The organism is Pseudomonas reinekei, from assembly GCF_001945365.1.
Taxonomy (GTDB): domain Bacteria; phylum Pseudomonadota; class Gammaproteobacteria; order Pseudomonadales; family Pseudomonadaceae; genus Aquipseudomonas; species Aquipseudomonas reinekei.
In genome coordinates, this window is the sequence record NZ_MSTQ01000016.1 from 1 (window position 1) to 56011 (window position 56011).

Genomic DNA, 56011 nt, shown 5'->3' on the forward strand with positions numbered 1-56011 from the left:
ATGGCAGCACACCATCCAGAAAACCATCGGTCAGGGTCAGCAGTTCTTCGCCGGTGACCAGCGACACCGGGCAGCCGTGGGTGGCAGTGCGCTCGGCGGAATCGGCGCTGTCGCCGTTGGGGTTTTTCGCTTGGGCCGGGGCATCGTCGAAGGGCTCGTCCTTTTTCAACGAAGTGTTATTGCGGCCCTTCCAGCGCAACTCCATCCGGCCTTTTTTCAGGCCCGCCGCGACACCCCGTGCGGCCACTTTTTTGTAGCGATCGACATGCCCCATGAAGGGATTGATGATCGCGACCATCGCCTTCACAAAGCCCATGACGGCCTGACACAGCTGCGCGCCGTACTTCATCAGGCGCACACTCAGCCATGCGATACCGACACCCACCATGCTCAGCACGATGCCGATCAGCAGGTCGATGACCACGCCGACCACAACCCTGGAAATGGCCTCCGCCGAGGAGCCTGCGATGTAGGTCGGCGGCAACGCCTCGAGCCACAACGTCGCGGTACGCAACAACAGGCACAACGCCGCTTCATCGCTGGCCAGCAACATGGCCTTTTCGATCAGGTCGGGCGCACTGTCGGCCAGTGCGGCCAACTCGCCTGCGCTGGCGCCGAGTTTGTCGGCGTAAGCCCGGGGATCTTTCAGAATGTCGCTCAGCTCGCCGAGGCCATCCCAGACAGCCTCGATCGCCGCCCAGCTCCCGGCCAACATCCCGTTGCCCACAGCCGCCAATGACGCCGAGGCCGACTGTTGCGACCACTGCGGCTTGAACCTTTGCCACTCGCTGCGCAGCCACTGCTCCAGCGTCTGCGTCAGCCCGTCGTAGGATTGGAACAGCTCATCAACCTGCTGCGGCGTGACCTCGCTCTGCACTCGCACGCGGTAGAACTTGCCGGCCTCGCCCTTGAACTGGCCTCGGCCGTTTTCATCCAGCGTGAGCGTCTTCGTTTCACCGCCATCAACGGCGATCACATCGACCTGAATGTTCCCCAGCGGAATGTCATGGACCGACTCGAATTTGCTCTCGATGTGCAGAATCCCGCCCTGCGGACACTGCGCAACCGACGAAAAAAAGTCGTCATCAGCGCTGCTGACTACGGTGCTGGTGTTACCCAGTTTGATCACCCGCTCCATGCCCATCAGCGAAGGCATGTCCGTGGCATGGCTGACCTTGTCGGCGGTCTGGCTGAACCAGCGTTCGAGCTGTTGGCGGTAAAGCGTCAGGGTGTCCGGGAAGCTGTCGAGCTCGAGCTCAATGCGGGCGATGTGATCCATCAGCCCACCGAAACATCAGGAACCACATAAAAAACCGGGTCGAACATAAGCAATCCTTCGCGCAGGAAATTGGGCGCGATGGACTTTGCGTGGGTTAAGCGGGGAAAGAAGTCAGGGAAGGATGAGGTTGATGTAGGGCGATTCGCTAAAACGAAAACGCGGCGTAGGGATCAGTCCCTACGCCACGTTTTTTTGCCAGATAAGACGCCGTCACTTCAGAGAATCGCGGGAGGCCAGTTCCTTCAACTTGATCTCTGCCAGTGGATGTCCGGCCTTCGCGGCAATGCCCCAGAACCGCGCGGCTTCAGCCGGATCCGGTGCCTTGCTCGGTGTCCCGGCGAGACTGATCATACCCACTTGATAGGCCGCCTTGCCGTCCCCGGCCAATGCCGCCAGACGCAGCAGACGCACGCCTTCCTCGCGAGCCCCCAGACCGACGCCGCGGAAGGTCAGGATGTGGCCATAGAAGCTCTGGGCGCCGACATCGCCCAGGTTCGCCATGCGGGCGAACTGGCCTTCAAGCCACTTCCAGCCACGCGGTTGACGCACGAACCATGACCAGTGAAACAGCCTGCGCGCCAGCCAGTAGCCGGCCCGCGCCTTGAGTCGAAAAAACATTCAGGCTTCCGCCGATTCCGGGTATTCGTATTCGAAAACACGCACCACTTCCGAGGCGTGCCACGATGCTGCAGCGACACCATCGGATGGCCCGGAGAAACGCCCCAGTCGCTCGACACATTCAAAGAAACCGGTGCGCGGCAGGCGGCTGGCGCCCTGGCTGATCACCAGCGAACTGCGCAGCGGCTGCTCGGCCTTGGCGTCCAGCGCGGCCAGGTGTTCAAGCGCTGCGGTCAGGGTTTGCATGGCAGGCGTCGGCAACTGCAAACGCTCCAGCAATGCCCGATAAGTCAGAAGATGGCGCTGTCGGCGCGCCTGATCCAGTTCGCCCAACAATCCGTCCCAGTGTTGACGACTGATGCGTACGCTCACGATTCATCCCTCCATCCGGGCACCGTCAACTCCCAGGCCAGGCTGCGACGAATCGCGGCGTCGGGCAGTCGCTCGCCACTTTCGATCATGGCTAGATAAGACGGGCTGATACCTACCGTGCGGGCCAACGCCTCAATGGCGATGCCCTTCCCTTCGCGCAAACTGCGTAGTTGATCAAGACCTGGAAGGATCGGGTCCTGGGTCGTCGCCAATGGCGCTGGGGCCGGACGCGACGGTGTTTCGTTGAGGCCTGCTGCTTTCAGTAGAGCCTGATACTGAGCCCATGGCAGAACCGCATATTCGGGCTCGCCTTCGCGTGTAATTATCTGAATATCCATGACTACCCCGTAGGACAACAACACTTAGCGAGTCGGCACTTTTCCCTAGAAGTGTAATCCTAACAGCGGCTAAGGTCGCGGGGGGTATCTATCTGAGGATCAGACGGGTTCGGCTCATCTTTTTTTCGGTCCCTGAAGTTGAAGTTGCTCCGGGGTATCCGGCAAGCGCTCGACCACAGCAAGTTTCTCCGGCACCTGACGTTTACGCCAGGCACGGAACGCGTTGAGCTCATCGTCGAGGACTTTCATCAACCAGGCGAGTACGGCGATGTCATCGATCATGCCGAACAACGGCAGGAAATCCGGGATCGCGTCCACCGGACTAAGAAAATACATCAAGCCCGCCACCACGGATACCAACGCTTTAGGGCTGATGGCACGGTACTCGCCGCGCCAATACGCCAGGCAAAGCGCCTGCAACAGGCGCAGATCGTCTTTGAGTTTGCCCAACCGGTTGCCCTGGCTGGCACCTTTGCTGGCCACTGCGAACAACAAGGTCGGCAAACGCCCACGTGCAATCAGGCGTCCGGCCAGTGGCAAGAATCGAGCGAAATTCCAGGGTGCTTTCATCATTCCTCCCACGCAAATGTTATCCACACAAATTGTGGATAACCTTGTGAACAGACCTGCTTTTCACGGCTGAAAGCCCCGTAACACAAGGGCTGCGCTTAGATCGGGCGTTTTTTACTCATCAAAAAAACCCAATATTTCATTGACTTGAAGGTTCGGCACGGTTAGCGCCGGTCCTACATTGCCTATGACTCCAGCCTACAGCATCTGTTCGTTTGTTTACCCACGCCAGATGCCAGATGCAACAACGCCCCGCATGAGCGAGGCGTTGCTTTTGCTAGAGGCGCCGAATTACTTGGCTGCGTCTTCTTTTGCCGGATCCTTGATGCCCAGCAGTTCCAGGTCAAACACCAGCACCGAATTGGCCGGGATGGCTGGACTTGGGCTCTGAGCGCCGTAAGCCAGTTCGCTAGGAATGTACAACTTGTACTTCTCGCCAACGTGCATCAGTTGCAGGCCTTCGACCCAACCCGGGATCACACCGCTGACCGGCAGATCAATCGGGCTGCCGCGCTCGACGGAGCTGTCGAATACGGTGCCGTTGGTCAGCTTCCCGGTGTAGTGAACGGTCACTACGTCAGTCGGCTTGGGCTGAGCGCCGTCAGCTTTCTTTTCCACTTCATACTGCAAGCCTGAAGCGGTGGTCACTACGCCAGCTTTCTTGGCGTTTTCTTCGAGGAATTTCTTGCCGGCAGCTGCCGACTCTTCGCTCATTTTGGCCATACGTTCTTCGGCGCGCTTTTGCAGTGCGGCGAACGCTTCCACCAATTCTTCGTCTTTGAGCTTCTGTTCTTTCTTGCCGACGGCATCTTCGATGCCTTGGGCTACGGCTTTGGAGTCCAGGTCATCCATGCCTTCCTGAGCCAGGCTCTTGCCCATGTTCAGGCCAATGCCGTAGGAAGCTTTTTGCGCCGGGGTTTTCAGCTCTACGCTGGTCTGCGAGTCGCAACCCGCAAGTACCAGGCTAACCAGGGCAACCGCCGCCGCCAACCGATGCTGTTTCATGCTATTTCCTTGTTCATGCGCCGAAAGGGCAATCGAGTAAAGCCGCGAGCTTATCAGGCCGCCACGACCAATGGCTACCGGCATGAGAGCCAGAGATTTGCGATAAGTTCAGGTGTTTAAACGCTTTTGCAAATGGGGATGATGAAACTTCTGTCAGATTGATCTCGCGGAGGCAGTTTTACCCTCACAACATCTGGCGTAATGGCCTCTTGCCGCTAATTGGCCACTCAGGCATAACGGAAGAAAAATCGACAAGGATGTTCATCTTGCGCCTCTTCTTCCGCTTGCTGGTTGTGGTCCTTCTTCTATTGGCTGCTGGCCTGACCGTGGTCCTGTACTACGTCGCCAACCCGGAACTGCCCTTCTATACGCCGCCGCAGCAGGTGCATTACCTGAACCAATGGACTGAAGAAGAGCGACAAACCTATTACTTCACCCCCCAAGGCACGCAAGTCAAAGGCCTGCGCTACGCGTGGTTTGAGTCCCTCGAACTGCCGTTCTCGCAACAGCGCTTCGCCTCCCCCGAGTATCTGGCTCGCTTTGGTTTCCTGGTGGATCCTGGGCAAAAATCCACGCCAAACAATCCCGGCAACTTGCCCGTTGGCTTCGCCCGGCACCGAAATCCCGGAAGTCCGGAGCAATATCTGGACATAACTTGCGCCGCTTGCCACACCGGAGAATTGCGGTTCAACGGCCAGTCGGTGCGTATCGATGGCGGCTCAGCGCAACATGTATTGCCCTCCAGCGTTCCCACATTGCGCGGCGGCAGTTTCGGACAGGCATTGGTCGCCAGCCTGACGTCCACTTACTACAACCCGTGGAAGTTCGAGCGGTTTGCCCGCCGGGTGCTGGGGGAAAATTACGACGCGGGTCATGAACAACTGCGCAAAGACTTCAAAGATTCGCTGAACACGTTCCTCAAAGTCGCCTGGAATGACACCCATCGCGGCCTTTACCCCACCGAGGAAGGACCTGGCCGCACCGATGCGTTTGGCCGAATTGCCAATGCGACCTTCGGCGACGCCATTTCCCCCGCCAACTATCGTGTCGCCAACGCTCCCGTGGATTATCCACAGCTGTGGGACATGTGGACGTTCGACTGGGTCCAATGGAACGGCTCGGCGCAACAGCCCATGGCGCGCAACATCGGCGAAGCGCTGGGCGTCGGCGCGACGTTGAATTTTTTCGACGTCGACGGCCAGCCCCTGCAAGGCGATGAGCGCTACGCCTCCAGTGTCCGCGTGCGCGATCTGCATGCGATCGAAGAAACCCTGCAACGCCTGAAACCACCCGCCTGGCCAGAAGCGCTGCTTGGCGTTGTCGACAAACCGTTGGCAGCCAAGGGCCGCGCACTGTTTGCCGAAAACTGCGCCGGCTGCCACGTCCCGCGCAAGATTCAGGAAGGTGAGCGCTGGGTGCAACACCTGCCCATGCTGCCCGTGGACGTCATCGGCACGGATCCGGGCGCGGCCAACAACATCGCCAACCACCGATTCGACGTGACCGCCCTGCAATGGAATCTCGCAGAACTCGAGCAGATGGACGTTAAGTTGCACCCCACTCCCAAGGAACCGCTGGACCTGAGTCAGCTTTCGGTGGCCAAGGGCCTTGCCTACATCACCGCGTTCGTCGAGAGGCGCGCGTACCGCGAAGCTGGTGTGACGCCACAGGAGAAGCCTCGGCTCGATGGCTTCGGCCTGCCCATTGGTGTTCGCGAAAAAGTCGCCTACAAGGCTCGTCCACTGGAAGGGGTGTGGGCGACGGCACCGTTTCTGCATAACGGCTCGGTGCCCAGCCTTTATCAGTTGCTGTCGCCTCAGGATGAACGCGCGACAACCTTCTATAAAGGCACCCCCGAATACGACCCCCGGCATTTGGGCTATCGCACCGAAGCCTTCACCAATGGGTTCCTGTTCGATACGCGCATCACCGGCAACCACAACAGCGGCCATGAATTCCGCGCAGGTGAGCGCGGCCGAGGTGTCATCGGCCGGCTTTTGCTGCCCGAAGAACGCTGGGCACTGCTGGAGTACTTGAAAGTATTGGGCGGCCCGCTGGAGGCACAACTGCCATGATCATGACCACCTTCAAAAAGGAACTGCCCTTGCTTGCCCGTCTGTGGTTGCGGCTGGGCCGTCTGCTCGGCAAAACCGTGCTCATTGTGCTGGGTGCCGGCCTGCTTGTCTGGGCCCTGGCTGTTGCATGGTTCGCCTGGCAGCACCGTGGCCCCGTCTCCGCACAGGAGCAAATTCCGGACGGCGAAGCGGCGATGACCCAGGACGTGATCCAGACCGCGGTGCGCATTGTCGATCAACACCGTGAAAGCACCCGATATCTGCGTGACGCCCACGCCAAGGCCCATGGCTGTGTCAAGGCCCAGGTGCAGGTATTGCCGCAACTGGCGCAAGATCTGCGTCAGGGCGTGTTCAGTGAACCGGGCAAGGTCTGGCAGGCCACCATGCGACTGTCCAACGGCAATGCCTATCCTCAGTTCGACAGCATTCGCGACGCCCGAGGCATGGCGATCAAACTGCTTGAGGTTCCGGGTGCGCAGCTGCTCGCTGATCGCCAGGGCCAGCATGAACAGGACTTTGTGATGTTCAGCCACCCAAACTTCTTTGTCAGCGATGTCGCCGAGTATCGCCAGAACGTAGCGGCGCAAGCCGATGGGCAAAAAATCAGGGCATTTTTTCCGGGCTGGGATCCGCGAACCTGGCAGGTTCGCCATCTATTTATTGCGCTGGCAACGTTATCGCCGCCGCCGGAGAGCCCGACGCAAACCACCTATTTCTCTGTATCGCCATACAAATTCGGTGAGGCCAATGCGAAGTTTCGGGTGATGCCGGATCCGGATAATTGCCCGGCCTACGCCTTGCCCAGGCAGAATCAGGATCTGCCGAACTTCCTGCGCAGCGCGTTGAACCAGCAATTGTCCACGGACCGGGTGCCGGCGTGCTTTGTTCTGCAGGTCCAGCGCCAGGATGCGAACAAATACATGCCGATTGAGGACACCAGTATCGAATGGCGCGAGCAGGACTCCCCCTTCGAGACAGTGGCGAGGATCACTTTGCCGCCGCAGGATTTCGATACGCCGGCGCTGAATCTGCAATGCGACAACCTGTCGTTCAATCCGTGGTTCGGTTTGGAGGCGCATCGCCCGATTGGCGGCATCAATCGCCTGCGCAAAGCGGTTTACGAGGCGATCAGCGATTACCGCCACGCCCGCAACACCGGGACGTAGCAGGCCTGGGCAAAGGCTCAAACGCCCGCCCGGACGGCCAGTTTGCTAAACGCCAGACAGCAAAAAGCCCGCATAAAGCGGGCTTTCTGTGTGGTGACCTGGCGTTCAGTATTCCAGGTTACCGAATATGGCGCAGCGGACGGGACTCGAACCCGCGACCCCCGGCGTGACAGGCCGGTATTCTAACCGACTGAACTACCGCTGCGCGAAACGCTTGAAACGAATGGTGGGTGATGACGGGATCGAACCGCCGACATTCTGCTTGTAAGGCAGACGCTCTCCCAGCTGAGCTAATCACCCTTCGCTTCGTTACGGGGCGCATTATGCCACAAGTTTTCATAAAGTGTTGATTTAATTGAATTTTTTTCAAATAAATCCGAAAACCGGTGAAACGACACATCCCGCGGGTAAAACCGTACAAACTCGAGACAGAAAAAAACCCGCTTTAGCGGGTTTTTCCGTGGTGACCTGGCGTTCAGTGTTCCAGGTTACCGAATATGGCGCAGCGGACGGGACTCGAACCCGCGACCCCCGGCGTGACAGGCCGGTATTCTAACCGACTGAACTACCGCTGCGCGTAACACTTGAAACGAATGGTGGGTGATGACGGGATCGAACCGCCGACATTCTGCTTGTAAGGCAGACGCTCTCCCAGCTGAGCTAATCACCCTTCGCTTCGGTGTGGCGCGCATTCTACGGAGCGACCCTACCTCTGGCAAGCACTTTTTTAATTAATTTTCTGATGCCTTCCAAAGGCTTAGAGAAGGGTTGGCCTATGGCACACGGAGGACAATAATGCCCGCCTTTGTATAAAGGAGAGACTCACCCCATGTGGTTCAAAAACCTGCTTATCTATCGCCTGACCCAAGATCTGCCTGTTGATGCCGAGGCGTTGGAAACTGCACTGGCCACCAAACTGGCGCGCCCATGTGCAAGCCAGGAGTTGACCACCTACGGTTTCGTCGCACCGTTCGGCAAGGGCGAAGATGCGCCGCTGGTACACGTCAGCGGCGATTTCCTGCTGATCAGCGCGCGCAAGGAAGAACGTATCCTGCCAGGCAGCGTCGTGCGTGACGCGGTGAAGGAAAAGGTCGAAGAGATCGAAGCCGAGCAAATGCGCAAGGTCTATAAGAAGGAACGCGACCAGATCAAGGATGAAATCATCCAGGCCTTCCTGCCTCGCGCCTTTATTCGCCGCTCGTCGACCTTCGCCGCCATCGCGCCGAAACAGGGCTTGATCCTCGTCAACTCGGCCAGCCCGAAACGTGCCGAAGACCTGCTGTCCACCCTGCGTGAAGTGATCGGCACCCTGCCGGTGCGTCCGCTGACGGTGAAGATGTCGCCGACCGCCACCATGACCGAATGGGTTACCACCCAGAAAGCTGCAGACGACTTCTTTGTGCTGGACGAGTGCGAACTGCGCGACACCCACGAAGACGGCGGCATTGTGCGTTGCAAGCGCCAGGACCTGACCAGCGAAGAAATCCAGCTGCACCTGAGCACCGGCAAAGTGGTGACCCAACTGTCGCTGGCCTGGCAGGACAAGTTGTCCTTCGTGCTCGACGACAAGATGGTGGTCAAGCGCCTGAAGTTTGAAGACCTGCTGCAAGACCAGGCAGAACAGGACGGCGGCGACGAAGCACTTGGCCAACTGGATGCCAGCTTTACCCTGATGATGCTGACGTTCGGCGACTTCCTGCCGGCGCTGGTTGAAGCACTGGGTGGCGAAGAGACTCCGCAGGGGATCTAAACCCAATCTGTTCAAACTGACGGAACAGGGTCAACTGTGGGAGCTGGCTTGCCAGCGATAGCGGTGTTACAGAGGGCTCAAATGGAGTCTGACACATCAATATTGCTGGCAAGCCAGCTCCCACAATGTTTTGTGGTGTAACTAAAAACAAGGATCAGGCCATGCGCGCACTGGCTGCACTGAGTCGTTTTGTCGGCAACACCTTCGCTTACTGGGTATTGATTTTCGCTGTCGTGGCGTTCCTGCAACCGGCATGGTTCATCGGCCTTAAAGGTGCCATCGTGCCCTTACTGGGGCTGGTGATGTTCGGCATGGGCCTGACCCTCAAACTTGAAGACTTCGCTGAAGTCGCACGCCATCCATGGCGTGTGGCCCTCGGGGTGGTGGCGCATTTCGTGATCATGCCCGGCGTGGCGTGGTTGCTCTGCCAGGCGTTTCATTTGCCGCCGGAAATCGCCGTTGGCGTGATTCTGGTCGGCTGCTGCCCAAGCGGCACTTCGTCGAACGTGATGACTTGGCTGGCACGCGGCGATCTAGCGTTGTCGGTGGCCATCGCGGCCGTCACCACCCTCCTCGCCCCGCTGTTGACCCCGGCGCTGATCTGGTTGCTCGCATCGGCCTGGCTGCCGGTCTCGTTCATGGAGTTGTTCTGGTCGATCCTGCAAGTCGTGCTGCTGCCGATCGTGTTGGGCGTAGTTGCCCAGCGCCTGCTCGGCGACAAGGTCCGACACGCGGTGGAGGTGTTGCCGCTGGTTTCGGTGGTGAGCATCGTGATTATCGTCACGGCCGTCGTCGCCGCCAGCCAGGCAAAAATCGCCGAATCGGGCTTACTGATCATGGCGGTGGTCATGTTGCACAACAGCTTCGGTTACCTGCTGGGCTACTTCACCGGCCGCGTGTTCAAGTTGCCATTGGCCCAGCGCAAGTCGCTGGCCCTGGAAGTCGGCATGCAGAACTCCGGGTTGGGCGCCGCACTGGCCAGTGCGCATTTCTCGCCGCTGGCGGCAGTGCCGAGTGCATTGTTCAGCGTCTGGCACAATATTTCCGGGGCACTGCTCTCGACGTATTTCCGCCGAATGAGCGAGAAAGAAGACCGGAAGATCGCAGGTCAGCAAGCCACCGAATGATCCGCAAACTTGATCCCCGGATTAATGCTGGGCACTATATTGCGCAACGCGAGGACGACCTTGCGACTCGATCGAGTCATTAATCTGGGGACGACCCCGTCAATCGATGAGGGTCTTTCATGTCCTGGATCATTCTGTTTTTCGCCGGCCTGTTCGAAGTCGGTTGGGCCGTCGGCCTGAAGTACACGGACGGTTTCAGCCGTCCGATCCCCACGGCACTCACCGTTGCGGCCATGGCGATCAGCCTGGGTTTGCTGGGCCTTGCCATGAAGGAATTGCCGCTGGGCACGGCCTATGCGATCTGGACAGGTGTTGGCGCTGTAGGCACGGTGATTGCCGGGATCATTTTGTTTGGTGAGTCGATGGCGCTCTTTCGGCTGGCCAGTGTGGCGTTGATTATTGCCGGACTGGTTGGGCTTAAGGTCAGCGCTTAAGCGGCTGACCCAATCGCGGGCAAGCCCGCGATTGGGTCGGCACAGACACCCACTACCTGACGGCGCCCCGCAATTCTCCCACCACCCGCTGTAACTCTGCTGGCTCAGCCGCTTCAACAGCCGGCCCCGCCACCAACGTCACCCGCGACCACAATCGGCGAAACAATCCCTTGCCCGGATCACGGCTGAAGAAACTCCCCCACAGCCCCTGCAAGGCCAGCGGAATCACCGGTACGGGCGTCTCTTCGAGAATCCGCGTCAGCCCACCCTTGAACTCGTTGATCTCGCCATCCTCCGTCAGTTTACCCTCGGGGAAAATGCACACCAACTCGCCCTCCTTCAGATACCGGGCGATGCGCGTGAAGGCCTGTTCGTAGATCTGGATATCTTCCTGCCGCCCCGCAATCGGAATCGTCCCCGCCGTGCGGAAGATGAAGTTCAATACCGGCAGGTTGTAGATTTTGTAGTACATGACAAAGCGAATCGGCCGACGCACCGCACCGCCAATCAGCAGGGCATCGACGAAGGAGACGTGGTTGCACACCAGCAACGCGGCGCCTTCATCGGGAATCAGATGCAGGTTGCGATGCTCCACGCGGTACATGGAATGGCTGAGCAGCCAGATCATGAAACGCATGGTGAACTCGGGAACAATCTTGAAGATGTAGGCGTTGACGCCGATGTTGAGCAGCGACACTACGAGGAACAATTGCGGAATCGACAGATCGGCCAGGCTCAGCAGGATGATCGAGACGATCGCCGACACCACCATGAACAACGCGTTGAGAATGTTGTTGGCGGCAATCACTCGCGCCCGCTCGTTCTCGGCGGTGCGTGACTGGATCAGCGCATACAGCGGCACAATATAGAAACCACCGAAGACACCGAGGCCGAGGATGTCGAGCAGCACCAGCCAGGTGTGACCAAAGCCGAGAATCTCGATCCAGCCATGGCCCGCAGCGCTTTCCGGAATTCCGCCGGAATGCCACCACAGCAGCAAGCCAAACACGGTCAGGCCGAACGAACCGAACGGCACCAGGCCAATTTCGACTTTGCGCCCGGAGAGCCTTTCGCAAAGCATCGAACCGACGGCGATGCCGACCGAAAACACCGTCAGAATCAGCGTTACAACGGTCTCGTCACCGTGCATCCACTCCTTGGCATAGGCAGGGATTTGCGTCAGGTAAATTGCCCCGACAAACCAGAACCACGAATTGCCGACAATTGACCGCGACACCGCCGGGGTTTGCCCCAGGCCCAATTTCAACGTAGCCCAGGACTGGCTGAAGATGTTCCAGTTCAGACGCATTTCCGGGGCGGACGCGGCGGCCCGTGGGATGCTGCGACTGGCCAGGTAACCGAGCACGGCAATGCCGATGATCGCCGTGGACACGACCGGAGCGTAATGAGTGGACGACATCATGATCCCGGCGCCGATGGTCCCGGCGAGGATCGCCAGGAACGTGCCCATTTCCACCAGACCGTTGCCACCGACCAGTTCATCTTCTTGCAGGGCTTGCGGCAGGATCGAATATTTCACCGGACCGAACAGCGCCGAGTGCGTGCCCATGGCGAACAGCGCCACCAGCATCAGCGACAGGTGATCGAACATGAAGCCGACCGCGCCGACCGCCATGATGACTATTTCGCCGAGCTTGATCAGACGGATCAGCGCGTCCTTGGCGAACTTTTCGCCGAACTGCCCGGCCAGCGCCGAGAACAGGAAAAACGGCAGGATGAATAACAACGCACACAGGTTGACCCAGATCGAGCGGTCACCGTCGATGGTGAGTTTGTACAAGATGGCGAGGATCAACGACTGCTTGAAGACGTTGTCGTTGAACGCCCCGAGGGACTGGGTGATGAAGAACGGCAGGAAACGCCGGGTGCGTAGCAAGGTGAACTGTGAGGGGTGACTCATCTTCCATGTTTCCCTGATGTTGGGTAAAAGTGGCCGGGTTCTCTGATTGGAATGTCGAACGTCGATCCAGGCCACACATTACCTAAACTTTGCCGGTTATTTCTTTAATCCTGCAATACAGGGTGAGACAAACAACTCCCCTCTCCAGGCGCCCTGGACAGTGCGTTTGCCTACGATCAGCCACATCACCGCCAACAGCGCCACCAGTGCACAACCGACCACACTGAAAAATGTCAGGTGCAGGGTGCTGGCCAGTTTCAACGTTGCCAGAGAATAGACACCCAACGGAAAGGTAAAGCCCCACCAGCCAAGATTGAAAGGAATGCCAGCGCGCAGATAACGCAGCGTGATCAGGACCGCCGTCAACATCCACCACAAGCCAAAGCCCCACAAGGTGATGCCTGCGACCAGACCGAGCCCGGCGGCAATCTCGCCGATCCCCGCCATACCGTTGGCAGCAAAGATCGCAGGAGCATCCGCCCCCAACAGCAACATCCCCAACGCGCCGGTGCCGATCGGCCCCAATGCCAGCCAGCTGGAAGCGGCCATGTTCTCGTGGGGCAATTTGTGCAGGGCCATGCGCAACAGCAGAATCGTCAGAAGGCTGAACGCCACCGGCAGGGAAAATGCCCAAAGGACGTAGCTGGTCACCAGAACCACCAGTTGCGAATGGGCATCCGCCAGATGCGGCGCCAGCAAGCCACCACTGGCAGCGGCTACTTCCGCCGCCACGACTGGCAGCAACCAGACGGCGGTCATTTGGTCGATGCTGTGTTCCTGGCGGGTGAACATCATGTAGGGAATCAGCACCCCGCACGCCAGCGACATCGCCACATCCAGCCACCACAGCACTTCGGCCAGCGCGATCACGCCGTCCCCCCAACGCGGCAGACCAAACAGCAGGAAGCCGTTGATGATGGTCGCCAGCCCCATGGGAATCGTGCCGAAGAACATCGAAACAGTGGAGTGAGCAAAAATTCGTCGCGCCTCGTCGTAGAACAAGGTCCAGCGCGCGGCGTACAGGGTCGTGAACAACAGAAACAGCGCAATATTGAACAGCCAAAGGCCTTCGGCGACGGTGTGCAGAACCGGATAGTCGCCGGGCAACTGTGCCAATGCCAAAGCCAATACGCCGGTGCCCATGGTGGCGGAAAACCAGTTGGGGGTGAACTGGCGAATGACTTCCATGGGGTGCTGCAAGTGACGAAACGGCTTGATACCGGGTTTGGCAATGTGGGTGCAGGTCATGATGAACTCCAGTCCTCTGGTGAGGTGGAGCTCATCATAGAGCCAAATCGAATATCTATATAACGGGTAATATCTCTAACCATTATCTATTTTACTGATCAAATCGCGAACGCTTTTCAGGGGCAACTGGCGGCGATGCACACTTTGGGACGCTGACAGCCCTCAACCCTGCGACACCCCGCCACGCCACGACCTTGGTCGACACTGACGAACCCCTGCCATCGTGCGAGACTGTCCGTCCGGGCGGGAGGCCCGGGTGTCTTTGGTTGCCTGGAGTTCCCATGTCGCTGTCCAGCGGGCTGATTGCCGCCGTCGCCCTGGCCTATATGGCCATCATGTTCGCCATCGCCTTTTACGGTGACCGTCGCAGCGCGCCATTGCCGCCGCGGGTGCGTGCCTGGGTGTATAGCCTGTCGCTGGCGGTCTACTGCACCAGCTGGACGTTCTTCGGTGCCGTGGGCCAGGCGGCCGAACAGCTGTGGTCATTCCTGCCGATCTACCTTGGGCCGATCCTGCTGCTGATCGGGGCGCCGTGGGTCCTGCAGAAAATGGTGATGATCAGCAAGCAGGAGAACATCACTTCAATTGCCGACTTCATCGCCGCTCGCTACGGCAAATCGCAGTCGCTGGCAGTGGTGGTGGCGCTGATTTGCCTGGTCGGTGTGCTGCCCTACATCGCCTTGCAACTGAAAGGCATCGTGCTTGGCGTAAATCTGTTGATCGGTGCCGGCGCCGATACCATGGGTGTTAGCGCGCAGGACACGGCGCTGATCGTGTCGCTGGTATTGGCGTTGTTCACCATTGTCTTTGGTACGCGCAACCTCGATGCCACGGAACACCACCGTGGCATGGTGCTGGCGATTGCCTTTGAATCGCTGGTGAAGCTATTTGCCTTTCTGGCGGTCGGCGCGTTCGTGACCTTCGGTTTGTACGACGGTTTCGATGACCTGTTCAATCAGGCCATGCTCGCCCCGCGCCTTGAGCAATACTGGAAAGAAACCATCAACTGGCCGTCGATGGTGGTGCAGACCGGCGTGGCGATGATGGCGATTATCTGCCTGCCGCGACAATTCCATGTGACCGTGGTCGAGAACATCGACCCGCAGGATCTGCGCCTGGCCAAGTGGGTGTTTCCGGCCTATCTCGCTTTGGCCGCATTGTTTGTCGTACCGATCGCCCTGGCAGGTCAGATGCTGCTGCCAAGCTCGGTACTGCCTGACTCCTTCGTCATCAGCCTGCCACTGGCCCAGGCTCACCCTGCCCTCGCCTTGCTGGCTTTCATCGGCGGTGCGTCGGCGGCCACCGGCATGGTGATCGTGGCCAGCGTCGCGCTGTCGACCATGGTCTCCAACGACATGCTGTTGCCGTGGTTGCTGCGGCGCAACAACGCCGAGCGTCCGTTCGAAGTGTTCCGCCAGTGGATGCTTTCGGTGCGCCGCGTGAGCATTGTGGTCATACTGCTGCTGGCTTATGTCAGCTATCGCCTGCTGGGCTCGACCGCCAGCCTGGCAACCATTGGCCAGATCGCGTTCGCTGCCGTCACGCAATTGGCACCGGCGATGCTCGGCGCGTTGTACTGGAAACAAGCCAACCGCCGTGGCGTCTTCGCCGGCCTCGCCGCTGGCACATTCCTGTGGTTTTACACACTGATTCTGCCGATCGCCGCCCACAGCCTCGGCATGTCCCTGAACAGTTTCCCAGGCCTGGCCTGGCTGCACGGCAATCCGCTGAACCTGCCGATCACTCCGCTGACCCAAGGCGTGGTGCTGTCATTGGCGGGCAACTTCACCCTGTTTGCCTGGGTCTCGGTGCTGTCGCGCACCCGGGTTTCGGAGCACTGGCAGGCTGGCCGCTTCATCGGCCAGGAAATCAGCGCCCGCCCGAGCGCGCGCTCGATGCTCGCGGTGCAGATCGACGACTTGCTGCAATTGGCCGCTCGCTTCGTCGGTGAGGAACGCGCCCGCCAGAGCTTCATCCGCTTTGCCTATCGTCAGGGCAAAGGCTTCAACCCGAACCAGAATGCCGACGGTGAATGGATCGCCCACACCGAACGCTTGCTCGCCGGCGTGCTGGGCGCCTCGTCGACACGGGCAGTGGTCAAAGCGGCCATTGAAGGTCGGGAGATGCAACTGGAGGACGTCGTGCGAATCGCCGACGAAGCGTCGGAAGTCCTGCAATTCAACCGCGCACTGCTGCAAGGGGCGATCGAGAACATTTCCCAAGGTATCAGCGTGGTTGACCAGTCACTGAAACTGGTGGCCTGGAACCGGCGCTATCTGGAGCTGTTCAACTATCCCGACGGCTTGATCAGCGTTGGCAGACCGATCGCCGATATCATCCGCTACAACGCCGAGCGTGGGTTGTGCGGCCCCGGCGAAGCCGAAGTGCACGTCGCCCGGCGCCTGCACTGGATGCGTCAGGGCCGGGCGCATACGTCGGAGCGGCTGTTCCCTAACGGGCGGGTGATCGAACTGATCGGCAACCCGATGCCCGGCGGCGGTTTTGTCATGAGCTTCACCGACATTACCCCCTTCCGCGAGGCCGAGCAGGCATTGACCGAAGCCAACGAGAGCCTCGAACAGCGCGTGACGGAGCGCACCCATGAACTGTCGCAACTCAACGTCGCCCTGACCGAAGCCAAGGGCACCGCCGAGGCGGCCAACCAGTCGAAAACCAGATTCCTCGCAGCGGTCAGCCATGACCTGATGCAACCGCTGAACGCTGCGCGACTGTTCTCCGCAGCCCTGACTCATCAGGAAGACGGCTTGTCCGGCGAAGCGCAAAAACTGATCCAGCACCTTGATAGCTCGTTGCGTTCTGCCGAAGACCTGATCAGTGATCTGCTGGACATTTCCCGCCTGGAAAACGGCAAGATCAATCCCGATCCCAAGCCATTTGCCCTCAGTGAGTTGTTCGACACCCTCGGCGCCGAATTCAAGGCACTGGCCCGCGAGCAAGGGCTGCAATTCCGTGTCCGGGGCAGCAAGCTGCGCATCGACAGTGACATCAAACTGCTGCGCCGCATCCTGCAGAACTTCCTCACCAACGCCTTCCGCTATGCCAAAGGACCAGTGTTACTCGGCGTTCGTCGACGTAAAGGCGAGCTGTGCCTGGAAGTCTGGGACCGCGGACCGGGGATTCCGGCAGACAAGCAGCAGGTAATTTTCGAAGAATTCAAACGCCTCGACAGCCATCAGACCCGTGCGGAAAAAGGCCTTGGTTTGGGACTGGCGATAGCCGATGGTCTATGCCGGGTGTTGGGGCATACCTTGATGGTCCGTTCGTGGCCCGGACGCGGCAGCGTGTTCAGCGTCAGAGTACCGCTGGCCCGGGCGCAAACGGCGCTGCCTGCCAAGGTTGCCGAACACAATGGCAAGTTGCTCAGCGGCGCCCAGGTGCTGTGCATCGACAACGAAGACAGCATTCTCATCGGCATGAACAGTTTGCTGACGCGCTGGGGCTGCCAGGTGTGGACCGCACGCAATCGCGAAGAGTGCATGACCCTGCTCAGCGAGGGGGTGCGACCACAATTGGCGTTGGTGGACTACCACCTGGACGACGGCGAAACCGGAACCGAATTGATGGCCTGGTTGCGCACTCGCCTGGGTGAGCCTGTGCCGGGCGTGGTAATCAGTGCCGATGGGCGACCAGAGACGGTGGCTCAAGTGCATGCGGCGGGCTTGGACTACCTGGCCAAACCGGTCAAGCCGGCGGCGTTGCGGGCGTTGTTGAGTCGGCATTTGCCGTTGTAGTCATTCACTCAAGATAGGAATGTTTTTGTGGCGAGGGAGCTTGCTCCCTCGCCACAAAAGCCAGGAGCATTAGAAGACTATTCCGGCAACTCGACCAAGCCATCGACATCTGTCATCGCTCGCTCAAGCAAATCCGCCGGCAGACTCTTGCTCGCCCGTGCGCCCAGCAGCTTCAACTGCTCACTACGGCTGACCAGGTTACCGCGCCCCTCGGTCAGCTTGTTCCGCGCCGAGCTGTAGGCTTTATCCAGTTGCTGCAATCGATTGCCGACCTCGTCCAGATCCTGGATAAACAATACAAACTTGTCGTACAGCCACCCTGCCCGCTCGGCGATTTCCCGGGCGTTCTGGCTTTGTCGTTCCTGCTTCCACAGGCTGTCGATGACCCGCAGCGTCGCAAGCAACGTGGTCGGGCTGACGATCACGATGTTGCGATCGAACGCCTCTTGAAACAGCGTCGGCTCAGCCTGCAACGCGGCGGAAAATGCCGCTTCGATCGGGACGAACAGCAACACGAAATCCAGGCTGTGCAAACCGTCGAGCCGCTTGTAGTCCTTGCCGGACAGGCCTTTGACGTGATTACGCAGCGACAGCACATGTTGCTTGATGGCGATCTGGCGGATGCCTTCGTCTTCGGCCGCCACGTATTGCTGGTAAGCCGTGAGACTGACTTTGGAGTCGACCACCACCTGCTTGTCGCCGGGTAAATAAATGATCACGTCAGGCTGGAAGCGCTCACCGTCCGGCCCCTTGAGATTGACCTGGGTCTGATACTCGCGCCCCTTCTCCAGCCCGGCATGCTCAAGCACCCGCTCCAGAATCAACTCACCCCAGTTGCCTTGGGTTTTCTGCCCTTTCAAGGCACGGGTCAGGTTGGTGGCTTCGTCGCTCAGGCGCAGATTCAGCTGTTGCAGGCGCTCCAGTTCCTTGGCCAGGGAGAAACGCTCACGGGCTTCGGCCTGATAACTTTCCTCGACGCGCTTTTCGAACGATTGAATGCGTTCCTTCAGCGGATCAAGCAACTGCCCCAGACGCTGCTGGCTGGTCTCGGCAAAACGCTGCTCACGCTCGTCGAAGATTTTCCCCGCCAGCTCGGCGAACTGTGCACGCAGCTCGTCTCGCGAGCCTTGCAGGTCGTTGAGGCGTTGCTGATGGCTATCCTGTTGTTCACGCAGTTCAGCCTTGAGCGCGGCCGTCTGGGCGTCCAGGCGCCGCAACTCGGCTTCTTTGCCAGCGCGCTCGATGTTCCAGGCATGGGACGCATCCCGGGCGTCGTCGCGTTCGATCTGCAACAACTCGACTTCACGGCGCACAGCGGCCAGTTCTGCCTGCTTGGCGGCGTTGGCCTGTCCCAGATCAGCCACTTCATCGCGGCAGGTTTCAAGCTGGGCGTTCAAGCCGTCCTGCGCCAGTTGGGCCATGGCCAGGCGCTCTTCCAGTAACGCGACGTCGGCCTGCGAGTGACTGGCCCGGCGCTGGAGTTGCCAGGCCAATACCAGCAGCGGCAATGCCGCGCCTGCCAGACCGAGCAACGCGCTGGTCAAGTCCATAGCCATAGCCATTCCTGCCTTCGAATTAAAGTTTGAAGGTTAACCAAGGCGTCAGGTCTTGGACAGCTCAGTCTTCGATCCGGCCCAGTTCCTGTTGCGCGCGCACATCACCTGCCCGTGCGGCCTGACGCAACAAATCATGGCCGATCCGGCGATCGCGCGCATTCCCGCATTCACGGCACATCAACTGGCCCAGGCGACTTTGCGCAGCCACGATGCCTTCACGGGCCGGTTGCTTGAGCAAACGTCCGGCGATGTGTTTCACGTTCGGGTTTTCACCCAGTCGCGGGCTGTCCAGCAACCACTCTGCCACCCGCATCGAAAAACGCTTTGGCGGTGCAGCAGGGGATGTTTTGGAGGAAGAGGAATCGGATGGTGTACGAAACTTCATAAAGCACTGTGGGCAGATCGCAAGGCGCGCCACTCTACTCTTTTTTTCTTACAGGTAAAGCCGAAAAAATCCCGGCACGCCCGTCCTAGAGCAAGCGCTCGGGACAATCCACAGAAGCTGTGGATAACTCAGTGGACAACCGCCCCTGAAGCGCCGCAAAGCCCTGTGGAATGGGGCCTGCAGTCAAACTGACGATTTTTTCACCAGTAAAAAAAAGCGATGTTTTTCATTGACTTAAATTTTGGTTACAGGCAGCCACTGCGCTTTAAGGCAACATGACAGCGGCATGACAGCCTGCGTAACTGATGTGCACAAGTGGCTCATGGATGGTTATATCGATGCGCTTTTTCGGCGCATTTTGTCATCCGATCTGGGGATAAACCGTGCCAAAGCCGCCATCCAGGCCTCTTGCTACCCGCTGGATGGTCATGACCACCGGTCGGAATACAGAGCGTTTGAGTGGCTTTTTCGTGGCGCTCAACCCGCTGAGAATGACCTTTTGCAGGTGCACAAGCAGCCTTTGATCATTCTTTTTCGCTAGCACACTTCCTTTTGCCAATTCAATCCGTTAGTATCCGCGGCGTTAGTACCAAGCTGAAAGTCAATTCTGGTCGAACAAATCCCCCCGGATAGCCTTCCCAACGGAAGCCTCTGCCGATAAAAGCGGGATCGACCACCTCGATGGTTTCCAGGTAAATCTTGCGTCAACACAGCCTTTGAATCGAAAACAAAGGGTGTTGCCAGGCTCACTTACTCTGACCGAACCAGCCTGCAAATTGATCAGGATCTTCACCCCGGGCCCAGAACCTTTGCCCTTGATGTGCTGCCTGCCCTCCTAAGTACCTACCTGCCAGCCCAAGCGCGCCAATTTATCAGCGCTTCAAACTGGCTGCTTTGTTCCAGTCAGGTTCTTCGCTCGACCAACGGTGGTCGTCGTCGCTGGAACGTTTTAATTTTGCACGGCTCTTATCCGTGTCGCTTGTAGGAACACCATGACTATGTCTACTCAAATCCATGCACAGGATGCCATCCGCACCCTAACCAACGCTTTTGCACCAATGAACTGCCTGATCATGGCTGCTCGCAAAGGCTGCTTCAGCTTCACTCTGGTCAACGAACACGGCATCGCCCGACACAGCGAACGCCTGTACCCCGATCAGTACTCCAGCGCGGAACCGCTGCAGGCCGTGATCGAGCGTACCCGTCAGGCACTGGTTGCCTGAGACGCCAGAAAGGCTGAAATACCAAAAGCCCTGCTCAAAAAGCGGGGCTTTTTGTTGCCCGAGATTTCAAATTACCGACACACCGGTTAAGCACCAACCGATATAACGGTTATAACAGGAAGCCGAAAATATTTTAAAAACAGACCTTTACGTAGTGAATATGACACTACACTTCAACTCAAGCGGCTTGATCCGCTTCCGGCGAGCCTGAGTCGATCCACCGCTGCCAAGGCCCCCATCAGGCATCGCCGCCCATTTCATGGATTCGAGGGTTTTATGGGTATCGCTGCCAGCGAACTGTGCCGTTATGTGATCCGTCCGACGTTGATCTACCTTGGACGTCATAGCGCAACAGCCGAAGCCCTGCTGCTGGGCATTGCCGCCAGCCAGTCAGCCCTGGGTTCCGCCCTGCACGACCGCCGTGGCCATGGCCTCTACCGTATCGCCGAACCCCGCCACCAGGCACTCTGGGACCACTACCTGGCGCTCGATCCCGAACGCGCAAGCCTGGTCCGCGGCCTTGCCAGCCAACACGCTTTTCTCAGTGGCCCGCACGTCGAATTGACCGTCAATCTGCGTTACGCCACAGCCATCGCCTGGCTGCTGGTCGAAGAACAGAATACCCCGCTCCCCGAAGCAGACGACCTGCTGGGCATGGCCAGAATCTGGCGCCAGACCTTCCAGCCCCAAGGCCGCCTGAGAGACTTCACCTTCGCCTGGCAAACCTGTGTATCACCGCTGAATCAGGTCGCCTGCTGATCAAACCTGGATCCAAAAATCGCACAACACGCCGCGAATCTGGTCGGATTGTCCTACAAAACCGCTCTAAATCAAGCCATACAGCCTATAGCGCCGGGACGAAAATGTTGGTAATTTTCGCCCCGGTGATCACCAGGAGTTCTAATAATGAAAAAAGTAATGCTCAAAACCACCATTAGCCTCGCCGTCGCCATGGCATCCACCCAGATTTTCGCGAGTGGCTTTGCCCTGAACGAACAAAGCATCAGCGGGATGGGTACTGGTTTTGCCGGGCGATCTTCCTCTGCCGACGACGCATCCACAGTTGTAGGCAACCCTGCCGGCATGTCTCGCATTAAACGCGAGCAAGTCACCGGCGGTGTTGCATTCATCGACGCACACACCGACATCAGCGATGCCAGCTCCCGCCCGAACGGCGGCACCAACAAAGGTGACATGGTCCCTTTCATGGGCGTGCCGATGGGCTACTACGTCAAGCCTATCGATGACCAGTGGGCAGTCGGTTTCGGTGTCTACGCACCGTTCGGTCTGGTAACCGATTATGAAAACGGTTTTGCCGGCCGTTACTTCGGCAGCAAGAGCGAAGTACAAATCATCACCCTGCAGCCAACCGTCAGCTATGCCTTCAACGACAAGGTGTCGATCGGTTTCGGTCCGACCATCAACCGTATCGACGGCAAGCTGGAATCGAATCTGTCGCTGAACCCGCTCGGTCCGGACGGCGAAGTCAAGATCAAAGGTGACGACACTGCGCTGGGTTACAACATCGGTATCCTGGTGCAAGCCACCGACAGCACTCGCGTTGGCCTGACCTACCACTCGAAAGTGAAGTACAAGCTCGACGGTGACACCAAGGTCAACTACGCCGGCCTCGCTGCCCTGCGTCAGCCAACAAGCCAGAAGTACGATGCTTCGCTGGATATCACCACGCCTGAGTCGGTCGACTTCTCGGTTACCCATCAGCTGGACGACCAGTGGACTCTTTATGCAGGCAGCACCTGGACTCGCTGGAGCCGCCTGAAAGAAATCAGCGTCGAGAACAGCGGCGTTCCCGCACTTCTGAACGCTCAATTCGGTACCATCACCGAAGAGCAGAACTGGCACGACACCTGGGCGCACGCCATCGGCGCTTCGTATCAGCTGAACAAGCAGTGGGTTCTGCGCACCGGTTTCTCGGTGGACCAGGCACCTACCAACAACGAAAACCGCTCCCCACGCATCCCGACTGGCGATCGCAAGATTTTCAGCCTGGGCGCCGGCTGGAGCCCGACCGACGACCTGACCATCGACGTGGCGTACTCGTACCTGCGTGAAGAGTCGGTCAAGGTCAACAACAGCAACGGTATTCCTCGCAACCAGAACTACAGCGCCAAGTATGAAAACTGGGCGAACGGTTTCGGTATCGGTGCGACCTACCGCTTCTGATGATTCACGGCGAGCCTGAACCACTCGCCCCCTGAATCAAAAAAGCCCCGCGCTCTTGTACAGAGGCGGGGCTTTTTAGTGGGCGACAATCAGGGTGCGGAGGCCAATGGTGGGGAAGCCAGGGCTTTTTCCACAGCCGTGATGAAGTCCGGATCATCAGGCTTGGTCAGGCTGGAGAAGCTGGCGATCACCTTGCCCTGTCGATCGACCACGTATTTGTAGAAATTCCACTTGGGCGCACTGGACTGCTTGGCGAGCACCTTGAACAGGTTCGTTGCATCGTCGCCGCGCACTTTCTGTGGCTCCGTCATGGTGAAGGTCACGCCGTAGTTGACGTAGCAGACCTTGGCGGTTTCGGCACCGTCCTTGGACTCCTGCTTGAAGTCATTGGACGGCACGCCGATCACCTCCAGCCCTTGACCCTTGTACCGCTGATTGAGCGCCTCAAGGCCTTTGAACTGAGGTGCGAAGCCACAGAAACTCGCGGTATTGACCACCACCAGCGGTTTGCCGGCGAAGCGCTGGCACAGATCAATGGATTCATTGGCACGTAGCTTGGGCAAGGAGCCCTGCAGCAGCGCCGGGCACTCTGCCGCTTGTGCCAATCCGGTGAACGCTAACAGTAACGCAGGAACTGCAAGCCAGCGCATCAGCATATCGGTGCTTCCTTGAGTGATCGTGTGAGAACGAAGTTACTCGCCCTCCCACCCGGCAGCAAGCGTCCTAACAAGCGCCCATGCCCAACTGCATCAACGCCAGGCCGCCCTGATGCCAACCCCACCAGGCCACTGCGAGCAACACAGCGCAGACGGCAAAAATAACGACACGCGGCCAGAGACTGCTCATGTTGCGCTCATTTGCGTTTGCAGTCGCGCAACCGGCCGTTCACGCACAGGCCAGTTCAGAGCAGCAGCGAACAGACTCAAAAGAATTGCTACCTGCCAAATCAAGTCATAGCTCCCGGTCCGGTCGTAAACCACCCCGCCCAACCAGCCACCGAGGAACGAACCCAGCTGGTGAAACAGGAAAACAATCCCACCGAGCATGGACAAGTTTCGTACGCCGAACAAGGTCGCGACCGTGCCGTTGGTCAATGGCACCGTCGACAACCATAGAAAGCCCATCGCCATGCCGAACAGGTACGCCGTCGTCGTCGTCACCGGTGCCCACAGGAACAGCGCGATCACCACCGCCCGCAACAAATATAACCCGGTGAGCAACCGCGGCTTGGACATGCGCCCGCCCAGCCAGCCGGCTGTGTAGGTGCCGAAGATGTTGAACAAGCCGATCAGCGCCAGGACCGTTGTGCCGACGGTGGCCGGCAGATGCTGATCGACCAGATACGCCGGCAAATGCACGCCGATGAACACCACTTGAAAACCGCAGACAAAGAAACCGAACGCCAGCAGCCAGAATCCCGAATGAGAGCAGGCCTCGCGCAGTGCCTCCGAGAGGGTTTGATCATGACCGAGCACCGGTAATGGCTTGTCCTTGAGCATGCTCACCAGCGGTACGATCAGCGCCACCAACAGGCCCAAGGCGAGCAGTGCCGCCGACCAGCCGAGCCAGCCAATCAAGCCGAGCGTGCCGGGCAACATGGCGAACTGGCCGAACGAACCCGCGGCACTGGCGATACCCATGCCCATGCTGCGTTTCTCCGGCGGTACGGCCCGCCCGACCACGCCGAGGATCACCGAAAACGACGTGCCCGACAGGCCGATTCCGATCAACAGGCCCGCGCTCAACGACAACGTCACCGCCGAATCGGACAACCCCATGAACACCAGGCCCACGGCATACAGGACGCCCCCAATCAGCACCACTTTCGCTGCGCCAAAGCGGTCGGCCAAGGCGCCGGTGAACGGCTGCGCCAGCCCCCAGATCAGGTTCTGCAGGGCGATGGCAAAGGCAAACACTTCACGCCCCCAGCCAAATTCGGCGCTCATCGGCGCCAGGAACAGCCCGAAACCATGTCGCACGCCCAGAGACAACGCAAGGATCAGCGCACTCCCCACCAAAACCCAACCGCATGTACGCCACATCGATGTCATTCTTGTTCTCCGGTCGCGGGTATATACCCGCTTAAGATCGAACGAACCGGCATCAAGCCAGTTCGTCCAGCAACTTCAATAACGTTTCGCGCTTTTCGGCGCCCAGGCGATCGATCAATCGCTGCTGGGCTGCTTCCCACGCTGGCAAGGCCGCTTTCAGACGCTCGCCGCCGGCCTCGGTCAGCCTGACGATGCGATTGCGCATGTCCTCGCCCTCGACCAGCATCACCAACCCTTCGCCTTCCAGCACCCGCAGATTGCGTCCCAGGGTGCTGCGATCCAGCCCCATCGCTTCAGCGAGGGTAGAGATGCTCGGTTGATCCAACCGTTGCAGATTGCACAGCAAAGAATACTGCGCAACGTTGATCCCGAAGCCATCGAGAGCGCCGTCATAATGCCTGCTGACGCCACGGGCGGCGCGACGCAGGTTGATACATAAACATTGGGAATCAAGCATGATGCGTGTATATACCCGCGAGTGTGTTAAATCAAGTTTCCTGAGCTTCGGAGGCTGATAGATTGCCATCGCGAGCCTGCTCGCGATGAGGGCGAAACCGCCAGCGCAGAACAATCAGACCAGTGCCAAGCCCACAAGCATCGCAACTTCCAGCAATTCCAGCAACGCCCCCGCCGTGTCGCCGGTCGTCCCGCCAAGACGTCGCAGCATTAGCTGCCGCAGCCAGACAAACGCGGCAACCGCCACTACCAGCGCCATAACACCACCGACACCGGCGATCAACACACACGCCAGGGCGCTGACCGCCAGCACTTGCTTGCCCGCCGATCGCGGCAAATGATCAGCCAGCGCCTGCCCCAAACCACCGGCGCGCACATAGGGCGTGGTCAGGAATAACCCCAGCAACGCCCCCCGCCCAATCAACGGCACGATGATCAACGCGACTGCGTACTCTTGCTCGATCAACGCCAGCAATGCAGTGAACTTGAGCAACAGCACCAGTACCAGCGCAACGACCGCAATCGGCCCGCTGCGCGGATCTTTCATGATCGTCAGCGTGCGCTCGCGATCACCAAAGCCTCCGAGCCAGGCATCGGCACTGTCGGCCAAACCGTCAAGATGCAGCGCACCACTGAGCAACACCCAGACCGCCAGCAACAGCGCGGCATGCAGTAGCAAAGGCGCGCCGAGCAACAGCCAGTTCAACGCCCACAGAATGACGCCGAACAACAATCCCACCAACGGATAGAACAGCAGCGAACGCCCAAGCTCCCGGGGCGCCGGCATGCCCGGCAGACGAATCGGCAGGCTGCTCAGGAATTGCAGGGCGATCCAGAACGGCAGCATGCTCAGATCACTTCCCTTAACCCACCGTCGGCGTCAACCGACAGCGAGAACAGCGCACCATGGCCGACTTCGACGTTTAACAATTGCTCGCGGGGCATCCCCCGCGCCTGCGCCAGCAACAAACGCATGACACCGCCGTGGCTGATCAGCAGCACGCGTTCACCGACGTACGTCGACTGCAAACGCGCCACGGCCGTCCGTACCCGCAGCGAAAAATCCGCAACCGGCTCGCCTTGTGGCGGGGTAAACGAATACGGATCAGCCCAAAACAAACCCAGGGCTTCGGCGTCGGTTTTCATCAACGCGGCAGCGCTCTGCCCTTCCCAGGCGCCGAAATGCAGTTCCTGCAGATCTTTTTCCAGGGCGACCGGAACGCCCAATTGCCCACCGAGTTCTTGCGCAAACCGCGCACATCGCTGCAACGGCGAACTCACCAACCGATCCCAAGGCCCCTGCGCGAGCACCGCCTCGCGCATCTGCTGCCATCCTTTTTCAGTCAGCGCGTCGTCGAGGCTGCCACGCAAACCGCCACCGAGTTCGGTTTCGCCATGGCGCAACAGGTCCAGGTGCAAGGTCATGCCGGGCGATCCGCCACTGCGGCCTCGGCGAAGGTCGCCATTTGCCCATGGAGATCACAAGCCAGTCGCAGCAACGGCACCGCCAACGCGGCACCGCTGCCCTCGCCCAGACGCAGCCCGAGGTCGAGCAGCGGTTCGGCGCCCAGGGTTTCGAGCACATGCCGATGACCCGGCTCGGCACCGCGATGCCCAAACACCAGCCACTGACGGCAATCGGGATTCAAACGCACCGCGACCAATGCCGCGACACTGCAAATGAACCCGTCCACCAGCACCGCGACACCTTCCTGCGCACAGGCCAGATAAGCACCGACCAACGCCGCCATTTCAAAACCGCCAAGGTTGAACAGGGTCTGCAAGGCATCGCCACGCTGAGCCGTATGCATCGCCAACGCCCGCTCGATCACCTGCGCCTTATGGCTGACGCCCGCTGCATTCAAACCGGTGCCCGGCCCGGTCAGGTGCATGACCGGGCAATCGAGCAAGGCACAGGCCAAAGCGCTGGCAGCGGTGGTGTTGCCGATGCCCATCTCACCCCCGATAAACAATTGCACGCCCGTTGCGACAGCTCGCAACACGCTGTCGCGACCGGCCTGCATAGCGAGTTCACCCTGGACCTGAGTCATCGCCGGGCCCAGGACGAAATTCGCCGTGCCCGGGCCGATGTTCAAATGACGCACGCCCGGCAGGTCCAACGAAGGCGTTACCGTGCCGAGATCGACCACTTCCAGCGAAGCGCCCAACTGCCGCGCCAACACGCTGATCGCCGCTCCACCATTGACGAAGTTATGCAACATTTGCCCGGTGACTTCCTGGGGGAACGCCGACACCCCTTCGGCCACCACGCCATGGTCCCCGGCAAAAATCGCGATCCAGACCCGATCCAGGTTTGGCTTGACCTGCCCTTGCAGGCCGGCCAGTTGCACCGCTACCGACTCGAGTTGACCGAGGGAACCGGCCGGTTTGGTCAACTGCTGCTGCCGGGCATGCGCCTGTTCGAGCACTTGAGTGTCGATCGGTTTGCACGGGGCCAGCCACCAGGATGGGGTCATAACGCAGTTCCTTTCAGAGTCAGGGGCAGGCCGGCAACGGTCAGGACGACGCGCTGACACCGTTCGGCCAGAGCTTGATGCAGCCAACCGGCTTCATCGACATAACGGCGAGTCAATTCGCCCAGCGGCACGACACCCATTCCGGTCTCGTTGCTGACAAAAATGATTTCACCCGGCAGCGATGCCAGGCAATCGAGCAAGGCATCCCGTTCGGCGCCCAGGCGCTCGACGTCGTCGAGCATCAACAAGTTGGTCAGCCACAGCGTCAGGCAATCCACCAGCAGGCAATGATCGACGCGGGCGTGTTGACGCAGGACGCGGGCGAGTTCGAGCGGTTCTTCGATCAGCGCCCATTCGGCTGGGCGACGGGCGCGGTGATGGGCGACCCGCTCGTTCATTTCGCCGTCCAGGGGTTGGCTGGTGGCGATGTACGTCACCGACAATTGGCTGTCAGTCGCCAGTTTTTCGGCCAGACGACTTTTGCCGGAGCGGGCGCCGCCGAGGATCAGTTGCAGCATGGTTTATTCCTTAACATCTTCGGTGAAGCACCTGGGCTCCCACAGTGATCTGGATTGACATGAACCCTGTGGGAGCGAGCTTGCTCGCGATAGGGCCGGCAAGGCCAGCCTAAATCCCGCAGAGCTCACGCAGCAACGAGGTGTCCAAATGCTTCTCCACCAAATCCGCCAACCGCTCGATATCGCGCTCGCGCAACCCGTGGTAATCCACCTCCTGCACCGCCTGCAAACCCGCCCAACGCAACAGCGCACTGCAGGCCGCCGGTGACTCGAACAGGCCATGCAGATACGTGCCGAAAATCTGCCCGTCGTCGCTCTGGGCACCGTCGCACCGACCATCATCGAGCTGCACCGCGGCATTTTCCAGCGCCGGCCCGGTGGTCACCCCAGCGTGAATTTCATAGCCGACGACTTCAGCATTCTCCAGCGCCAGGCGCCCGCGCACATTGCGCAGTTGCTTGTCCTGTTCCAGCTGCGTTTCAAATGCCAGCAAGCCCAGTCCGGCGCTGGAGCCCGGTGCACCTTCCAGGCCCAACGGGTCGTGCACCTGCTCGCCGAGCATTTGCAAGCCGCCGCAGATACCCAACACTTTTCCGCCATAGCGCAAATGTCGGGCTATTGCTGTTTCCCAGCCGTTGGTGCGCAGATACGCGAGATCACTGCGCACACTTTTCGAGCCGGGCAAGATCATCAGGTCGGCGGGAGGAATGGCCTGGCCGGGGCCGATGAATTGCAGATCGACTTGCGGGTGCAGGCGCAGCGGATCGAAGTCGGTGTGGTTGCTGATGCGCGGCAGCACTGGCACCACCACTTTCAGGACCTGCTCGGCCTTGTCGGTCTGGCGCTGATCGATGCCATCTTCGGCCTCCAGATGCAGGTCCATCACATAAGGCAGGACACCGATCACCGGTTTGCCGGTGCGCGCTTCAAGCCAGTCGAGACCGGGTTGCAACAGGGCAATGTCGCCACGAAAACGATTGATGATGAAGCCTTTGACCCGTGCCTGCTCGCTCGGTGACAGCAGCTCCAGCGTACCCACCAGATGCGCGAAGACCCCGCCACGGTTGATGTCGGCGATCAGCAGCACCGGGCAGTCCACCGCTTCGGCGAAGCCCATGTTGGCGATGTCGCCAGCACGCAGATTGATTTCAGCCGGCGAGCCCGCGCCTTCCACCATCACCACCGGATACGCCGCGCTCAACCGTTGGTGCGAGGCCAGCACCGCTTGCATCGCGATGGCTTTGTAGTCGTGATAGGCCACGGCATTCATCGTCGTGACCGCCCGGCCATGGATGATCACCTGAGCGCCCGTGTCGCTGTTGGGCTTGAGCAGTACCGGGTTCATGTCGGTGTGAGGTTCGAGAAACGCCGCCTGAGCCTGCACCGCTTGCGCGCGACCGATTTCGCCACCGTCGGCAGTCACCGCACTGTTGAGCGCCATGTTCTGCGGCTTGAACGGCACCACGCTCACCCCCTGACGCGTGACCCAACGGCACAGCGCCGTCACCAGGGTACTTTTACCGGCATCGGAGGTGGTGCCCTGCACCATCAACGTGGTCATGGATGTTCCTTGGTAAAGGCACTGAATGCGGCGTCGAGACGCGCCCAATCGGCTTCATCGCCCGGCAAGCCGAAACGCAGGCTGCTGTTATGTATGAACAGGCGCAGCAGAATGCCGCGCCGGGCCATGAACTCGTGGAGTTCCTCGGCGCGATCCGTGATCAGCCACTGAAACAGCGCACAACCGCCCTGCGGCTTGAAGCCGTGGTGTTCGAGCAGCGCCGCCAACCGCTCACTGGCCTCTTCGGCGCGTATGCGTTGTTGCGTTTGGCCTTCGGTGTCGCGCAGGCACGTTTGGCCCAACACCCGGGTCGGGCCACTCACGGCCCACGGCCCCACTTGCTCGGCGAGCAATTTGAGCAACTTGCGCTCGGCCAGCACAAACCCCAGACGCACACCGGCCAAGCCAAAAAATTTGCCGAACGAACGCAGCACGATCAAACCGACTTGGTGAGCAAATGGCGCAAGGCTCAAGTGCGGCGTGGTGTCCATGAATGCTTCGTCCACTACCAACCAGCCACCGCGCTGCGCCAGACGCGCGTGCCAGTCCAGCAATCGGCCGGGCGTCAGGTTCAGGCCCGTGGGATTGTTCGGGTTGACCACCACCAGTATGTCGAGGCTGTCGACAAAGAAATCGACTTCCTGCTCCAGCACTTCACGCACGATGTAACCATTGCGCCGCCAGGCTTCGGCATGTTCGGCGTAACACGGCGACAACACGCCGACCTTGCCGGCCCGACGCAAACGCGGCAGCAACTGGATGGCCATTTGCGAACCGGCCACCGGCAATGCCTGCAAAGTGCCGTAATAATCGCAAGCGGCCTGCTCCAGGCCGTCATCGGTTTCCGGCAACCGCGCCCACGCCCGCAACGGTATTTCAGGGACAGGAAACGGCCAGGGCGCGAGGCCACTGGACAGATCGAGCCAATCGGCTTCCTCGATGCCGTATTCGAACGCCGCCTTGCGCAACCGGCCACCGTGTTCAAGCATAAAATTCAGCCCCCACGCAGAGAATCAGCAGCCATAACCATACCCCGCGCTGGACCAATTGCCAGCCTCGGTCGATGGCGTCGGCATCCGCCGGCACGCCTTCGCCCAGTTGCGGACGCTCATGCAGTTCGCCGTGATAAATCGCCGGCCCGCCCAATTCGACGCCCAGCGCCCCCGCCCCCGCCGCCATCACCGGACCGGCATTCGGACTGTCCCAGGTCGGGCCCTGTGTACGCCAGCATTTCAAGGCCAGCCGGGTTTTACCCAGCAGCGCGTAGGTCAACGCCACCAGCCGCGCAGGCATGTAATTGAGCACGTCATCGATCTTCGCCGCTGCCCAGCCGAAACGCTCGAAGCGTTCGTTGCGATAGCCCCACATCGCATCCAGCGTATTGCTCAACCGGTAGAGCACCACGCCCGGCGCTCCGGCCACGGCAAACCAGAATAATGCGGCGAACACCGCATCGCTGCCGTTCTCCAGCACCGATTCGGTGGCGGCACGGGCAACTTCAGTTTCATCCAGCTCACTGGTTTTACGGCTGACCAGATAGCTCACGCGTTTGCGTGCTTCTTCAAGATCATTGCTGCGCAGGGCTTTCGCCACAGACTCGACGTGTTCACCGAGGCTGCGCATGCCGAGGGCGCAATACAGCGCGAGAATCTCGACGATCCAGCCGACATAAGGCGCCCAGGAAAATGCCGTGGCCAACAATGTCAGCGGCAACACGGCGATCACCCATGCAGTGACCCCATGACTGCGCCAACCACGGCCACCGCCGTTGAAACGTTGCTCGATGCGCTCGGCAAAACGGCCGAACGCCACCAGCGGATGCCAGCGTTTGGGTTCGCCCAGCAGCGCATCCAGCGCAACCGCGGCGACACTCAACAACGCCACACTCATTGACTCACTCCCCAATAATTTTCATACAACATTTCACTCAGCGGACGCGCCTGCGCCCAGCCATCGAGCACCAGCATCGGCGCCGGATAGAATGCCTTGACCGGCCCCAGGCACAGGATCGCCAATGGCTTGGCACCCGCGGGCAAGCCCAACAGGTCCGCGAGCGCTTGCGGTTCGAACAATGAAACCCAACCCATGCCCAAACCTTCGGCACGGGACGCCAGCCAGAGGTTCTGGATCGCGCAGGACAACGACGCCAGGTCCATTTCCGGCAACGTTCGACGCCCGAAGATATGCCGCTCGCGATCCTCCATCAGTGCAGCCACCAGCACCTCGGCACAGTCGTTGATGCCTTCGACCTTGAGCTGCATGAATTCGTCGGTGCGCTCGCCGAGGGCTTCGGCGGTGCGGATGCGCTCGTCTTCCACCAGCGCCTGGATCTTGCCGCGCAAATCGCGATCGCTGATGCGGATGAAACGCCAGGGCTGCATCAGGCCAACGCTGGGCGCCTGATGCGCGGCTTCGAGTAAACGCCGAAGCAACTCGGGCTCGACCGTGCCCCCGCTGAAGTGGCGCATGTCGCGGCGTTCGGCGATGGCGCGATAAACCGCTTCGCGTTCGGCGTCGGAAAAGGCGTTGTCAGTCATGGCCTCTTCGCTGGCAAGCCAGCTCCCACAAGGACTTGCATGTCTTCAGGCATTACACCGCTCACTGTGGGAGCTGGTTTGTCAGCGATGGCGGTTTCAACATCCGGCGCAAACAGTACGGCGATCGCCCGCGGATTGGACGGAAAATAAAAATGCACATAAGAAGCCGTCATCCGCCCCTCACGATAAACCGCTTCGGCTCCACGCCCGCCATTAAGACTCGAGCCCCGGGCAATCGGCACCAGTTCAGTGGTGGTCAGCGAGTGATGATAGGTGTGCCCGCGCAGCATCCCTTCCGGCAGTTCAACCGCCTGCAAGGCCAACGCGGCCAGGCGCTTTTGCATCACTGCGTCACCGCTCAGCAAACCGACCAGTTCAGCGCAGGTGCCTTCGACATCGGTCAACGAATCGAGCAGATAAAGCATGCCGCCACATTCGGCCAGCAACGGCTTACCTGCGGCATGGTGCGCGCGGATGGCGTTCAGCATCGAGGTGTTTTGCGCCAGCGCCACATGATGCAACTCCGGATACCCCCCCGGCAGATACAAGCTGTCGGCCTCCGGTAATTGCGCGTCACGGATCGGCGAGAAAAAACGCAACTCAGCGCCCATCGCCCGCAACAAATCGAGACTGGCGCCATAGGTGAAGGCAAACGCTTCATCACGGGCCACGGCAATGCGCACACCGGCGAGCAATGGCTCGGCTGCAATCACATCGGGAGCGGCGAACTGCACCGCTGGCGGCAACGCGACTTCGCAACTGCTGGCCAGGGCTTCAGCCGCCGCATCAAGGCGAACATCGAGGTCGTTCAACTCGCTGGCCTGTACCAGCCCCAAGTGGCGGCTCGGCAATTCGATCCCGGTTTCCCGGGACAAGGCGCCATACCAGCGCAGGCCTTCGGTCAGGCTGCCCTCAAGCAATTGCGCGTGACGCAGGGTGCCGACGCGATTGGCCAGGACCCCGGCAAACGGCAAATCTGGCTGATAGCGCGCCAGCCCGAGGGCCAGGGCGCCAAAGGTCTGAGCCATGGCGGTGCCGTCGATGACAGCGAGCACCGGCACACCGAAGTGACGCGCCAGATCGGCACTCGACGGCGTGCCGTCGAACAGTCCCATCACGCCTTCGATCAAGATCAGATCGGCTTCAGCGGCGGCCTCCCACAACAGGCGACGACTTTCCTGCTCGCCGACCATCCACATATCCAATTGATAAACCGGCGCACCGCTGGCGCGCTCGAGAATCATCGGGTCGAGAAAGTCCGGGCCGCATTTGAACACGCGCACCTTGCGCCCCTGATTGCGATGCAAACGGGCCAGTGCGGCGGTGACAGTGGTCTTGCCCTGACCGGAGGCCGGTGCGGCAATCAATACTGCCGGGCATTGGCGAGCGCTATTCATACCGTGCGGCTCACAGTTCCACGCCTTTCTGCGCTTTGATCCCGGCCTGGAAGGCGTGCTTGATCATGCCCATCTCGGTGACGGTGTCAGCCAGCTCGATCATCTCCGGCTTGGCGCCGCGACCGGTGACCACCACGTGTTGCATCGGCGGACGCGCCTGCAAATCGCTGAGCACCTGATCCAGATCGAGATAACCGTGCTTGAGGGCGATGTTCAATTCGTCCAGCACCACCAGGCCAATGGATGGATCACGCAGCAGTTCCCGCGACACGGCCCAGGCGGCTTCGGCGGCGGCGATATCACGCTGACGATCCTGGGTTTCCCAAGTGAAGCCCTCACCCATCACATGAAAACGCACCTGCTCGGGGAAGCGTCGGAAAAACAACTCTTCGCCGGTGCTGTTACGTCCCTTGATGAATTGCACAACGCCGCACTGCATGCCATGGCCCATGGATCGCGCGAGCATGCCAAACGCCGAGCTGCTCTTGCCTTTGCCGTTGCCGGTCAGCACCAGCAGCAGGCCGCACTCGTTCGGTGAGTTGGCAATGCGCTCGTCTATCACGGCTTTTTTGCGCAGCATGCGCGCCAGATGACGTTCGTCACGATCGGGGGTATCAGTCATAGGGGAGCTCTCCGTTGAGGCTGGAATAACGGCGGGCAGGCACAAGAATAGACGGCAAGAAGCCTGGCATCGCCCACCGTGATGCCGCTTGGATGGATCAGGCCGGTCTCCGGACTCATGAGCGGCTTGCGCCAGACTGCGCGCCTTCCCATGTCTGTCGACACAGTGGCCAAGGCGCAGCCTTTCACCCATTTACCGTTGCGGGGGCAGCGTCGGGATTGCGGCTCTTCACTTCTGAAGCGCTCGCTCACCGACTTCCCTGTTTCACTCTGTCGACCCAAGCCACAGAGCACCTGAAACAAGCCGCGAAGGTTAGAGGGTTGGGGGTGGAGCGTCAATTGAAGACAGGGCGCACAGATGAATAACCGCCGCTGATCAATAACCAGGCAGGCGATTGCTATCCCGGCATGGCCGCGCTGTTGAAGCAGGCTCGCGGCTGAAGGGTTGAACCAACCAGCGGCCAGGCTTCTCTATGATTAAATCAAGGCACCCACAGGGAAGATCCGCAATGCGCACATCCGAGCTCATATTCGTTATTGCTCTCGCCGGAGGGCTCGTCGCTTGCGGCGAAACCTCCAGCTTGCAAGTCTCCGACGGCACCGGTCCGTCACCCAAGTTACCCGAACCCAATAAAACGCTATTCCCGACGATTAACATCGCCCCGGCCATCGGCTGGCCGGACGGTGCAAAACCCGTGGCGGCCAGCGGCACTCAAGTCGGCGCATTTGCCGATAATCTCGATCATCCGCGCTGGTTGTACGTCCTGCCCAATGGCGACGTCCTGGTCGCCGAAACCAACGCCCCAGCCAAGCCCGATGACAACAAAGGCATCAAGGGCTGGATCACCGAGAAAGTCATGGGCCGCGCCGGAGCAGGCGTACCGAGCCCGAACCGCATCACGCTGCTGCGCGACAGCAATCACGACGGCATCGCTGAGACCCGCACGGTGTTCCTCGAAAACCTGAACTCGCCCTTCGGCATGACGCTGGTGGGCAATGACCTGTACGTGGCCGACACGGATCGCCTGCTGCGCTTCCACTACGAAACCGGCGACACCGCCATCAAGTCGCAACCAATCAAAGTCGTCGACCTGCCGGGGGGAACACTGAATCACCACTGGACCAAAAATGTGATTGCCAGCCGGGACGGCAGCAAGCTATTCGTCACGGTAGGCTCGAACAGCAATGTCGGCGAAAACGGTATGGATCAGGAGCAAGGACGAGCGGCGATCTGGGAAGTGGATCGCGCCACCGGCAATCACCGGATCTTTGCCTCCGGGCTGCGCAATCCGAACGGCATGGCGTGGGAGCCGCGAAGCGGCGCACTGTGGACGGCGGTCAACGAGCGGGATGAAATCGGCAGCGACCTGGTGCCCGATTACATCACTTCCGTAAAGGACGGTGGGTTTTACGGCTGGCCGTTCAGCTATTACGGCCAGCACGTCGACGTACGCGTCGAACCGCAAAACCCGAATCTGGTGGCCAAGGCAATCGCGCCGGACTACGCGGTCGGCCCGCACACCGCGTCGCTGGGCCTGACGTTCGCCGAAGGCAACACATTGCCGGCGCCATTCAAGGAAGGCGCCTTTATCGGCCAGCACGGGTCATGGAACCGCAAACCGCACAGCGGTTACAAAGTGATCTTTTTGCCATTTAGCGATGGCAAGCCGACGGGACAACCGATTGATGTGCTCACCGGTTTTCTCAATGACGAAGAAAAAGCCATGGGTCGGCCAGTGGGTGTGGTGATCGATCAGCAGGGAGGCTTGCTGGTGGCCGATGATGTGGGGAACAAGGTGTGGCGGGTCTCCGCGACTCAATAAACGCCTGCGATCGTTAGCGTTTACGACAGAGCGTGAGCCCATCCCCCAGCGGCAACAACGACAGATCTACCCGCGCGTCATCCTTCAACGCTCGATTGAGCGCCTGGATCGCGCGGGTGTCTGCGCTCTGCGGATGGCTTTCCAGCACCCGGCCGCTCCACAGGGTGTTATCGAACACCGCCAGCCCACCGACCCGCAGCAAACGCAGCGCGTGCTCCAGATAGGCTGGGTAATTGGCCTTGTCGGCATCGATGAAAATCAGATCGAATTCGCCAGGCTGATCCAGCATACCGAGGGTTTGCAGAGCAGGCGCCAGGCGCAGATCAATGCGCTTGCCCAATCCGGCTTCTTCCCAGTAGCGACGTGCGATGGCGTTGTAGTCACCAGGCATGTCGCAGCAGATCAGCGAGCCCTCATCCGACAATGCCGCCGCCATGCACAGGGCGCTGTAACCGGTGAAGGTGCCGATCTCCAGCAACTGCCGCGCACCGGTGAGCTTCACCAGCAACGCGAGAAACTGCCCTTGCTCGGGCGCTACCTGCCAGCGCGCCATCGGCAATGCCTGGGTTTCGTCGCGCAAGCGCTTGAGCAGTGGGGTCTCGCGCAGGGAAACATCCAGAAGGTATTGATACAGCGAATCGTCGAGGTTGAGCGTGCGAGCAGTCATGACGACAACCTCCGAAGATTAGGGATTGCGCGCCAAATGCTCCGGCTGCAGGACGCGCTTGGCACTCAGGTAAGCTTTCTGCCAATACGCTTTGGACAGGCTGTCGAGCTTTACCGTGCCACCGGTGGCCGGCGCATGGACGAATCGCCCTTCGCCGACGTAAATCCCGGCATGGCTGACTTGGGAGCCGCCGTTGGTGGCGAAGAAAATCAGGTCACCGGTCTGCAAGCCTTCCTTGCCGACATTCGCCGCCTGCATGGTGATCATCTCGCGCGTGGTGCGCGGCAAGGAAATCCCGGTGACGTCACGGTACACATAGCCAATCAAGCCACTGCAATCAAAGCCTGAATCCGGTGTATTGCCGCCCCAGCGATAAGGCGTGCCCACAAGGCCCAACGCGCGAAACAGCACGTCTTCCGCTTCAGGTGAGAACGACTGGGAAGGACCGAACACGATGGGTGGCCTGACCACCGGCGCGGGTGGCGGCGTGCGGCTGGCGCAGGCGCTGAGCAGCGCGGCGAGGAACATGATTGCGAGGCGGGCCGACATCGACATAAGCAGAGCATCCTGATCTGGCTGCGGCTTTTTTCTGCTGGGACGCAGAAAAGAAAACCGCCTGCGCGGTACGCAGGCGGTTTGCCATCATTGATAGATCAGAATTCTAGCGCTTATCAGGCAAACTTCAAGTAAGACTTTAAGTTCACCTTACAGAATGTCAGCTTACTTGCGAGCGGTGACGATTGGAGCTGCACCTGGCGCCATGGCGAGTGCACGCTTGGCTTCGATGAAGGTCTTGCTCCAGTAGCTGTCGCCCAGGCTATCGATCCGAACACCACCGCTACGGCGGCTGCTGGAATGGATGAACTGGTTGTCACCCAGATAGATCCCGGCATGGCTGACGCGACCACGGCGACCATTGGTGGCGAAGAACAACAGATCGCCCGGCTCGAGCTTGCTGCGCGACACCAGTGGTGCGTCCACGTTGATCATTTCGCGGGTTGAGCGTGGCAGGTTCATGCCGGCCTCTTCGCGGAACAGGTAGCCGATGAAACCGCTGCAATCGAAGCCGGCTTCCGAGGTACCACCGAAACGGTAACGGGTACCAATCAGCGACATGCCGCGTTCAAGGATGCTGTCTGCCAGAACCGGCAGCTGGTAGGACTTGCCATCGGCGAAGGCGGCCAGTTCTTTTTCGGTCGCCACTTCTTCTTGGTAAAGAGCTTCCTGATAACGAGCGGAAGACTGAGCGGTAACAGAGTTTTGAACCTGCTGTTGCTGCGCTTGCTGGGCCACTGGAGTGTGGGCAGCGCAACCGAACAACAGGGTAACGAGTGCGAGAGGCACGAGGGGTGCAAAGCGATTTAGCATGGGCACGACCGTGGCTGATAGTTGTAAAGAAGCCGAGACTATGCCCGCTATCATCCTCATTTGCAAATTCAATCGAACTTTTTGTGACTTATCGGTTTCTCGTTAACATCTAAGCGCTTAAGCCTATTTTGAATGTTGACGCAGCCTGCAACCGTGCAGGAAAGCGGATTTTCTGGCGCCTGAAATATGCCAGAAACCGCTTCAGACCTTGAATTTACCGGGTTCTGCTACCAACCCAGCGTCTCTTTAAGGAAGGGAATTGTCAGCTTGCGCTGGGCTTGAAGCGAGGCCTGATCGAGTTGTTCGAGCAAGTCGAAAAGCGCGCTCATGCTGCGGGTCCCACGGGTCAAAATAAAATGCCCGACTTCGTCGGTCAGGTGCAGGCCGCGACGGGATGCACGCAGTTGCAGGGCACGCAGTTTGTCTTCATCGGAGAGCGGGCGCATCTGGAAGATCAGCGCCAGGGTCAGACGGGATTTGAGGTCCGCCAGTTTCACCGGCAGTTCGCGCGGTGAAGTCGATGCTGCAATCAGCAAGCGCCGACCGCTGTCACGCAGACGATTGAACAGATGGAACAGCGCTTCTTCCCAATCCGCCTTGCCTGCCACTGCATGCAAGTCATCCAGACAGACCAGCTCATACTGTTCAAGGTTGTCGAGGATTTCGATGCCGCGATCCATCAACTCGGCCAACGGCAGATACACCGCCGGCTCACCCATCTGCTCGAATCGCAGGCAGGCGGCCTGCAACAGATGCGTACGCCCTACTCCGTGCTTGCCCCAAAGATAGATCAGACTCTCGGTCCAGCCGGCGTCGGCTTCGCACAGCCGCTCGACATAGCCGAGTGCAGCGGCATTGGCGCCTGGGTAGTAGTTGATAAAGGTGGCGTCGTCACGCAGACGCACACCTAGGGGCAACTGAATCGGTTTCATGCTGACTGAACAGTTCCAAAGGAACCGTTAGTGGCCTCTGTGTAAAGTTTGCGAAGTTTATACCCGTGAAGCCGACCGCACAATGCGACAGACCACAAGCAAAATCAAAGGTTTGCGTTGGCGCACCGGTTTTATGACAGTTTCTTTGGCGCGGCGGGCAACAAACCGGCGTCGAGTGCGGGTCATCCCGGAAGTGATCCAGGATGTCCGCGCTACCCGTTAGAGCTCGGGCTCATCAACACCACTGTAAATCTCAGAATCTTTATATAAATCATGCACATGGCGCACTAACACCATGATGACCGCCGCGACCGGCAGCGCCAGCAGAACACCGGTGAACCCGAACAACTCTCCACCGGCCAGAATCGCGAAGATCACCGCCACCGGGTGCAAGCCGATTCGATCCCCCACCAGCAACGGCGTCAGCACCATCCCCTCAAGCGCCTGCCCCACCATGAACACAGCGACGATGCCGACCATCGGGTACAGATCACCGCCGAACTGGAACAACCCGGCAATCAGCGCCGCGCCGATACCGATCACAAAGCCCATGTACGGCACAATCGCCGCCAAGCCGGCAATCAGACCGATCAGCAGGCCCAACTCCAATCCCACCAACATCAGGCCCGCGGCGTAGATCACGCCCAGAGCCACCATCACCAGCAGTTGCCCGCGAACGAACGCCCCAAGTACCTCATGGCACTCACCGGCCAGCATCACCGCGCGCTCTTCGCGGTCACGGGGCAACAGGCTGCGGATCTTGGCCATCATCAGGTCCCAATCGCGCAACAGGTAAAAACTCACCACCGGGATCAGCACCAGATTCGCCAGCCAGCCAATCAGCGCAAGGCCAGAGGCCGTCGCCTGGCTCAGCACGACACCGACAATGTCAGTGGTTTGCCCCATGTGCTCGCTGATAGCCGCCTTGAGCTTGTCGAATTTCCAGAAACCCTCCGACAAGCCGAACTTCGACTGCGCCCACGGCAGAGCGGTGTGCTGCAGCCAATCAAGCATCTGTGGCGCCAGCTCATACAAGCGGAACAGTTGCTTGGCGAGCATCGGCACCAAGACCAGCAACAGCGCAGTGACAATCAACGTGAACAGCGCGAACACCGTGATTACGCCCCAGGTGCGCGACAGCCCGGCCCTTTCCAGCCGGTCTACCACGGGATCGAACAGGTACGCCAACAGTAACGCCACCAGGAACGGCGTGAGAATCGGATGTAACAGCCAGATAAACGCGCAGAGCAGGACCACTGCACCCAACCAGAACCAACGCCGCGTATCGGCCATGAACCACTCCATTGCTTCTATATAAAGAAAGAAAATCTACCAGCGAAAACGCAGTTGCGGAGTCGGTGCCGGGGTTGGCGCTACGGCAGGTGCCGAACCGTCCGCTGCAGGCTGAGCCGGAACCACGGGAGTTTCAGCGACCGGTGCCGCCGTCACCTCCTGCAATTTCGCCAGCGACAGTTGGGCACGCAATTGATCGGTGCTGCCATTGACCCGATAGAGAATCCGGTCGCCGTCGACACTTTGCGGGCGCCCGTTAAAAGGCTCAAGCAAACGCCCCAGCGCCGCGTAACGCTCAAGGTTCATGCCCTGCACTTCCAGCAACTGCGGAGTCGAGGCCCCAGGCTTGGCGACATAGCGAGGCGCCAACCGCTCGTTGACCGCCAGCATCACCGCATCCGCCACGGCAACCTGATCAGCCCCCTGAACGCTGCCCGCTTCCTTTTGATCGCCCAACCACAACCGCCACTTGGCTTGCCACTGCCCACCCTCTTCCCGGGCATGCACCGCGAGCAAGGCGTCGGCATTGTAACGTTCCGACGCACCACGCAGTGCGGCCGGATCAGCACTTTCCAGATTCGGCGCCGTGGCGACGATCTGCTCGTTCAAATCGGCAAGAGGCAAGCGCAGCGGCAAGCCACGATGCTGCGCTGCCCGACGCAACGGCACGGCGCTGGCCTGACCGTCGCCCACCAGGCTTGAACCCTCCGTGGAATCGTTCAGCCACCAGCCGAGGATCGATGGCCGATTGGCGCCCCAGATGGCCAGCCCGGCGCGCCGCAATGCCTGCTCGGTGGAGGCCGGGTCAAAATCGACTTTCAGCACTTCCGGAGGCCCCGCATCAAACCCGTACTGGCTGATGATTTGCTGCGGGTCCTTACGAATCGCCGCCAGCCCCGGATTTTGCACCGCCTTGGGATCGCCGGTCAGGCGCAGCACCAGCGTATCCAGCGCGCGCTGGGTCGCTTGATCGCGCTCTTCCGGCGCCTGACCATTGACCGGCTCGCGCACCTGGTAGAGGCCTTTGACGGTTTCGGCATGACTGACCAGACTGAACAACGATAAACAGCCCACAAACAAGAATGTACAAAAACGCATGGAAGATTCCTGACGACAAGAGCGGCTGGAACAGACCGCATGAAGACGATCGAGCAAGGCTGTGACCATCGCCCGGCGCAAAACATTCACACGCTCTGGGTTAGTTTTTTCGCACTGTCATAACGATAGACGGTTAATGGCAATACCTTGCACAGGTCGGCAGGATGCCATCAACCCGGAAGAATTAAGGTTTTTTTAGGCTGATATGCTCCCTGCCGTCGGCCTGAGGATGGCCGCTGCCCTTCAAGCCTGATAAAATCGCGCGCCTTCGCAGACCGGCAACAGCCGGGCACTTTCGAAATACGCGTGAGGCAATCGCCCTCGTCGATTTCGGCGGCCCCGCTGGACTCGGTCGTTACCCCTGAATCCCCCCTAAAGGCCTGGATCATGAGCAAGCAACCCTCCCTGAGCTACAAGGACGCCGGTGTAGACATCGACGCCGGTGAAGCATTGGTCGAACGCATCAAGAGCGTCGCCAAGCGCACTGCGCGCCCGGAAGTCATGGGCGGCCTGGGCGGTTTCGGCGCCCTCTGCGAAATCCCGGCCGGCTACAAGCAGCCTGTGCTGGTTTCCGGTACTGACGGCGTCGGCACCAAGCTGCGCCTGGCACTGAACCTGAACAAGCACGACAGCATCGGCATCGACCTGGTCGCCATGTGCGTCAATGACCTGGTGGTTTGCGGCGCCGAGCCGCTGTTCTTCCTCGACTACTACGCCACCGGCAAACTGAACGTCGAAACCGCGACCCAGGTCGTCACCGGTATCGGTGCTGGTTGCGAACTGTCGGGTTGCTCCCTGGTTGGCGGCGAAACCGCTGAAATGCCCGGCATGTACGAAGGCGAAGACTACGACCTGGCCGGCTTCTGCGTCGGCGTCGTGGAAAAATCCGAAATCATCGACGGTTCCAAAGTCGCTGCCGGCGATGCCCTGCTCGCCCTGCCGTCTTCCGGCCCGCACTCCAACGGTTACTCGCTGATCCGCAAGATCATCGAAGTGTCCGGTGCCGACATCGAAAACATCCAGCTTGATGGCAAACCGCTGACCGACCTGCTGATGGCCCCGACCCGTATCTACGTCAAGCCACTGCTCAAGCTGATCAAGGAAACCGGCGCTGTCAAAGCGATGGCCCACATCACCGGTGGCGGCCTGCTGGACAACATCCCGCGCGTTCTGCCAAAAGGCGCTCAGGCGGTGGTTGACGTGGCGAGCTGGACCCGCCCGGCGGTGTTCGACTGGCTGCAAGAGAAAGGCAACGTCGACGAGAACGAAATGCACCGCGTGCTGAACTGCGGCGTGGGCATGGTTATCTGCGTGGCTCAAGAGCACGTCGAAACCGCCCTGAACGTTCTTCGCGAAGCTGGCGAGCAGCCATGGGTCATCGGCCAGATCTCCACCGCTGCCGAAGGCGCGGCTCAGGTTGAACTGAAGAACCTCAAGGCCCATTGATGTCCCAGACCTGTGACGTGGTGGTGCTGTTGTCCGGCACCGGCAGTAACTTGCAGGCCTTGATCGACAGCACGCGGACCGGCGACAGCCCGGTCCGCATTGCTGCGGTGATTTCCAACCGCGCCGACGCCTACGGCCTGCAACGCGCCAGTGATGCAGGTATCGCCACCCGCTCGCTGGATCACAAGGCTTTCGAAGGTCGTGAGGCCTTCGATGCCGCGTTGATCGAACTGATCGACGCCTTCAACCCCAAACTCGTGGTACTGGCCGGCTTCATGCGTATTCTCAGCGCTGACTTCGTGCGTCACTACCAGGGTCGCCTGCTCAATATCCATCCCTCGCTGCTACCCAAATACAAAGGGTTACACACTCATCAGCGCGCGCTGGAGGCCGGCGACACCGAACACGGCTGCTCCGTGCACTTCGTCACCGAGGAACTCGATGGCGGACCACTGGTCGTACAGGCAGTAATACCGGTAGAGTTGCATGACTCGCCGCAAAGTCTGGCGCAGCGAGTCCATGCTCAGGAACACTTGATCTACCCGATGGCCGTACGCTGGTTTGCCGAAGGCCGGTTGTCACTCAGTGATCAAGGTGCCTTACTGGATGGACAGTTACTCGCGGCCAGCGGCCACTTGATTCGAACCTAGGAGATTTTATGCGTCGCGCCCTGCTCTTCGCTTGCGCTCTGCTTGCCTTGCCATTCGCGCAGGCCGCAGACCTTCAGCCCTTCTCCGCCAGCTACACCGCCGACTGGAAGCAGTTGCCCATGAGCGGTACCGCCGAACGCAGCCTGACCAAGGAAGCCAACGGCATCTGGAAGCTCAACTTCAAGGCGTCGATGATGATCGCCAGCCTGTCCGAAGAAAGCACCCTGACCGTCGACAAGGACACCCTGCTGCCACAGTCCTATCACTTCGAACGCGGTGGCCTGGGCAAAGCCAAGAAAGCCGACCTGGACTTCGACTGGACGGCCAAAAAGGTCACCGGCACCGATCGTGGTGACGCGGTCAATATTCCGCTGAACCGCGGCATGCTCGACAAATCCACCTATCAACTGGCGCTGCAACACGACGTGGCTGCCGGCAAAAAGAGCATGAGCTATCAGGTTGTCGATGATGGCGAAGTCGATACTTATGACTTCCGCGTGCTCGGTTCCGAAAAAGTCGACACCAAGGCTGGCCAGATCGATGCGATCAAGGTCGAGCGCGTGCGCGACCCGACACAAAGCAAGCGCATCACCGTGCTGTGGTTCGCCAAGGATTGGGATTACCTGCTGGTCCGCCTGCAACAGGTCGAAACCGACGGCAAGGAGTACAACATCATGCTCCTGGACGGCACCGTCAACGGCAAGGCTGTCAAAGGCAGCTGATCCGCATCGACATGAAGAAGCCCCGCATTGCGGGGTTTTTTTTGAATGCTAAAAATCAGGAACGCTCGCCCGGTACAAAGCTCTATACCTTCAAGGTCTTTTTTGATCGAATGCCTTTTCCTGTCGCTTGCGAGGTTTTCCATGACTGTCACCGTCAATACCGTTTCTGCCGAAGGTTTTCGCCACAGCGTCCAGATCGATGAGCACGAACTGTTCGCCGACGTGCCCGTCACGGCTGGCGGCGAAGGCTCGGCCCCGGAACCCCACGACTATTTCGACGCAGCACTGGGCGCCTGCAAGGCCCTGACCCTGAAGCTCTACGCAAAGAAAAAAGACATCCCGCTCACGGGTGTCGGCGTGGAGGTCAAGCGCGACAACAGCCAGGAACAGAAGGGCAAGTACGCACTGCACGTCAAACTGACACTCAAGGGCGTGCTCACCGACGCTCAGCGCGAAGAGCTGCACCGCGTCGCCGATCGCTGCCCGATCCACAAGTTGATGACCACCAGCGAAGTCAGCATCGAAACCCATCTGTCTGAAGGCGCGTTCAGCCAATAGCGGCAACGGCTGCGCAAGCGGGTTATGCTCCAACGCATTACCCGCTCAGCCTGGAATGCACCATGAACACTCCGCTCGTGATCCGCCCCCGCGCCGAAGATGTCGAAGGCCAGCCGATTCTTCGCCCGTTGCCGTCAGCCAAATGCCGTAATGTCGGGCCCTTCGTGTTTTTCGACCACATGCTCGAAACCGAGTATCCGGCAGGCAAAGGCATGAACATCCGACAGCACCCGCACATTGGGCTGTCAACCCTCACCTATTTGTTCGACGGGCAGATCCAGCACAAGGACAGCCTCGGTTCCGATCAGGTGGTCAATGCTGGCGATGTCAGCTGGATGACTGCCGGCAGCGCCATCGCCCACGTTGAACGCACGCCACAACCGCTATGGGACCAACGTTTCAGGATGCACGGTTTGCAAATCTGGCTGGCGTCCCCGAAAGATCACGAACAAGGCCCAGGGCATTACAGCCATCACCCGGCGGCCACGCTCCCGGTCAGCGACAACCTTGGGGTGAAGATCCGCATGATTGCCGGGTCAGGCTTTTGTCTGGAATCGCCGGTGCCGGTGCTCTCGCCCACGCTGTATGCCGAACTGCACCTGCAAACGGCGACGACGCTGCTGATTCCCACCGAGCACGAAGAGCGTGCGCTGTATGTGTTAAGCGGTGAGGTGCAACTGGATGGCGAATCGATAGAGCCGCATTCGTTGGTAGTGCTGCCTGCCGGAGAGGAAATGACCCTGTCCGCTGACAGTGACACGCATGCGGTGCTGTTGGGTGGCGCACCACTGGACGGGCCGCGGCGGATCAACTGGAATTTTGTCGCGAGCGATCCGGCGGCTATCGATGAAGCACGCCGGCGCTGGGCGGTCGGGGATTGGCCTACGGTGCCCGGGGAAGTCGAGCGGATCGAATTGCCTTAGCTTTTCCATAGATTGTCAGCCCGCCTTCGCGGGCAGGTCCGCTCCCACAGTGAGGGATGTGATCACAGGTTTTGTGTACACCACCGAACCCTGTGGGAGCGGGCTTGCCCGCGAAGAGGCCGGCGCTGACACCGGCCAAATCACTCTTAACCCTTGAACACTTCATCCAGCAGGTTATGCATCGACGTGAACGCCCGTGCGGCAATTTTCGCGTCATACATCATCATTCCCGGCACATTCGCATGCGGATCGGTGAACGAGTGGAACGCCCCGCCGTAGCTCAGTAGCTGCCAATCCACACCGGCCGCGTTCATTTCATCTTCGAACGCTGGCAATTGCTCTTTCGGCACCAATGGATCGGACGCGCCGTGCAGTACCAGCACCTTGCCCTTGATGTTCTTCGCATCGGCCGGATTCGGTGTGTCCAGCGTACCGTGGAACGATATCGCTGCCTTTACCGGTGCGCCGGTACGGGCAAACTCCAGGGCACAGCAACCACCGAAGCAGAAACCGTAGGTCGCCAGCTTCGAGGTATCGACCGCCGCGTCACCCTGGCTAAGCAACTGCTCGAACGCCACCTGCATGCGTTTGCGCAGCAGTGGACGGTCATTCTTCAACGGCATCATCGCCGCGCCCGCCTCGTCGTTGTTCTGCGGACGAATCGATTGCCCATAAAGGTCCGCGATCAACACCACGTAGCCTTTGGCTGCCACCGACCTGGCGATTTCCTCGGCCCCGGCGCTGACGCCCATCCAGTTCGGCGCCATCAACAGACCCGGAAGCGGGCCTTTGTGATCGGCGTCGAACGCCAGGCGGCTTTCATAGGATTGGCCATCAATCTGATAGGCCACGGAACGCACAGTGATTTGGCTCATTTCTGACTCCTGATTAGTGAACACCAGAATGAAAAAACCCGCCGAAGCGGGTTTTTCTGCAACACAGTTAAGCCGATAACTCGACCAACAACTTGTTCAGACGACGCACATACGCCGCTGGATCTTTCAAGCTGTCGCCAGCCGCCAGGGCTGCCTGATCGAAGAGGATATGCGACAGGTCGCCGAAGCGTTCGTCGCTCTGCTCGTTGTCGAGCTTCTCGATCAGCGGGTGAGCCGGGTTGAATTCGAAGATCGGCTTCGAATCCGGAACCTTCTGACCGCTGGCTTCGAGGATCTGACGCATTTGCAGACCCAGATCCTGCTCGCCGATGGCCAGAATCGCCGGGGAATCAGTCAGGCGGTGGGATACTCGTACTTCAGCGACGGATTCACCCAGCGCCGTTTTCAGACGCTCAACCAGACCTTCTTTGGACTTGGCGACTTCTTCCGCGGCCTTCTTGTCCTCTTCCGAGTCCAGGTTGCCGAGGTCGAGGTCACCTCGCGCCACGTCGACAAAGCTCTTGCCGTCGAAGTCGTTGAGGTAGCTCATCAGCCACTCGTCGATGCGGTCGGTCAGCAGCAGCACTTCGATGCCTTTCTTGCGGAAGACTTCCAGGTGCGGGCTGTTTTTGACTTGTGCGTAGGTTTCGCCGGTGAGGTAATAAATCTTGTCCTGACCTTCCTTGGCACGTGCCAGGTACTCGGCCAGGCCAACAACCTGCTCGCCGTCGTCGCCATTGGTCGATGCAAAACGCAGCAGACCAGCGATTTTCTCTTTGTTGGCGAAATCTTCAGCCGGGCCTTCTTTCATGACCTGGCCGAAGTTTTTCCAGAAGCCCTTGTATTGCTCAGGCTCGTTCTTCGCCAGTTTTTCCAGCATGTCCAGAACGCGCTTGGTCAGTGCCGACTTCATGGAATCGATGATCGGGTCCTTCTGCAGGATTTCCCGCGACACGTTCAGCGACAGGTCGTTGGAGTCGACCACGCCTTTGATAAAGCGCAGGTACAGCGGCAGGAACGATTCGGCCTGGTCCATGACGAACACACGCTGCACGTAGAGCTTCAGGCCTTTCGGCGCTTCACGCTGGTACAGGTCGAACGGAGCACGGGCCGGTACGTACAGCAGCGAGCTGTATTCCAGCTTGCCTTCGACCTTGTTGTGGCTCCAGCTCAGCGGGTTTTCGAAGTCATGAGCGATGTGCTTGTAGAACTCCTGATATTCCTCGTCCTTGATCTCGGTACGCGGACGGGTCCACAGGGCACTGGCGCGGTTGACGGTTTCCCATTCAACAGCCGGTTGCTCTTCGCCCTCGGCGGCTGCCACTTCTTTCGGCAGCTCGATCGGCAAAGCGATGTGATCGGAGTATTTTTTGATGATGTTGCGCAGACGCCAGCCATCGGCGAACTCGTCTTCACCGGATTTGAGGTGCAGGACGATGCGAGTACCGCGCTCGGCTTTATCAATCGTTGCAACTTCGAAATCGCCCTCGCCCTTGGACGACCAATGCACGCCTTCGCTGGCGGCGCTGCCGGCACGACGGCTGTACACGTCGACTTTGTCAGCGACGATGAATGCGGAGTAGAAACCAACACCAAACTGACCGATCAGGTGCGAGTCCTTTTTCTGATCGCCGGTCAGGTGCTTCATGAAATCGGCGGTGCCGGACTTGGCGATGGTGCCCAGGTGCGTGATCGCATCCTCGCGGCTCATGCCAATGCCGTTGTCTTCGAGGGTGACGGTCTTGGCGTCCTTGTCGAAGCTCACACGGATTTTCAGTTCGGCGCCACCTTCCAGCAGTTCTGGCTTGGACAGCGCTTCGAAACGTAGTTTGTCTACAGCGTCAGAGGCGTTCGAGATCAGTTCGCGAAGGAAAATTTCCTTGTTGGAATACAGCGAATGGATCATGAGGTGCAGCAGTTGCTTCACCTCGGTCTGGAAGCCCAGGGTTTCCTTTTGAGTTTCCACACTCATGGTCATCAAACTCCAATCAGATGGCATTGGCCGCGACCTTGAGCGGTCAGCGGCGGGTTGTCATCAGAGTTGGGGGCTCAGTTCAGGATTTCAAGGGCTCCTCGAGTTTGAAATGTGCTCGGGCCGTAGCGATGGGCTCGCCTTCGGTGGTTTGCCAGGCGGTAATCGCCACGTTGGCCACCCGACGCCCCTGCCGACAAACCTGGCAACGAGCCCAGGTATCGCGGAACTGCCCGGCGCGCAGGTAATCGAGGGAGAAGTCGATGATCTTCGGTACACCCGGCGAGCCGGTAGCAATCAACAGGTGCAGTGCAGCAGACAGCTCCATGAAACCGGCAATCACGCCGCCATGGATGGCTGGCAATAAAGGATTGCCAATGTTGTCCTTGTTGGCCGGCAGACGAAACAGCAATTCATCCCCCACCCGTGAACACTCGACACCGATCAGCCCGGCATAAGGAATGAGTTGCAGCAACGGCGCATAGTCGCCTTTCTGGTGAGCGTCTTGAAGCTGTCGTTTGAAATCACTCATTGCCCCGCTCCCTTGATCACGCCACCAAAGTTTTGGGTGCCCTTGATGGCCTTGCCCATGCGCATGAAAGTGCCCACCACATGGGCGATGGGCTGTTCGGGATCGTCCTGATAGGCAAAGCCGCGGGCGAAAATCACATCGGTGGTGACCCGGTAGCACTGGGCGAAGCCGTAGACATCTTTATGCGGCTCGGCGGCATGCATGTAATCGATGCGCAGATCGAGGGTTGGGCAGACTTCGAACTCGGGCAGCACGCAGAGCGTAGACATGCCGCATGCCGTGTCCATCAGCGATGTCAGGGCACCGCCGTGAATGACGCCTGTCTGCGGGTTGCCGACGATCTGCGGGCCGTAGGGCAGCACCACCGTGAGCCCCTCGGTACTGGCGCTGTGAACTCGCAAGCCGAGTACCTGACAATGCCTCAGCGCCGATAGAAATCGCGTCGCACGCTCAAAAACGGGGTTTTCGGCCATTTGATAAAAACTCTTGTTTAATAGTCAGACAGTGCAGTAGCGGAACGGGCAAAAGTTCCGCGTTAGAACAAACTTATATATCTGAAGAATTTGAGGAACTTAACCCTGACGCCCGGGCTCTTAAGGCCAGATAGAACATTTTCCATAAGGAGAAACACCCCATGCGTAAGACTTTAGCTATTGCCTTGATGTTGACCGCTTCCCTCGGTCTCGCAGCCTGCGATAAAAAATCCGAGGACAAAGCTCAAGATGCTGCCGAACATGCTGAGCAAGCTCAGCAAGACATGAGCAAAGCTCAGGATAAAGTGAACGACGCGGCGAAAGAAAACGCCGAAGCTGCCAAAGATCAGGCTGAATCGAATGCAGAAGCGGCTAAAGAAGCTGCTCCGGAAGCACCTAAGAATTAATTCGGTTTTTAGCGTGATAAAAGAAGCCCGCCAAGTGCGGGTTTTCTTTTGCCTGCATTTTCTGTTGCAGTGCCAGCGTTAGAGCAAAAGCGTTCGAAAAGTCGGACTAATCATCAACAACAACGAACAAACTAATCCCACCAGCCATACCAGACTGCGCTGCCACGTCAGGTCCTTCCAGTAACATACCAAATAGATAACTCGCGAGATCACGAAGATTATCGCCAGCAGGTCAATCAGCCATCCAGCTGTCTGCGTGGTATGCGCCATCAGCACCCCCACCGCAAACAATATGAATGCCTCAAAACTGTTCTGATGCGCCGCCACCGCCCGGGCACCCAAACCGGTCAGTTGCGCCTGCTGTTGGCGCGGCAAGTGGTTGTCGTAACCGCCCTGCGCTTTCATGGCTGTGGTCACGGGCATGCGCGCCACGTAAATCAGCACCGCACTGATAAACACACACCAGAATGGAATACTCATCAAGCAGCCTCTTTATTCACCTCGGGCAACGGCGCCTCTGTAGGGGTATAGACCATCACGTCGAGAACGTCGGAGTGAAACTCACGGCGATATAACACCAACACCACTCCGGCACTCATCAACATGAACAACCACGGACTGACGAACCAGGCCAGCATGGTCATGCCGAAGTAGTAGGAACGCAGGCCGAAGTTGAACTGGTTGGCGGCCATTGAGATGACGCGCGCCGCACGGGCGGCAAAGGCTTTGCGCTCCAGTTCGGACACATGCCGCTCCCCCACCATCGGCGCCGACCCCACCAGAATCGCCGCGAAATTGTACTGACGCATGCACCAACTGAACGTGAAGAACGCATAAACGAACACCAGCGCCAGGCACAGCAGCTTGATTTCCGACATGCCCTGAGAGGCCTGTTGCACCATCGGGATATCCGCCAACAGCGATACCGCCCGCTCGGATGCCCCGAGCACCGTGAGAATACCCGCCAGGATAATCAACGTGCTGGAGGCGAAGAACGAAGCGTTGCGCTCCAGATTGCCGATCACACTGGCATCCGCGATACGGTTGTCACGCAACAGCATGCGGCGCATCCAGTCTTCGCGATACAGATGCAGAACACTGGCCAGGCACGCGGTGTCACGGCCTTTCCATGTGGCATAGCGGGTGTAACCGCCCCAGCAGATGACAAACCAGATGGCCGCGAGAATGTGGATCAGGTTGGCTTGAATGAACGACATGCGGGTCCTTGTGATGTATTTACGCAATACACGATCCCCGTAGGAGCAAGCTCCCACAAAAGGTTCGCAGTAATTCGACGTTCGACGTTAGCCCAAGAAAAAAGACACCGCACCCCTCACAAAAAAAATGCCCCGTATCGATTGATACGGGGCATTTCTGTTTTCGCCTGTCAGGCCCTCTTGTGGCGGGCCGGCAACGCCTAAGCCAAAGCTTCTTCGCGCTTACCCAGCAGACGATCGCAAACCACGGCAACCACCATTGTCATCACCGATGGCACCAACCAGGCCAAGCCCTGCTCGCTCAAAGGAAGATGCGCCATTTGGCTCGGCATCCAGTCTGCCAGGCCGGCACCCTTGAGGGCGTCGATCAGGCCGAAAATGAACGACACCAGCATGACCGGACCAAGGATACGGCCCTGCTCGTGCCAGAAGTCCTTGCAGAAGCTCAGCGCCACCAGAACGATACATGGCGGATAGATCGCGGTGAGTACCGGGATCGAGAAAGCGATCAGCTTGGTCAGGCCCAGGTTGGAGACCAGCAGCGAGAACGCAGCAAGGATGATCACCAGGGTCTTGTAGGATAGCGGCACCACGCGGCTGAAGTACTCGGCGCAGGCACAGGTCAGGCCGACCGCGGTCACCAGGCACGCCAGGGAGATCAGCACCGCAAGGAATCCACTGCCTAGCGAACCGAACGTGTGCTGTACGTAGGCGTGCAATACCGCCGCGCCATTGGTAGCGCCAGCGGCGACTTCGTGGCTGCCCGAACCGAGGCGGAACAGGCTGACATAAACCAGTGCCAGACCTACACCGGCAATCAGCCCGGCGATGATCGCGTAACGGGTAATCAGCGCTGGCGATTCAACACCGCGGGAACGGATCGCATTGACGATGACGATGCCGAACACCAGGGCGCCCAGGGTATCCATGGTCAGGTAACCATTGATGAAGCCTTGGGAGAACGGTGCTGCAACGTATTCAGGGGTGGCGTGACCAATGTCACCGGCCGGCAAAGCGAATGCAGCGATGCCCAGCACGGCGAGCGCGATGATTTTCAGCGGCGCGAGGAAGCGTCCAACAGTGTCCAGCAAACGCCCCGGATACAGTGAAATGAAGAACACCAGCAGGAAGTACACCGAGCTGTAGAGGAACAGCGCCAACGGGCTCTCGCCGGTCAATGGCGCCAGACCCACTTCGAAAGATACGGTTGCTGTACGCGGTGTCGCGAACAGCGGGCCGACAGCAAGGTAGCACGCCGCCGCCAGCAGGCCACCAGCGACCTTACCGATCGGGCTGCTCAGCGCATCCATGGCGCCGCCAACCTTGGCCAGCGCCACAACAGTGATCACCGGCAGACCGACCGCTGTGACCAGAAAACCCAGCGCCGCCATCCAGACATTAGGCCCGGATTGCAAACCGACGATAGGCGGGAAGATGATGTTGCCAGCCCCGACGAACAGGGCAAACGTCATAAAACCAAGTGCCAGGATGTCCTGGCCTTTCAACACTTTCATTAAGGAAATACCACACTACTGAATCGGAATTTAGAGAGGGATTTCCCTATGGGTGAGGGAAATGCTGTCAGTCCGTATAAGACCGACCCTTTTAGCGCGTTGCTGCCTTGTGGGCCGCAGACGCAAAAATGGCGCGTAGCCTAACGAATTTGGGTCATAAACGCACTGTTAAAGGGCGAACTATCCGATACGCGACATCTCTGTGTCGCGTTTATGTAAGAGGAGCAGCTGCAAGTTGCAAGTTTTAAGCTTTCAAGGCTGAGCTGCTGCCTATAGCTCGTCGCTTTGAAGCTTGCGGCTTGTATCTGCCCTTAACGCACAAAGGCCACCCGAAGGTGGCCTTTGTTGGGTGAAGCGTCAGTTAAGCGCGAGGCTTACTTGACAGCCCAACCGGTCAGCTCAGCCAGGGCTTTGCCGATGTCTGCCAGCGAACGCACGGTTTTAACGCCTGCGTCTTGCAGCGCAGCGAATTTCTCGTCTGCAGTGCCTTTGCCGCCAGAGATGATTGCGCCAGCATGGCCCATGCGCTTGCCCGGAGGAGCAGTCACACCAGCGATGTAGGAAACAACCGGCTTGGTCACGTGTGCCTTGATGTAGGCAGCCGCTTCTTCTTCAGCCGAACCGCCGATCTCACCGATCATCACGATCGCTTCGGTCTTCGGGTCTTCCTGGAACAGCTTCAGGATGTCGATGAAGTTCGAACCCGGGATCGGGTCACCACCGATGCCGACGCAAGTCGACTGACCGAAACCGGCGTCAGTAGTCTGCTTCACAGCTTCGTAGGTCAGGGTGCCGGAACGGGAAACGATACCGACCTTGCCTGGCAAGTGAATGTGACCTGGCATGATGCCGATCTTGCATTCGCCTGGGGTGATCACGCCTGGGCAGTTAGGGCCGATCAGGGTAACACCCAGCTCGTCGCACTTAACTTTAGCGTCCAGCATGTCCAGGGTAGGAATGCCTTCGGTGATGCACACGATCAGCTTGATGCCGCCGAAAGCAGCTTCCAGGATCGAGTCTTTGCAGAAAGGAGCCGGAACGTAGATCACGCTGGCGGTGGCGCCAGTGGCAGCTACAGCGTCTTTCACGGTGTTGAACACTGGCAGGCCCAGGTGCTCGGTGCCGCCTTTGCCTGGAGTTACACCACCAACCATCTTGGTGCCGTACTCGATGGCTTGCTGGGTGTGGAAACTACCTTGCGAACCGGTAATACCCTGGCAGATAACTTTGGTGTCTTTATTGATCAGGACGCTCATTATTTGCCCTCCGCAGCTTTGACAACTTGTTGAGCAGCGTCGGTCAGGCTGGTAGCAGCGATGATGTTCAAACCGCTTTCTGCCAGTACTTTAGCGCCCAGCTCAGCGTTGTTGCCTTCAAGGCGAACAACAACCGGGATTTTCACGCCGACTTCTTTCACTGCACCGATGATGCCTTCGGCAATCATGTCGCAACGAACGATGCCGCCGAAGATGTTAACCAGTACTGCAGCGACGTTGGTGTCGGACAGAATGATCTTGAACGCTTCGGTAACGCGTTCTTTGGTAGCACCGCCGCCCACGTCGAGGAAGTTGGCTGGCTTGCCGCCATGCAGGTTGACGATGTCCATGGTACCCATGGCCAGGCCAGCACCGTTGACCATGCAACCGATGTTGCCTTCCAGTGCTACGTAGTTCAGTTCGAACTTGGCAGCGTGCGCTTCGCGCGGATCGTCTTGCGACGGATCGTGGAAAGTCTTCAGCTTAGGCTGACGGTACATGGCGTTGGCGTCGATGTTGATCTTGGCGTCCAGGCAGTGCAGATCGCCGTCAGCCTTGATCACCAGCGGGTTCACTTCCAGCAGGGCCAGGTCGTGATCCTTGAACAGCTTGGCCAGACCGACGAAGATCTTGGCGAACTGAGCAACTTGCTTACCTTCCAGACCCAACTGGAATGCCAGCTCGCGACCCTGGAATGGCTGAGCGCCAACCAGTGGATCGATAGTGGCTTTCAGAATTTTTTCTGGAGTGTCGTGAGCGATTTTCTCGATGTCCACGCCACCTTCGGTGGAAGCCATGAACACGATACGACGGCTCGAACGGTCAACGACAGCGCCCAGGTACAGCTCTTTAGCGATATCAGTGCACGATTCAACCAGGATCTTGGTGACTGGCTGACCATTGGCATCAGTCTGGTAAGTCACCAGACGCTTGCCCAGCCACTGCTGTGCGAAGGCTTTGGCGTCTTCTTTGCTGCGAACCAGCTTGACGCCGCCCGCTTTACCGCGACCACCGGCGTGGACCTGGGCTTTGACAACCCACTCGCTGCCGCCGATTTTGTCGCAAGCTTCTGCTGCTGCTTCCGGGGTGTCTACCGCATAACCGGTGGAAACTGGCAGGCCGTACTCAGCGAACAGCTGCTTACCCTGATACTCGTGAAGATTCATGCTTATTACCGTCTTCGTTAGGTACTGCGCATTCGGTGCTGCACTCATTCAAGTGCCGCACCACCTGTGACTGCTGCTTGCATAGCCTCTCCGGATAACCGGTGCGGCCATGCAAGACTGCGTCCAGCGGATATTCCGCGGTGAGTCTTGCATGCAAGGCTCACGACGGGCCATTCCGCCGTGGTTTCTTATTGTCTTAACGCTTCTTGCGGTTGGCGATGTGGATGGCGCCGCCATTCACTGCCAGAGCAGCTTCGTGCAAGGCTTCAGACAGGGTCGGATGGGAGAAAACCATCATGCCCAGGTCTTCAGCGCTGGTGCCGAATTCCATACCGATCGCGCCCTGCTGAACCAGTTCGGCAGCGCTTGGGCCAATCACGTGGACGCCCAGTACGCGGTCTGTCTTGGCATCAGCGATGACCTTGACGAAACCACCGGTATCGTTGGCAGCCATGGCACGGCCGGAGGCTGCGAACGGGAAGGTGCCGACGTTAACTT

Annotated in this window: 56 protein-coding genes, 4 tRNA genes, 1 pseudogene and 1 riboswitch (1 of these 62 cut by a window edge); of the genes and pseudogenes, 17 read left to right on the top strand and 44 right to left on the bottom strand. The window is 59.3% G+C overall.

The features are described 5' to 3' along the window. The 6 genes and pseudogenes from BVK86_RS21960 to bamJ form a co-directional block, all read right to left on the bottom strand. Positions 1-1279 (bottom strand): annotated as a pseudogene (locus tag BVK86_RS21960) (type IV secretion protein Rhs); the annotation flags it as partial. 210 nt (positions 1280-1489) lie between these two features. Next, positions 1490-1897 carry an SEL1-like repeat protein gene (locus tag BVK86_RS21965; protein ID WP_075948427.1) on the bottom strand — a complete coding sequence of 136 codons (408 nt, stop codon included), beginning with the start codon at positions 1895-1897 and terminating at the stop codon, positions 1490-1492. Continuing rightward, positions 1898-2269 carry a hypothetical protein gene (locus BVK86_RS21970; protein WP_003223109.1) on the bottom strand — a complete coding sequence of 124 codons (372 nt, stop codon included), beginning with the start codon at positions 2267-2269 and terminating at the stop codon, positions 1898-1900. Further along, a complete protein-coding gene (locus BVK86_RS21975; RefSeq protein WP_075948521.1) occupies positions 2266-2607 on the bottom strand; it encodes a helix-turn-helix domain-containing protein in 342 nt (113 codons plus the stop codon). Before BVK86_RS21975 ends, BVK86_RS21970 begins: the two co-directional genes overlap by 4 nt. A 114-nt stretch (positions 2608-2721) precedes the next feature. Continuing rightward, complete coding sequence (locus BVK86_RS21980) at positions 2722-3177, bottom strand: YkvA family protein (protein WP_075948428.1); 456 nt, start codon at positions 3175-3177, stop codon at positions 2722-2724. A gap of 291 nt (positions 3178-3468) precedes the next feature. Further along, positions 3469-4182 carry a BamJ family beta-barrel-assembly machinery protein gene (gene bamJ / locus BVK86_RS21985; RefSeq protein ID WP_020796775.1) on the bottom strand — a complete coding sequence of 238 codons (714 nt, stop codon included), beginning with the start codon at positions 4180-4182 and terminating at the stop codon, positions 3469-3471. Positions 4183-4448: 266 nt separating this feature from the next. Here bamJ and BVK86_RS21990 point away from each other — a divergent pair, with 266 nt between their 5' ends. Continuing rightward, complete coding sequence (locus tag BVK86_RS21990; RefSeq protein WP_075948522.1) at positions 4449-6257, top strand: di-heme-cytochrome C peroxidase; 1809 nt, start codon at positions 4449-4451, stop codon at positions 6255-6257. Between the two features lie 29 nt (positions 6258-6286). Next, positions 6287-7423, top strand: a complete 1137-nt coding sequence (locus tag BVK86_RS21995; RefSeq protein WP_408002992.1) for a catalase family protein — start codon at positions 6287-6289, stop codon at positions 7421-7423. A gap of 128 nt (positions 7424-7551) precedes the next feature. Here the strand turns inward: BVK86_RS21995 and BVK86_RS22000 are convergent. The 4 genes from BVK86_RS22000 to BVK86_RS22015 form a co-directional block, all read right to left on the bottom strand. Continuing rightward, positions 7552-7628 (bottom strand) — tRNA-Asp (locus BVK86_RS22000). A 19-nt stretch (positions 7629-7647) separates the two neighbouring features. Further along, positions 7648-7723, bottom strand: a tRNA-Val gene (locus BVK86_RS22005). Positions 7724-7921: 198 nt separating this feature from the next. Next, positions 7922-7998: transfer RNA gene (locus tag BVK86_RS22010), tRNA-Asp, on the bottom strand. 19 nt (positions 7999-8017) lie between these two features. Further along, positions 8018-8093, bottom strand: a tRNA-Val gene (locus BVK86_RS22015). Positions 8094-8252: 159 nt separating this feature from the next. Here BVK86_RS22015 and rdgC point away from each other — a divergent pair. The 3 genes from rdgC (at position 8253) to sugE (ending at position 10734) form a co-directional block, all read left to right on the top strand. Further along, positions 8253-9173: a recombination-associated protein RdgC gene (rdgC, locus tag BVK86_RS22020; RefSeq protein ID WP_008060875.1), complete on the top strand. Its 921-nt coding sequence runs from the start codon at positions 8253-8255 to the stop codon at positions 9171-9173. Between the two features lie 161 nt (positions 9174-9334). Then, complete coding sequence (locus BVK86_RS22025) at positions 9335-10300, top strand: bile acid:sodium symporter family protein (protein ID WP_075948430.1); 966 nt, start codon at positions 9335-9337, stop codon at positions 10298-10300. 119 nt (positions 10301-10419) lie between these two features. Beyond that, positions 10420-10734, top strand: coding sequence for a quaternary ammonium compound efflux SMR transporter SugE (sugE, locus tag BVK86_RS22030; RefSeq protein ID WP_075948431.1), 315 nt, complete (start codon positions 10420-10422; stop codon positions 10732-10734). Between the two features lie 52 nt (positions 10735-10786). On the opposite strand, the gene BVK86_RS22035 is transcribed toward sugE, so the two are convergent. Further along, complete coding sequence (locus tag BVK86_RS22035; RefSeq protein WP_075948432.1) at positions 10787-12655, bottom strand: MFS transporter; 1869 nt, start codon at positions 12653-12655, stop codon at positions 10787-10789. A gap of 96 nt (positions 12656-12751) precedes the next feature. Continuing rightward, positions 12752-13903, bottom strand: coding sequence for a TDT family transporter (locus tag BVK86_RS22040; RefSeq protein ID WP_075948433.1), 1152 nt, complete (start codon positions 13901-13903; stop codon positions 12752-12754). A gap of 281 nt (positions 13904-14184) precedes the next feature. Here BVK86_RS22040 and BVK86_RS22045 point away from each other — a divergent pair, with 281 nt between their 5' ends. After that, the gene (locus BVK86_RS22045; RefSeq protein ID WP_075948434.1) at positions 14185-17655 is read left to right on the top strand and encodes a hybrid sensor histidine kinase/response regulator; all 3471 of its coding nucleotides are present in this window, start codon (positions 14185-14187) and stop codon (positions 17653-17655) included. 77 nt (positions 17656-17732) lie between these two features. Here BVK86_RS22045 and BVK86_RS22050 read toward each other — a convergent pair whose 3' ends face one another. Together BVK86_RS22050 and BVK86_RS22055 are read right to left on the bottom strand one after the other, a co-directional pair. Then, positions 17733-19076, bottom strand: coding sequence for a DNA recombination protein RmuC (locus BVK86_RS22050; RefSeq protein WP_173668882.1), 1344 nt, complete (start codon positions 19074-19076; stop codon positions 17733-17735). A 196-nt stretch (positions 19077-19272) separates the two neighbouring features. After that, complete coding sequence (locus tag BVK86_RS22055) at positions 19273-19596, bottom strand: SEL1-like repeat protein (RefSeq protein ID WP_075948436.1); 324 nt, start codon at positions 19594-19596, stop codon at positions 19273-19275. Between the two features lie 286 nt (positions 19597-19882). Here BVK86_RS22055 and BVK86_RS22060 point away from each other — a divergent pair, with 286 nt between their 5' ends. The 4 genes from BVK86_RS22060 (at position 19883) to BVK86_RS22080 (ending at position 23003) form a co-directional block, all read left to right on the top strand. After that, the gene (locus BVK86_RS22060) at positions 19883-20137 is read left to right on the top strand and encodes a hypothetical protein (protein WP_075948437.1); all 255 of its coding nucleotides are present in this window, start codon (positions 19883-19885) and stop codon (positions 20135-20137) included. A 457-nt stretch (positions 20138-20594) separates the two neighbouring features. After that, complete coding sequence (locus tag BVK86_RS22070; protein WP_003204606.1) at positions 20595-20819, top strand: hypothetical protein; 225 nt, start codon at positions 20595-20597, stop codon at positions 20817-20819. 276 nt (positions 20820-21095) lie between these two features. Continuing rightward, positions 21096-21578 carry a hypothetical protein gene (locus BVK86_RS22075; protein ID WP_075948438.1) on the top strand — a complete coding sequence of 161 codons (483 nt, stop codon included), beginning with the start codon at positions 21096-21098 and terminating at the stop codon, positions 21576-21578. Between the two features lie 147 nt (positions 21579-21725). After that, positions 21726-23003 carry an OmpP1/FadL family transporter gene (locus BVK86_RS22080; protein WP_075948439.1) on the top strand — a complete coding sequence of 426 codons (1278 nt, stop codon included), beginning with the start codon at positions 21726-21728 and terminating at the stop codon, positions 23001-23003. A gap of 89 nt (positions 23004-23092) precedes the next feature. On the opposite strand, the gene BVK86_RS22085 is transcribed toward BVK86_RS22080, so the two are convergent. The 14 genes from BVK86_RS22085 to cobO form a co-directional block, all read right to left on the bottom strand. Further along, positions 23093-23659, bottom strand: coding sequence for a glutathione peroxidase (locus tag BVK86_RS22085; RefSeq protein ID WP_075948440.1), 567 nt, complete (start codon positions 23657-23659; stop codon positions 23093-23095). Between the two features lie 67 nt (positions 23660-23726). Beyond that, the gene (locus BVK86_RS30335; protein ID WP_269458086.1) at positions 23727-23849 is read right to left on the bottom strand and encodes a hypothetical protein; all 123 of its coding nucleotides are present in this window, start codon (positions 23847-23849) and stop codon (positions 23727-23729) included. Continuing rightward, the gene (locus BVK86_RS22090; RefSeq protein ID WP_075948441.1) at positions 23846-25054 is read right to left on the bottom strand and encodes an MFS transporter; all 1209 of its coding nucleotides are present in this window, start codon (positions 25052-25054) and stop codon (positions 23846-23848) included. Before BVK86_RS22090 ends, BVK86_RS30335 begins: the two co-directional genes overlap by 4 nt. 52 nt (positions 25055-25106) lie before the next feature. Then, positions 25107-25511 carry a MarR family winged helix-turn-helix transcriptional regulator gene (locus BVK86_RS22095; RefSeq protein ID WP_075948442.1) on the bottom strand — a complete coding sequence of 135 codons (405 nt, stop codon included), beginning with the start codon at positions 25509-25511 and terminating at the stop codon, positions 25107-25109. A gap of 114 nt (positions 25512-25625) precedes the next feature. Beyond that, entirely contained in the window at positions 25626-26357 is a 732-nt protein-coding gene (locus BVK86_RS22100; RefSeq protein ID WP_075948443.1) for an adenosylcobinamide-GDP ribazoletransferase, read from the bottom strand. 2 nt (positions 26358-26359) lie between these two features. Further along, entirely contained in the window at positions 26360-26935 is a 576-nt protein-coding gene (gene cobC, locus BVK86_RS22105; RefSeq protein ID WP_075948444.1) for an alpha-ribazole phosphatase family protein, read from the bottom strand. Further along, the gene (gene cobT / locus BVK86_RS22110) at positions 26932-27987 is read right to left on the bottom strand and encodes a nicotinate-nucleotide--dimethylbenzimidazole phosphoribosyltransferase (protein WP_075948445.1); all 1056 of its coding nucleotides are present in this window, start codon (positions 27985-27987) and stop codon (positions 26932-26934) included. The genes cobC and cobT overlap by 4 nt, the downstream gene beginning before the upstream one ends. Further along, a complete protein-coding gene (gene cobU, locus BVK86_RS22115) occupies positions 27984-28505 on the bottom strand; it encodes a bifunctional adenosylcobinamide kinase/adenosylcobinamide-phosphate guanylyltransferase (RefSeq protein ID WP_075948446.1) in 522 nt (173 codons plus the stop codon). The genes cobT and cobU overlap by 4 nt, the downstream gene beginning before the upstream one ends. Before the next feature lie 109 nt (positions 28506-28614). Beyond that, positions 28615-30066, bottom strand: coding sequence for a cobyric acid synthase (locus tag BVK86_RS22120; protein WP_075948447.1), 1452 nt, complete (start codon positions 30064-30066; stop codon positions 28615-28617). Further along, the gene (cobD, locus tag BVK86_RS22125; RefSeq protein ID WP_075948448.1) at positions 30063-31055 is read right to left on the bottom strand and encodes a threonine-phosphate decarboxylase CobD; all 993 of its coding nucleotides are present in this window, start codon (positions 31053-31055) and stop codon (positions 30063-30065) included. Before cobD ends, BVK86_RS22120 begins: the two co-directional genes overlap by 4 nt. Next, positions 31048-31956 carry an adenosylcobinamide-phosphate synthase CbiB gene (cbiB, locus tag BVK86_RS22130; RefSeq protein WP_075948449.1) on the bottom strand — a complete coding sequence of 303 codons (909 nt, stop codon included), beginning with the start codon at positions 31954-31956 and terminating at the stop codon, positions 31048-31050. Before cbiB ends, cobD begins: the two co-directional genes overlap by 8 nt. Then, on the bottom strand, positions 31953-32603 hold the full coding sequence (gene bluB, locus BVK86_RS22135; protein WP_075948450.1) for a 5,6-dimethylbenzimidazole synthase: 651 nt from the start codon (positions 32601-32603) through the stop codon (positions 31953-31955). Before bluB ends, cbiB begins: the two co-directional genes overlap by 4 nt. After that, positions 32600-34000, bottom strand: coding sequence for a cobyrinic acid a,c-diamide synthase CobB (locus BVK86_RS22140; protein ID WP_075948451.1), 1401 nt, complete (start codon positions 33998-34000; stop codon positions 32600-32602). Before BVK86_RS22140 ends, bluB begins: the two co-directional genes overlap by 4 nt. 10 nt (positions 34001-34010) lie before the next feature. Further along, entirely contained in the window at positions 34011-34622 is a 612-nt protein-coding gene (cobO, locus tag BVK86_RS22145) for a cob(I)yrinic acid a,c-diamide adenosyltransferase (RefSeq protein ID WP_075948452.1), read from the bottom strand. An 83-nt stretch (positions 34623-34705) separates the two neighbouring features. Beyond that, a riboswitch (cobalamin riboswitch) is annotated at positions 34706-34934 on the bottom strand. A gap of 196 nt (positions 34935-35130) precedes the next feature. On the opposite strand from cobO, the gene BVK86_RS22150 reads away from it, so the two are divergent. Then, complete coding sequence (locus BVK86_RS22150; protein WP_075948453.1) at positions 35131-36444, top strand: PQQ-dependent sugar dehydrogenase; 1314 nt, start codon at positions 35131-35133, stop codon at positions 36442-36444. 13 nt (positions 36445-36457) lie between these two features. Here the strand turns inward: BVK86_RS22150 and BVK86_RS22155 are convergent, their stop codons facing one another. From BVK86_RS22155 to BVK86_RS22180, 6 genes are all read right to left on the bottom strand, one after another. Then, positions 36458-37111, bottom strand: coding sequence for an O-methyltransferase (locus BVK86_RS22155; RefSeq protein ID WP_075948454.1), 654 nt, complete (start codon positions 37109-37111; stop codon positions 36458-36460). A gap of 18 nt (positions 37112-37129) precedes the next feature. Beyond that, on the bottom strand, positions 37130-37666 hold the full coding sequence (locus BVK86_RS22160) for a C40 family peptidase (RefSeq protein WP_075948455.1): 537 nt from the start codon (positions 37664-37666) through the stop codon (positions 37130-37132). 165 nt (positions 37667-37831) lie between these two features. Further along, positions 37832-38479: a C40 family peptidase gene (locus BVK86_RS22165; RefSeq protein ID WP_075948456.1), complete on the bottom strand. Its 648-nt coding sequence runs from the start codon at positions 38477-38479 to the stop codon at positions 37832-37834. Positions 38480-38706: 227 nt separating this feature from the next. Then, the gene (gene hda / locus BVK86_RS22170) at positions 38707-39411 is read right to left on the bottom strand and encodes a DnaA regulatory inactivator Hda (RefSeq protein ID WP_056852945.1); all 705 of its coding nucleotides are present in this window, start codon (positions 39409-39411) and stop codon (positions 38707-38709) included. 219 nt (positions 39412-39630) lie between these two features. Then, positions 39631-40704 (bottom strand): AI-2E family transporter, encoded by a 1074-nt coding sequence (locus tag BVK86_RS22175; RefSeq protein WP_075948457.1) that lies wholly within the window; start codon positions 40702-40704, stop codon positions 39631-39633. A gap of 36 nt (positions 40705-40740) precedes the next feature. Beyond that, the gene (locus BVK86_RS22180) at positions 40741-41802 is read right to left on the bottom strand and encodes a DUF2066 domain-containing protein (protein ID WP_075948458.1); all 1062 of its coding nucleotides are present in this window, start codon (positions 41800-41802) and stop codon (positions 40741-40743) included. Positions 41803-42189: 387 nt separating this feature from the next. Here BVK86_RS22180 and purM point away from each other — a divergent pair, with 387 nt between their 5' ends. The 5 genes from purM to BVK86_RS22205 all read left to right on the top strand — a co-directional run bounded on the left by purM (position 42190) and on the right by BVK86_RS22205 (position 46101). Beyond that, positions 42190-43248: a phosphoribosylformylglycinamidine cyclo-ligase gene (purM, locus tag BVK86_RS22185; RefSeq protein WP_008148639.1), complete on the top strand. Its 1059-nt coding sequence runs from the start codon at positions 42190-42192 to the stop codon at positions 43246-43248. After that, complete coding sequence (gene purN, locus BVK86_RS22190) at positions 43248-43898, top strand: phosphoribosylglycinamide formyltransferase (protein ID WP_075948459.1); 651 nt, start codon at positions 43248-43250, stop codon at positions 43896-43898. Before purM ends, purN begins: the two co-directional genes overlap by 1 nt. A gap of 8 nt (positions 43899-43906) precedes the next feature. Continuing rightward, entirely contained in the window at positions 43907-44620 is a 714-nt protein-coding gene (locus BVK86_RS22195) for a DUF3108 domain-containing protein (RefSeq protein ID WP_075948460.1), read from the top strand. 141 nt (positions 44621-44761) lie between these two features. After that, positions 44762-45178: an OsmC family protein gene (locus tag BVK86_RS22200; protein WP_075948461.1), complete on the top strand. Its 417-nt coding sequence runs from the start codon at positions 44762-44764 to the stop codon at positions 45176-45178. 62 nt (positions 45179-45240) lie between these two features. Further along, positions 45241-46101 (top strand): pirin family protein, encoded by an 861-nt coding sequence (locus BVK86_RS22205; RefSeq protein WP_075948462.1) that lies wholly within the window; start codon positions 45241-45243, stop codon positions 46099-46101. A gap of 146 nt (positions 46102-46247) precedes the next feature. Here BVK86_RS22205 and BVK86_RS22210 read toward each other — a convergent pair whose 3' ends face one another. From BVK86_RS22210 to BVK86_RS22225, 4 genes are all read right to left on the bottom strand, one after another. Further along, positions 46248-46976, bottom strand: coding sequence for a dienelactone hydrolase family protein (locus BVK86_RS22210; RefSeq protein WP_075948463.1), 729 nt, complete (start codon positions 46974-46976; stop codon positions 46248-46250). A gap of 67 nt (positions 46977-47043) precedes the next feature. After that, positions 47044-48948, bottom strand: a complete 1905-nt coding sequence (gene htpG / locus BVK86_RS22215) for a molecular chaperone HtpG (RefSeq protein WP_075948523.1) — start codon at positions 48946-48948, stop codon at positions 47044-47046. Between the two features lie 82 nt (positions 48949-49030). Then, positions 49031-49480: a PaaI family thioesterase gene (locus BVK86_RS22220; protein ID WP_075948464.1), complete on the bottom strand. Its 450-nt coding sequence runs from the start codon at positions 49478-49480 to the stop codon at positions 49031-49033. Then, the gene (locus BVK86_RS22225; protein WP_075948465.1) at positions 49477-49953 is read right to left on the bottom strand and encodes a PaaI family thioesterase; all 477 of its coding nucleotides are present in this window, start codon (positions 49951-49953) and stop codon (positions 49477-49479) included. Before BVK86_RS22225 ends, BVK86_RS22220 begins: the two co-directional genes overlap by 4 nt. Before the next feature lie 161 nt (positions 49954-50114). On the opposite strand from BVK86_RS22225, the gene BVK86_RS22230 reads away from it, so the two are divergent. Further along, a complete protein-coding gene (locus BVK86_RS22230) occupies positions 50115-50360 on the top strand; it encodes a hypothetical protein (RefSeq protein WP_075948466.1) in 246 nt (81 codons plus the stop codon). Between the two features lie 78 nt (positions 50361-50438). Here BVK86_RS22230 and BVK86_RS22235 read toward each other — a convergent pair whose 3' ends face one another. The 6 genes from BVK86_RS22235 to lpdA form a co-directional block, all read right to left on the bottom strand. Beyond that, the gene (locus BVK86_RS22235; RefSeq protein ID WP_075948467.1) at positions 50439-50840 is read right to left on the bottom strand and encodes an MAPEG family protein; all 402 of its coding nucleotides are present in this window, start codon (positions 50838-50840) and stop codon (positions 50439-50441) included. Then, positions 50840-51577: a DUF599 domain-containing protein gene (locus tag BVK86_RS22240; RefSeq protein WP_075948468.1), complete on the bottom strand. Its 738-nt coding sequence runs from the start codon at positions 51575-51577 to the stop codon at positions 50840-50842. Before BVK86_RS22240 ends, BVK86_RS22235 begins: the two co-directional genes overlap by 1 nt. Before the next feature lie 200 nt (positions 51578-51777). Continuing rightward, positions 51778-53091 carry a branched-chain amino acid transport system II carrier protein gene (brnQ, locus tag BVK86_RS22245; RefSeq protein ID WP_075948469.1) on the bottom strand — a complete coding sequence of 438 codons (1314 nt, stop codon included), beginning with the start codon at positions 53089-53091 and terminating at the stop codon, positions 51778-51780. Positions 53092-53465: 374 nt separating this feature from the next. Continuing rightward, on the bottom strand, positions 53466-54347 hold the full coding sequence (gene sucD, locus BVK86_RS22250; RefSeq protein ID WP_003223019.1) for a succinate--CoA ligase subunit alpha: 882 nt from the start codon (positions 54345-54347) through the stop codon (positions 53466-53468). Continuing rightward, positions 54347-55513, bottom strand: a complete 1167-nt coding sequence (gene sucC / locus BVK86_RS22255) for an ADP-forming succinate--CoA ligase subunit beta (protein WP_007919879.1) — start codon at positions 55511-55513, stop codon at positions 54347-54349. Before sucC ends, sucD begins: the two co-directional genes overlap by 1 nt. 196 nt (positions 55514-55709) lie before the next feature. Continuing rightward, positions 55710-56011 carry the end of a dihydrolipoyl dehydrogenase gene (gene lpdA / locus BVK86_RS22260; protein ID WP_075948470.1) on the bottom strand. Its footprint extends 1135 nt past the window's final position, so the window shows 302 of its 1437 coding nt (coding positions 1136-1437); its start codon lies beyond the right edge, outside the window — the gene reads right to left on this strand; it ends in the stop codon at positions 55710-55712.

Coding starts and splice junctions, on each gene's coding strand:
- BVK86_RS21965 (WP_075948427.1), bottom strand. CDS start 1,897: ATGTTTTTTCGACTCAAGGCGCGGGCCGGCTACTGGCTGGCGCGCAGG.
- BVK86_RS21975 (WP_075948521.1), bottom strand. CDS start 2,607: ATGGATATTCAGATAATTACACGCGAAGGCGAGCCCGAATATGCGGTT.
- BVK86_RS21980 (WP_075948428.1), bottom strand. CDS start 3,177: ATGAAAGCACCCTGGAATTTCGCTCGATTCTTGCCACTGGCCGGACGC.
- bamJ (WP_020796775.1), bottom strand. CDS start 4,182: ATGAAACAGCATCGGTTGGCGGCGGCGGTTGCCCTGGTTAGCCTGGTA.
- rdgC (WP_008060875.1), top strand. CDS start 8,253: ATGTGGTTCAAAAACCTGCTTATCTATCGCCTGACCCAAGATCTGCCT.
- BVK86_RS22025 (WP_075948430.1), top strand. CDS start 9,335: ATGCGCGCACTGGCTGCACTGAGTCGTTTTGTCGGCAACACCTTCGCT.
- sugE (WP_075948431.1), top strand. CDS start 10,420: ATGTCCTGGATCATTCTGTTTTTCGCCGGCCTGTTCGAAGTCGGTTGG.
- BVK86_RS22035 (WP_075948432.1), bottom strand. CDS start 12,655: ATGAGTCACCCCTCACAGTTCACCTTGCTACGCACCCGGCGTTTCCTG.
- BVK86_RS22040 (WP_075948433.1), bottom strand. CDS start 13,903: ATGACCTGCACCCACATTGCCAAACCCGGTATCAAGCCGTTTCGTCAC.
- BVK86_RS22045 (WP_075948434.1), top strand. CDS start 14,185: ATGTCGCTGTCCAGCGGGCTGATTGCCGCCGTCGCCCTGGCCTATATG.
- BVK86_RS22050 (WP_173668882.1), bottom strand. CDS start 19,076: ATGGCCCAACTGGCGCAGGACGGCTTGAACGCCCAGCTTGAAACCTGC.
- BVK86_RS22055 (WP_075948436.1), bottom strand. CDS start 19,596: ATGAAGTTTCGTACACCATCCGATTCCTCTTCCTCCAAAACATCCCCT.
- BVK86_RS22060 (WP_075948437.1), top strand. CDS start 19,883: ATGACAGCCTGCGTAACTGATGTGCACAAGTGGCTCATGGATGGTTAT.
- BVK86_RS22070 (WP_003204606.1), top strand. CDS start 20,595: ATGTCTACTCAAATCCATGCACAGGATGCCATCCGCACCCTAACCAAC.
- BVK86_RS22075 (WP_075948438.1), top strand. CDS start 21,096: ATGGGTATCGCTGCCAGCGAACTGTGCCGTTATGTGATCCGTCCGACG.
- BVK86_RS22080 (WP_075948439.1), top strand. CDS start 21,726: ATGAAAAAAGTAATGCTCAAAACCACCATTAGCCTCGCCGTCGCCATG.
- BVK86_RS22085 (WP_075948440.1), bottom strand. CDS start 23,659: ATGCTGATGCGCTGGCTTGCAGTTCCTGCGTTACTGTTAGCGTTCACC.
- BVK86_RS30335 (WP_269458086.1), bottom strand. CDS start 23,849: ATGAGCAGTCTCTGGCCGCGTGTCGTTATTTTTGCCGTCTGCGCTGTG.
- BVK86_RS22090 (WP_075948441.1), bottom strand. CDS start 25,054: ATGACATCGATGTGGCGTACATGCGGTTGGGTTTTGGTGGGGAGTGCG.
- BVK86_RS22095 (WP_075948442.1), bottom strand. CDS start 25,511: ATGCTTGATTCCCAATGTTTATGTATCAACCTGCGTCGCGCCGCCCGT.
- BVK86_RS22100 (WP_075948443.1), bottom strand. CDS start 26,357: ATGCTGCCGTTCTGGATCGCCCTGCAATTCCTGAGCAGCCTGCCGATT.
- cobC (WP_075948444.1), bottom strand. CDS start 26,935: ATGACCTTGCACCTGGACCTGTTGCGCCATGGCGAAACCGAACTCGGT.
- cobT (WP_075948445.1), bottom strand. CDS start 27,987: ATGACCCCATCCTGGTGGCTGGCCCCGTGCAAACCGATCGACACTCAA.
- cobU (WP_075948446.1), bottom strand. CDS start 28,505: ATGCTGCAACTGATCCTCGGCGGCGCCCGCTCCGGCAAAAGTCGTCTG.
- BVK86_RS22120 (WP_075948447.1), bottom strand. CDS start 30,066: ATGACCACGTTGATGGTGCAGGGCACCACCTCCGATGCCGGTAAAAGT.
- cobD (WP_075948448.1), bottom strand. CDS start 31,055: ATGCTTGAACACGGTGGCCGGTTGCGCAAGGCGGCGTTCGAATACGGC.
- cbiB (WP_075948449.1), bottom strand. CDS start 31,956: ATGAGTGTGGCGTTGTTGAGTGTCGCCGCGGTTGCGCTGGATGCGCTG.
- bluB (WP_075948450.1), bottom strand. CDS start 32,603: ATGACTGACAACGCCTTTTCCGACGCCGAACGCGAAGCGGTTTATCGC.
- BVK86_RS22140 (WP_075948451.1), bottom strand. CDS start 34,000: ATGAATAGCGCTCGCCAATGCCCGGCAGTATTGATTGCCGCACCGGCC.
- cobO (WP_075948452.1), bottom strand. CDS start 34,622: ATGACTGATACCCCCGATCGTGACGAACGTCATCTGGCGCGCATGCTG.
- BVK86_RS22150 (WP_075948453.1), top strand. CDS start 35,131: ATGCGCACATCCGAGCTCATATTCGTTATTGCTCTCGCCGGAGGGCTC.
- BVK86_RS22155 (WP_075948454.1), bottom strand. CDS start 37,111: ATGACTGCTCGCACGCTCAACCTCGACGATTCGCTGTATCAATACCTT.
- BVK86_RS22160 (WP_075948455.1), bottom strand. CDS start 37,666: ATGTCGATGTCGGCCCGCCTCGCAATCATGTTCCTCGCCGCGCTGCTC.
- BVK86_RS22165 (WP_075948456.1), bottom strand. CDS start 38,479: ATGCTAAATCGCTTTGCACCCCTCGTGCCTCTCGCACTCGTTACCCTG.
- hda (WP_056852945.1), bottom strand. CDS start 39,411: ATGAAACCGATTCAGTTGCCCCTAGGTGTGCGTCTGCGTGACGACGCC.
- BVK86_RS22175 (WP_075948457.1), bottom strand. CDS start 40,704: ATGGCCGATACGCGGCGTTGGTTCTGGTTGGGTGCAGTGGTCCTGCTC.
- BVK86_RS22180 (WP_075948458.1), bottom strand. CDS start 41,802: ATGCGTTTTTGTACATTCTTGTTTGTGGGCTGTTTATCGTTGTTCAGT.
- purM (WP_008148639.1), top strand. CDS start 42,190: ATGAGCAAGCAACCCTCCCTGAGCTACAAGGACGCCGGTGTAGACATC.
- purN (WP_075948459.1), top strand. CDS start 43,248: ATGTCCCAGACCTGTGACGTGGTGGTGCTGTTGTCCGGCACCGGCAGT.
- BVK86_RS22195 (WP_075948460.1), top strand. CDS start 43,907: ATGCGTCGCGCCCTGCTCTTCGCTTGCGCTCTGCTTGCCTTGCCATTC.
- BVK86_RS22200 (WP_075948461.1), top strand. CDS start 44,762: ATGACTGTCACCGTCAATACCGTTTCTGCCGAAGGTTTTCGCCACAGC.
- BVK86_RS22205 (WP_075948462.1), top strand. CDS start 45,241: ATGAACACTCCGCTCGTGATCCGCCCCCGCGCCGAAGATGTCGAAGGC.
- BVK86_RS22210 (WP_075948463.1), bottom strand. CDS start 46,976: ATGAGCCAAATCACTGTGCGTTCCGTGGCCTATCAGATTGATGGCCAA.
- htpG (WP_075948523.1), bottom strand. CDS start 48,948: ATGAGTGTGGAAACTCAAAAGGAAACCCTGGGCTTCCAGACCGAGGTG.
- BVK86_RS22220 (WP_075948464.1), bottom strand. CDS start 49,480: ATGAGTGATTTCAAACGACAGCTTCAAGACGCTCACCAGAAAGGCGAC.
- BVK86_RS22225 (WP_075948465.1), bottom strand. CDS start 49,953: ATGGCCGAAAACCCCGTTTTTGAGCGTGCGACGCGATTTCTATCGGCG.
- BVK86_RS22230 (WP_075948466.1), top strand. CDS start 50,115: ATGCGTAAGACTTTAGCTATTGCCTTGATGTTGACCGCTTCCCTCGGT.
- BVK86_RS22235 (WP_075948467.1), bottom strand. CDS start 50,840: ATGAGTATTCCATTCTGGTGTGTGTTTATCAGTGCGGTGCTGATTTAC.
- BVK86_RS22240 (WP_075948468.1), bottom strand. CDS start 51,577: ATGTCGTTCATTCAAGCCAACCTGATCCACATTCTCGCGGCCATCTGG.
- brnQ (WP_075948469.1), bottom strand. CDS start 53,091: ATGAAAGTGTTGAAAGGCCAGGACATCCTGGCACTTGGTTTTATGACG.
- sucD (WP_003223019.1), bottom strand. CDS start 54,347: ATGAGCGTCCTGATCAATAAAGACACCAAAGTTATCTGCCAGGGTATT.
- sucC (WP_007919879.1), bottom strand. CDS start 55,513: ATGAATCTTCACGAGTATCAGGGTAAGCAGCTGTTCGCTGAGTACGGC.